This window comes from Pseudoalteromonas sp. MIP2626, assembly GCF_013414205.1.
GTDB lineage: Bacteria > Pseudomonadota > Gammaproteobacteria > Enterobacterales > Alteromonadaceae > Pseudoalteromonas > Pseudoalteromonas nigrifaciens.
In genome coordinates this window covers 1-57,671 of the sequence record NZ_JAATTW010000017.1, presented here as the reverse complement: position 1 = coordinate 57,671, position 57,671 = coordinate 1, and the positions used below count along the sequence as shown (strand labels likewise).

At 40.3% G+C, this 57,671-nt stretch carries 53 protein-coding genes and 1 pseudogene (1 of these 54 running past the window's edge); 14 read left to right on the top strand and 40 right to left on the bottom strand.

The features are described from left to right. A protein-coding gene (gene pomA, locus HC000_RS09435) for a flagellar motor protein PomA (RefSeq protein WP_041454537.1) crosses the window boundary here: on the bottom strand, positions 1-746 show its 5' portion. 22 nt of this gene lie to the left of the window's left edge; the window shows 746 of its 768 coding nt (coding positions 1-746); it begins with the start codon at positions 744-746; its stop codon lies beyond the left edge, outside the window. Positions 747-1,014: 268 nt separating this feature from the next. Between pomA and HC000_RS09430 the strand changes: the two genes are divergently transcribed. The 3 genes from HC000_RS09430 to dxs all read left to right on the top strand — a co-directional run bounded on the left by HC000_RS09430 (position 1,015) and on the right by dxs (position 4,122). Continuing rightward, a complete protein-coding gene (locus HC000_RS09430; RefSeq protein ID WP_011329014.1) occupies positions 1,015-1,257 on the top strand; it encodes an exodeoxyribonuclease VII small subunit in 243 nt (80 codons plus the stop codon). A 2-nt stretch (positions 1,258-1,259) separates the two neighbouring features. Continuing rightward, positions 1,260-2,147, top strand: coding sequence for a (2E,6E)-farnesyl diphosphate synthase (gene ispA / locus HC000_RS09425; RefSeq protein WP_011329015.1), 888 nt, complete (start codon positions 1,260-1,262; stop codon positions 2,145-2,147). A 112-nt stretch (positions 2,148-2,259) separates the two neighbouring features. After that, positions 2,260-4,122: a 1-deoxy-D-xylulose-5-phosphate synthase gene (dxs, locus tag HC000_RS09420; protein WP_179807526.1), complete on the top strand. Its 1,863-nt coding sequence runs from the start codon at positions 2,260-2,262 to the stop codon at positions 4,120-4,122. Between the two features lie 70 nt (positions 4,123-4,192). On the opposite strand, the gene HC000_RS09415 is transcribed toward dxs, so the two are convergent. From HC000_RS09415 to HC000_RS09350, 14 genes are all read right to left on the bottom strand, one after another. Further along, positions 4,193-7,279, bottom strand: a complete 3,087-nt coding sequence (locus HC000_RS09415; RefSeq protein ID WP_179807525.1) for a ligand-binding sensor domain-containing diguanylate cyclase — start codon at positions 7,277-7,279, stop codon at positions 4,193-4,195. Positions 7,280-7,314: 35 nt separating this feature from the next. Next, positions 7,315-7,800 (bottom strand): phosphatidylglycerophosphatase A, encoded by a 486-nt coding sequence (locus tag HC000_RS09410; RefSeq protein ID WP_011329018.1) that lies wholly within the window; start codon positions 7,798-7,800, stop codon positions 7,315-7,317. Continuing rightward, positions 7,797-8,771, bottom strand: coding sequence for a thiamine-phosphate kinase (gene thiL / locus HC000_RS09405; protein ID WP_179807524.1), 975 nt, complete (start codon positions 8,769-8,771; stop codon positions 7,797-7,799). The genes HC000_RS09410 and thiL overlap by 4 nt, the downstream gene beginning before the upstream one ends. Before the next feature lie 93 nt (positions 8,772-8,864). Next, a complete protein-coding gene (gene nusB, locus HC000_RS09400) occupies positions 8,865-9,275 on the bottom strand; it encodes a transcription antitermination factor NusB (RefSeq protein WP_011329020.1) in 411 nt (136 codons plus the stop codon). 15 nt (positions 9,276-9,290) lie between these two features. Beyond that, a complete protein-coding gene (ribE, locus tag HC000_RS09395) occupies positions 9,291-9,755 on the bottom strand; it encodes a 6,7-dimethyl-8-ribityllumazine synthase (RefSeq protein WP_011329021.1) in 465 nt (154 codons plus the stop codon). Between the two features lie 93 nt (positions 9,756-9,848). Beyond that, positions 9,849-10,961 (bottom strand): bifunctional 3,4-dihydroxy-2-butanone-4-phosphate synthase/GTP cyclohydrolase II, encoded by a 1,113-nt coding sequence (gene ribBA / locus HC000_RS09390; protein ID WP_011329022.1) that lies wholly within the window; start codon positions 10,959-10,961, stop codon positions 9,849-9,851. A gap of 28 nt (positions 10,962-10,989) precedes the next feature. Then, entirely contained in the window at positions 10,990-11,643 is a 654-nt protein-coding gene (locus tag HC000_RS09385; RefSeq protein WP_179807523.1) for a riboflavin synthase, read from the bottom strand. Between the two features lie 4 nt (positions 11,644-11,647). Then, positions 11,648-12,796 (bottom strand): bifunctional diaminohydroxyphosphoribosylaminopyrimidine deaminase/5-amino-6-(5-phosphoribosylamino)uracil reductase RibD, encoded by a 1,149-nt coding sequence (gene ribD, locus HC000_RS09380; RefSeq protein ID WP_179807522.1) that lies wholly within the window; start codon positions 12,794-12,796, stop codon positions 11,648-11,650. 2 nt (positions 12,797-12,798) lie between these two features. Beyond that, on the bottom strand, positions 12,799-13,248 hold the full coding sequence (gene nrdR / locus HC000_RS09375; protein ID WP_011329025.1) for a transcriptional regulator NrdR: 450 nt from the start codon (positions 13,246-13,248) through the stop codon (positions 12,799-12,801). Between the two features lie 104 nt (positions 13,249-13,352). Beyond that, positions 13,353-14,609 carry a serine hydroxymethyltransferase gene (glyA, locus tag HC000_RS09370; RefSeq protein ID WP_011329026.1) on the bottom strand — a complete coding sequence of 419 codons (1,257 nt, stop codon included), beginning with the start codon at positions 14,607-14,609 and terminating at the stop codon, positions 13,353-13,355. Positions 14,610-14,879: 270 nt separating this feature from the next. Continuing rightward, entirely contained in the window at positions 14,880-16,163 is a 1,284-nt protein-coding gene (thrC, locus tag HC000_RS09365) for a threonine synthase (RefSeq protein WP_179807521.1), read from the bottom strand. Between the two features lie 10 nt (positions 16,164-16,173). Further along, positions 16,174-17,109, bottom strand: a complete 936-nt coding sequence (thrB, locus tag HC000_RS09360; RefSeq protein ID WP_011329028.1) for a homoserine kinase — start codon at positions 17,107-17,109, stop codon at positions 16,174-16,176. Between the two features lie 9 nt (positions 17,110-17,118). Next, the gene (thrA, locus tag HC000_RS09355; protein WP_179807520.1) at positions 17,119-19,536 is read right to left on the bottom strand and encodes a bifunctional aspartate kinase/homoserine dehydrogenase I; all 2,418 of its coding nucleotides are present in this window, start codon (positions 19,534-19,536) and stop codon (positions 17,119-17,121) included. A gap of 229 nt (positions 19,537-19,765) precedes the next feature. Continuing rightward, a complete protein-coding gene (locus HC000_RS09350) occupies positions 19,766-20,134 on the bottom strand; it encodes a response regulator (RefSeq protein ID WP_179807519.1) in 369 nt (122 codons plus the stop codon). A gap of 477 nt (positions 20,135-20,611) precedes the next feature. On the opposite strand from HC000_RS09350, the gene rdgC reads away from it, so the two are divergent. Beyond that, on the top strand, positions 20,612-21,523 hold the full coding sequence (rdgC, locus tag HC000_RS09345) for a recombination-associated protein RdgC (RefSeq protein ID WP_011329031.1): 912 nt from the start codon (positions 20,612-20,614) through the stop codon (positions 21,521-21,523). Between the two features lie 76 nt (positions 21,524-21,599). Here the strand turns inward: rdgC and HC000_RS09340 are convergent, their stop codons facing one another. Continuing rightward, positions 21,600-22,439, bottom strand: coding sequence for an HDOD domain-containing protein (locus HC000_RS09340; protein ID WP_179807518.1), 840 nt, complete (start codon positions 22,437-22,439; stop codon positions 21,600-21,602). 283 nt (positions 22,440-22,722) lie between these two features. On the opposite strand from HC000_RS09340, the gene HC000_RS09335 reads away from it, so the two are divergent. Continuing rightward, positions 22,723-24,417, top strand: a complete 1,695-nt coding sequence (locus HC000_RS09335; protein ID WP_011329033.1) for a hypothetical protein — start codon at positions 22,723-22,725, stop codon at positions 24,415-24,417. 141 nt (positions 24,418-24,558) lie between these two features. Here the strand turns inward: HC000_RS09335 and HC000_RS09330 are convergent, their stop codons facing one another. Together HC000_RS09330 and HC000_RS09325 are read right to left on the bottom strand one after the other, a co-directional pair. Then, positions 24,559-25,092 carry a sulfur transferase domain-containing protein gene (locus HC000_RS09330; RefSeq protein ID WP_086993181.1) on the bottom strand — a complete coding sequence of 178 codons (534 nt, stop codon included), beginning with the start codon at positions 25,090-25,092 and terminating at the stop codon, positions 24,559-24,561. A gap of 27 nt (positions 25,093-25,119) precedes the next feature. Beyond that, on the bottom strand, positions 25,120-25,518 hold the full coding sequence (locus tag HC000_RS09325; RefSeq protein ID WP_179807529.1) for an HIT family protein: 399 nt from the start codon (positions 25,516-25,518) through the stop codon (positions 25,120-25,122). A gap of 111 nt (positions 25,519-25,629) precedes the next feature. Between HC000_RS09325 and HC000_RS09320 the strand changes: the two genes are divergently transcribed. After that, positions 25,630-27,855: a S9 family peptidase gene (locus tag HC000_RS09320; RefSeq protein ID WP_179807517.1), complete on the top strand. Its 2,226-nt coding sequence runs from the start codon at positions 25,630-25,632 to the stop codon at positions 27,853-27,855. Positions 27,856-27,991: 136 nt separating this feature from the next. After that, the gene (locus HC000_RS09315; RefSeq protein WP_179807516.1) at positions 27,992-29,629 is read left to right on the top strand and encodes a methyl-accepting chemotaxis protein; all 1,638 of its coding nucleotides are present in this window, start codon (positions 27,992-27,994) and stop codon (positions 29,627-29,629) included. 52 nt (positions 29,630-29,681) lie between these two features. Here HC000_RS09315 and HC000_RS09310 read toward each other — a convergent pair whose 3' ends face one another. The 3 genes from HC000_RS09310 to HC000_RS09300 form a co-directional block, all read right to left on the bottom strand. Then, a complete protein-coding gene (locus HC000_RS09310) occupies positions 29,682-31,217 on the bottom strand; it encodes a leucyl aminopeptidase family protein (protein ID WP_179807515.1) in 1,536 nt (511 codons plus the stop codon). Positions 31,218-31,339: 122 nt separating this feature from the next. Beyond that, on the bottom strand, positions 31,340-32,395 hold the full coding sequence (gene dinB, locus HC000_RS09305) for a DNA polymerase IV (protein ID WP_179807514.1): 1,056 nt from the start codon (positions 32,393-32,395) through the stop codon (positions 31,340-31,342). 73 nt (positions 32,396-32,468) lie between these two features. Further along, on the bottom strand, positions 32,469-32,645 hold the full coding sequence (locus HC000_RS09300) for a hypothetical protein (RefSeq protein WP_179807513.1): 177 nt from the start codon (positions 32,643-32,645) through the stop codon (positions 32,469-32,471). Positions 32,646-32,785: 140 nt separating this feature from the next. Between HC000_RS09300 and HC000_RS09295 the strand changes: the two genes are divergently transcribed. Both HC000_RS09295 and HC000_RS09290 read left to right on the top strand, forming a co-directional pair. Further along, positions 32,786-33,214 (top strand): thioesterase family protein, encoded by a 429-nt coding sequence (locus HC000_RS09295; RefSeq protein WP_086993205.1) that lies wholly within the window; start codon positions 32,786-32,788, stop codon positions 33,212-33,214. A 21-nt stretch (positions 33,215-33,235) separates the two neighbouring features. Beyond that, positions 33,236-34,288, top strand: coding sequence for an aldo/keto reductase (locus HC000_RS09290; RefSeq protein ID WP_179807512.1), 1,053 nt, complete (start codon positions 33,236-33,238; stop codon positions 34,286-34,288). A gap of 92 nt (positions 34,289-34,380) precedes the next feature. Here HC000_RS09290 and HC000_RS09285 read toward each other — a convergent pair whose 3' ends face one another. The 6 genes from HC000_RS09285 to HC000_RS09260 are packed head-to-tail and all read right to left on the bottom strand — an operon-like array spanning position 34,381 to position 40,534. Further along, entirely contained in the window at positions 34,381-34,995 is a 615-nt protein-coding gene (locus tag HC000_RS09285) for a fumarylacetoacetate hydrolase family protein (protein WP_179807511.1), read from the bottom strand. A gap of 21 nt (positions 34,996-35,016) precedes the next feature. Next, positions 35,017-36,972: a hybrid sensor histidine kinase/response regulator gene (locus tag HC000_RS09280; protein WP_179807510.1), complete on the bottom strand. Its 1,956-nt coding sequence runs from the start codon at positions 36,970-36,972 to the stop codon at positions 35,017-35,019. Positions 36,973-36,998: 26 nt separating this feature from the next. Further along, positions 36,999-37,460 (bottom strand): response regulator, encoded by a 462-nt coding sequence (locus tag HC000_RS09275; RefSeq protein WP_011329045.1) that lies wholly within the window; start codon positions 37,458-37,460, stop codon positions 36,999-37,001. Then, the gene (locus tag HC000_RS09270) at positions 37,461-38,945 is read right to left on the bottom strand and encodes a sensor histidine kinase (RefSeq protein WP_179807509.1); all 1,485 of its coding nucleotides are present in this window, start codon (positions 38,943-38,945) and stop codon (positions 37,461-37,463) included. Between the two features lie 26 nt (positions 38,946-38,971). Beyond that, positions 38,972-39,178 carry a hypothetical protein gene (locus HC000_RS09265; protein ID WP_011329047.1) on the bottom strand — a complete coding sequence of 69 codons (207 nt, stop codon included), beginning with the start codon at positions 39,176-39,178 and terminating at the stop codon, positions 38,972-38,974. Positions 39,179-39,193: 15 nt separating this feature from the next. Further along, positions 39,194-40,534 (bottom strand): sigma-54 dependent transcriptional regulator, encoded by a 1,341-nt coding sequence (locus tag HC000_RS09260; protein ID WP_179807508.1) that lies wholly within the window; start codon positions 40,532-40,534, stop codon positions 39,194-39,196. Between the two features lie 229 nt (positions 40,535-40,763). Here HC000_RS09260 and HC000_RS09255 point away from each other — a divergent pair, with 229 nt between their 5' ends. Continuing rightward, the gene (locus tag HC000_RS09255; RefSeq protein WP_086993217.1) at positions 40,764-41,276 is read left to right on the top strand and encodes an NUDIX domain-containing protein; all 513 of its coding nucleotides are present in this window, start codon (positions 40,764-40,766) and stop codon (positions 41,274-41,276) included. Positions 41,277-41,310: 34 nt separating this feature from the next. Here HC000_RS09255 and HC000_RS09250 read toward each other — a convergent pair whose 3' ends face one another. Both HC000_RS09250 and HC000_RS09245 read right to left on the bottom strand, forming a co-directional pair. Then, the gene (locus HC000_RS09250) at positions 41,311-41,808 is read right to left on the bottom strand and encodes a YgjV family protein (RefSeq protein ID WP_179807507.1); all 498 of its coding nucleotides are present in this window, start codon (positions 41,806-41,808) and stop codon (positions 41,311-41,313) included. Between the two features lie 48 nt (positions 41,809-41,856). Then, positions 41,857-42,423: a Crp/Fnr family transcriptional regulator gene (locus HC000_RS09245; protein WP_089368690.1), complete on the bottom strand. Its 567-nt coding sequence runs from the start codon at positions 42,421-42,423 to the stop codon at positions 41,857-41,859. A 286-nt stretch (positions 42,424-42,709) separates the two neighbouring features. Between HC000_RS09245 and HC000_RS09240 the strand changes: the two genes are divergently transcribed. Continuing rightward, the gene (locus HC000_RS09240; protein ID WP_179807506.1) at positions 42,710-44,089 is read left to right on the top strand and encodes an NAD-dependent succinate-semialdehyde dehydrogenase; all 1,380 of its coding nucleotides are present in this window, start codon (positions 42,710-42,712) and stop codon (positions 44,087-44,089) included. A gap of 202 nt (positions 44,090-44,291) precedes the next feature. Here the strand turns inward: HC000_RS09240 and HC000_RS09235 are convergent, their stop codons facing one another. From HC000_RS09235 to HC000_RS09225, 3 genes and pseudogenes are all read right to left on the bottom strand, one after another. Continuing rightward, positions 44,292-45,368 carry an endonuclease/exonuclease/phosphatase family protein gene (locus HC000_RS09235; protein WP_011329053.1) on the bottom strand — a complete coding sequence of 359 codons (1,077 nt, stop codon included), beginning with the start codon at positions 45,366-45,368 and terminating at the stop codon, positions 44,292-44,294. Positions 45,369-45,387: 19 nt separating this feature from the next. Beyond that, a pseudogene (locus tag HC000_RS09230) lies at positions 45,388-45,836 on the bottom strand (hypothetical protein). Between the two features lie 79 nt (positions 45,837-45,915). After that, positions 45,916-46,164, bottom strand: a complete 249-nt coding sequence (locus HC000_RS09225) for a TIGR03643 family protein (protein WP_011329055.1) — start codon at positions 46,162-46,164, stop codon at positions 45,916-45,918. A gap of 181 nt (positions 46,165-46,345) precedes the next feature. Between HC000_RS09225 and HC000_RS09220 the strand changes: the two genes are divergently transcribed. Together HC000_RS09220 and HC000_RS09215 are read left to right on the top strand one after the other, a co-directional pair. After that, a complete protein-coding gene (locus HC000_RS09220) occupies positions 46,346-47,005 on the top strand; it encodes a YoaK family protein (protein WP_179807505.1) in 660 nt (219 codons plus the stop codon). Between the two features lie 73 nt (positions 47,006-47,078). Then, positions 47,079-49,145, top strand: a complete 2,067-nt coding sequence (locus HC000_RS09215; RefSeq protein WP_179807504.1) for a TonB-dependent receptor — start codon at positions 47,079-47,081, stop codon at positions 49,143-49,145. On the opposite strand, the gene HC000_RS09210 is transcribed toward HC000_RS09215, so the two are convergent. Continuing rightward, positions 49,133-49,927 (bottom strand): helix-turn-helix transcriptional regulator, encoded by a 795-nt coding sequence (locus HC000_RS09210; RefSeq protein ID WP_179807503.1) that lies wholly within the window; start codon positions 49,925-49,927, stop codon positions 49,133-49,135. The genes HC000_RS09215 and HC000_RS09210 overlap by 13 nt on opposite strands. Before the next feature lie 114 nt (positions 49,928-50,041). Between HC000_RS09210 and HC000_RS09205 the strand changes: the two genes are divergently transcribed. Next, positions 50,042-51,235 (top strand): MFS transporter, encoded by a 1,194-nt coding sequence (locus HC000_RS09205; protein ID WP_011329059.1) that lies wholly within the window; start codon positions 50,042-50,044, stop codon positions 51,233-51,235. 80 nt (positions 51,236-51,315) lie between these two features. Here HC000_RS09205 and HC000_RS09200 read toward each other — a convergent pair whose 3' ends face one another. The 7 genes from HC000_RS09200 to HC000_RS09170 all read right to left on the bottom strand — a co-directional run bounded on the left by HC000_RS09200 (position 51,316) and on the right by HC000_RS09170 (position 57,384). Next, complete coding sequence (locus tag HC000_RS09200) at positions 51,316-51,753, bottom strand: Rid family detoxifying hydrolase (protein ID WP_086993227.1); 438 nt, start codon at positions 51,751-51,753, stop codon at positions 51,316-51,318. Positions 51,754-51,811: 58 nt separating this feature from the next. Further along, positions 51,812-52,174, bottom strand: coding sequence for a GFA family protein (locus tag HC000_RS09195; protein ID WP_179807502.1), 363 nt, complete (start codon positions 52,172-52,174; stop codon positions 51,812-51,814). Positions 52,175-52,306: 132 nt separating this feature from the next. Next, positions 52,307-52,507, bottom strand: coding sequence for a hypothetical protein (locus HC000_RS09190; protein ID WP_232503352.1), 201 nt, complete (start codon positions 52,505-52,507; stop codon positions 52,307-52,309). Positions 52,508-52,614: 107 nt separating this feature from the next. Further along, entirely contained in the window at positions 52,615-53,877 is a 1,263-nt protein-coding gene (gene tyrS, locus HC000_RS09185; protein WP_179807500.1) for a tyrosine--tRNA ligase, read from the bottom strand. A 180-nt stretch (positions 53,878-54,057) separates the two neighbouring features. Further along, on the bottom strand, positions 54,058-54,852 hold the full coding sequence (locus HC000_RS09180) for a LuxR C-terminal-related transcriptional regulator (RefSeq protein ID WP_179807499.1): 795 nt from the start codon (positions 54,850-54,852) through the stop codon (positions 54,058-54,060). A 32-nt stretch (positions 54,853-54,884) separates the two neighbouring features. Further along, the gene (locus tag HC000_RS09175) at positions 54,885-55,886 is read right to left on the bottom strand and encodes a fatty acid desaturase (RefSeq protein WP_011329065.1); all 1,002 of its coding nucleotides are present in this window, start codon (positions 55,884-55,886) and stop codon (positions 54,885-54,887) included. Between the two features lie 190 nt (positions 55,887-56,076). Then, positions 56,077-57,384 (bottom strand): M20 family metallopeptidase, encoded by a 1,308-nt coding sequence (locus HC000_RS09170; RefSeq protein ID WP_179807498.1) that lies wholly within the window; start codon positions 57,382-57,384, stop codon positions 56,077-56,079. Positions 57,385-57,671 lie beyond the last annotated feature (287 nt).

The window sequence follows — 57,671 nt, the reverse complement described above, 5'->3', positions numbered from 1 at the left end:
CGTTTTGATTCAGCAAGATAGTTTTTCAAAATACCTTCTATTACTTTTGGATTTTGACCATCTTGAATACCTAAAACCGCATCTAAAATTAAACGTTGATTCATTGCCTCTTCGTCTTTACGCAGCTCCAATTTTGTTTGAATAGGAATAGCGACTACGTTAGCTAAAAATGCGCCGTATAATGTGGTTAACAATGCCACCGCCATAGCCGGACCAATTGCTTTAGGATCATCCATATTAGATAACATCGCAACTAAGCCTATTAAAGTGCCTATCATTCCCATTGCTGGGGCTATATCACCCAAAGATTTAAATAAAGTAGCACCCGACTCATGCCGTGCTGTAGTTAATGAAATATCTTTTTGCAGTGTGGCCCGCACTACGTCTGCGTCGTGGCCATCTACTAGCATGTCAACGCCTTTGCGCATAAATGGATTCGGTATTTCTGCCTCTTCAAGTGCTAAAAACCCGCCTTTACGTGCTGAATCTGCAAGTTCAACTGCTTTTTCGATTAACTCTTCTGGCGACTCAAGCTTAAACATAAACGCTTTGGTAACCACCTTACCTATGCCAAAAAACTGTGACATAGTAAAGTTTGATAAAACGATAAATAATGAACCGCCAAATACGATTACAACAGAGGGCGTGTTGTAAAACATAGCCATTTCACCGCTACTACTCATAAACATGGACATGACAATTAAGCCAATTGCGCCAAGGATCCCAATAATGGTTGCTAAATCCACATTCCCTCCAAAGGTTTTTGCTTTTATATGCAAACGTTTGTTATTAATTGTTTATCGGCAAGATACTGAATTGCTTAAGCCATTTTTTATAGATAAACATAAAAAGCTGGATTAAGCACTATTCTAGATCAACTTGTGTAATCTATCTAATTATCAATTTTTTAAAACATAAAGCGTTTATTAACGAAAAAACCATTTCATCCTTTGACCTAGTTTAGCATTCCCCCTAAAATTGACTTCTAAATTTATTATGTAAGTTGAAATAAAGATGGCGACTAAAAAACCTGAAAACTTAAGTTTCGAGCAAGCACTAGAAGAATTAACAACAATCGTTAGTGAAATGGAACAAGGTGATTTATCGCTTGAGCAGTCATTAAAACAGTTTGAGCGTGGCATTGCTTTAGCAGGCGCATCGTCTAGTAAGTTGCAACAAGCTGAGCAAAAGGTGGCTATTTTAATGGGCAAAGATGAGAAGTCTGTATTAACCGACTTTGATAATGATATGGAATAGCCGTGACTATTAAAGAACTTATTACACATGCTCAAACTGATGTAGCCAATACTCTTAACCTTTATTTTGACCAATCGCTTAATACTGACGAGACCATAAAAGCCGCCACCCATTATAGTTTAATGAATGGCGGCAAAAGATTGCGTCCTTTTTTGGTTTACGCAACGGGTAAAATGCTCGGCGCAGATAAACAAGATTTAGACGTACTTGCTGCAGCTATAGAATGTATTCATAGCTACTCGTTAGTTCACGATGACTTACCAGCTATGGATGATGATGAATTACGTCGCGGACGCCCAACCTGTCATATCGTGTACGGCGAAGCACACGCAATTTTAGCCGGTGATGCACTGCAAGCTTTAGCATTTGAGTTAATAGCCAAGCATAATTTTAACTGTAGTGCTCAAGCTCAAGTTAAAATGATTGCTGAACTGGCACATGCCTCTGGGTTACAAGGTATGGTGGCAGGCCAAGGGCTTGATATTGCAGCTACTGATAAAGTAATAACCGTGGCTGAACTTGAGCGTATTCATAAGTTAAAAACCGGTGCGCTAATAAGCTGTGCAATTACACTGGGGGCTTTGTGCTCGAACAATGTTAGTCAAAACACGTTAGAAAATTTAGCCACTTTTGGCTATGCCATAGGGCTTGCATTTCAAGTACATGACGATATTTTAGACGTAGAAGGCGATACCGTTACTTTAGGTAAGCCTCAAGGGTCAGATATCGCTGCGAATAAAGCGACATATCCCGCTTTATTAGGTATGCTAGGCGCTAAAGAAAAAGCGCAAAACTTAATACAACAAGCCCATGCAGCGTTAGCAAATATAGACGCCGATACCAGTGCTTTAGCGTCACTAGCTAACTATTTAATTGAACGTGACCACTAAACACGGCTTAAACGTATTGCAACTTAGCACTAAAATTATTACTGAACATCAAATAACTCAAACAACGCGTTTGCACAGTTAGTTGATGTTAGCGAAGGACATATATAAAACCATGACACTTGATAGCAGCAAGTATCCATTACTTAATTTGGTTAACGAACCAGCCCACTTGCGAGACTTAGCGCAAGATAAGCTTCCTGCATTTAGCCATGAGTTGCGTGACTACTTACTCAACTCGGTATCGCAAAGTAGCGGGCATTTAGCGTCTGGTTTAGGTACCGTAGAGCTCACTGTGGCACTACATTATGTGTATAACACCCCAGATGATCGCCTTGTATGGGATGTAGGCCATCAAGCTTACCCACACAAAATACTCACCGGGCGTCGCGATTTAATGCACACCATTCGTAAAAAAGATGGCTTGCACCCTTTCCCATTTCGCGAAGAAAGCCAATACGATACGTTTAGTGTGGGCCATTCTAGTACCTCTATTTCAGCTGCGTTGGGCATGTCTATTGCTGCGCAAAAAGAAGGTAAAGGACGCAAAACGGTTGCCGTTATAGGTGATGGTGCTATTACAGCAGGCATGGCTTTTGAAGCCATGAACCACTTAGGTGATGTAAAATCAGATATGTTGATCATTTTAAATGACAACGAAATGTCGATTTCTGAAAACGTTGGCGCGTTAACAAATCACTTTGCCCGTATTTTATCGGGTAGCTTTTATACTAACATTCGCGAAGGTAGTAAAAAACTACTCTCGGGTGTGCCACCAGTTAAGCAACTTGCCAGTAAAATGGAAGAGCATATTAAAGGGATGATGATCCCTGGTACCTTCTTTGAAGAATTAGGCCTAAATTATATTGGCCCAATTGATGGCCATGATGTAAACATGTTAGTAGATACGCTGCGTAATATGCGTAACTTAAAAGGCCCGCAATTACTGCATATAAAAACCCAAAAAGGCAAAGGGTATAAACCCGCTGAAGCCGACCCTATTGGCTATCACGGCGTACCTAAGTTTGATCCTAATACATCAAGTTTACCTAAATCAAAACCCGGTGCGGCTACATTTTCTAATGTATTTGGCGACTGGTTATGCGACATAGCAAAGCAAGACAGCAAGCTTATGGCGATAACACCGGCTATGCGCGAAGGCTCTGGCATGGTGCGTTTTTCAAAAGAGCATCCTGATCAGTATTTTGATGTTGCGATTGCCGAGCAGCACGCTGTAACCCTCGCTGCTGGTTTTGCTTGTGAAGGCTTAAAACCCGTTGTCGCAATTTACTCAAGCTTTTTACAACGTGCGTACGATCAGCTAATTCACGATGTAGCGCTGCAAAACTTACCTGTGCTATTCGCTATTGACCGTGCTGGTATTGTTGGCGCAGACGGCGAAACACATCAAGGTGCGTACGATTTAAGCTTTATGCGCTGCATTCCAAATATGGTCATTATGGCGCCAAGCGATACAAATGAGTGTCGCCACATGTTATATACTGGTTATCAAGCAAATTGCCCTGTTGCTGTGCGTTATCCGCGTGGTAGTGCTGGTACGGCAGAAATTGCAACTAATATGCAATTACTTGAAATTGGTAAAGCCGATGTTGTTAAGCAAGGTGCTAAAGTGGCTATATTGTCATTTGGTACATTACTTGAAAACGCGCAACTAGCAGCTGATGAACTCAATGCGACTTTAGTTAATATGCGCTTTATTAAACCGCTTGATACTGCGTTACTCGATGAGTTAATAAACAGCCACAATGTAATAGTAACGCTTGAAGACAATGCAATTTCTGGCGGTGCTGGCTCTGCGGTTAATGAGTATTTAGCAACGCAAAAAGCACAGGTTAGCATTCTTAACTTGGGTATCCCTGATGAATTTATTAAGCACGGTACACAAGACGAAATGCACGACGAAATGGGCTTAGGCGAGCAAGGAATATTAACTGCTATCAAAGCGTTTATTAATTAACCTCCTACTCATTTAAAGCATATTAAAAAAGGAGCCTAGGCTCCTTTTTTAATATCTAAATATTAGTTACTTATCGCATCCATACTTTAATATCAGCTAAACCATTGGCTTGTAGCAAGCCTATTTGCTGTTCAACATTAGGGTTTTGCTCAAACTCAAACGCATCTAACTGCTCATCAAAGGTAATGTTAGCGACCCCATCGCCACCGCGTTTTTTAACTTGATGCAGTGCAATATCAGCTAAATTAATCGAGGTTTCCCAGCTAATAACTTGGCCACCTAATAGTGGTAGCGGATAGAACGACCAACCAATTGAGGCTGAAATATGAGTGCTTTTACCGTTTGGCAATTGAAATGCATGTTCGGAAATTCCTTGGCAAAGATCCGACACATAGCTGTCAATTAAGTTACATTTAAAGTCACGTAATAAAAGTAAAAACTCATCGCCGCTCCAACGTGCCACATAATCTGAGCCCTGAGTACGCGAATTAAGTAATACCGCCATTTGCTGCAAACAACTATCTCCGGCAATTGGCCCATACGCATCGTTAATACGGCTAAAGTTGTCTAAGTTTATAATTAATAATACTAGCGACTTGCCCTGCGCTTGCAGTGATTGTGAGTTACGCTGAAAATGTTCAATATCTTTAGGTAGTTGGTCGAACAAAAAGCGGCGACTACGTAACCCTGTAAGCTCATCTGAATGGCTCACTAGCTTAAGCTGTGAGTTAACTTTATTAAGCTTATCGTTTGCTTGGCGAAGCTCTAAGGTACGATCAGTGATCAACCCTTCTAACACTTCTTGTTTACGGCGCTCTTGCGCTCTAAATACCCAAAACACTAAATAAAACAATAAAACAAAACCACTGGTGATCAGTAATCTAAAGTAAATTGTTTCGTCAAAACGCTCAGGTACTACAAAAGCGTAATCAACAGATTGGGCTATGTTCCAATCCTCGCCTTGGCGTTTTGTTTCTAACTGAAACAAAAAAGAACCGGCTGGGAGGTTAGTATAAATAGCTTCGCGGCGAGTATTAGCGTATCGCCAGTCAGTATCTAAACCATTTAATTTATATCTAAACTCAATACTATTTGGCGCGTAATAATCTATAGCTGTGTATTTTAAAGTAACATCGCGCTCGTCTATTTTTAATCGCGGTTTATTACCTAATGCAGCTGTGGTTAAACTACGTAATGGTGTAGTTAATGTTTCTATTTTAGGTTTTAAACCACGTAAACCAAACAGCTCAACGCTTTTAGGTATTTCAACTACACCTTGTAAACTGGGATACCAAATGGAGTTATCCATATCAACAACCGCGTCATGCCCTAAGCCATTACAACATTGGCTCGCTTTACCATCGAGTTGGCGGTCGAACGAGGAAATAACCTCTTCAACTTTTAAGCTTTGGATCTGCGTTTTAAATTGATCTACCGGCATCCGATAAACACCTTTCATGGTGCTTACCCATATTCTTTTTAATTTTTCATCGTACTTTAAGCTAAAAATAGAACCATAGGGTAAGCCATTTGCCGCATCTAATTGCTGCCATTGTCCTTGTCCACTACGATAAAACAAACCATCGTTTAACGAGCCAACTAATATTCCAACTCCATCTATATGCAAAATACTGGTTACATAAGCACTTTCTAAGGTAGTTTGGTCGCCTATTTTTTCTATTCCTCGGTCAGTAAAGTAATACGCGCCTTTACTAGTACCGATAATGCCAAAGTTTGGTGCATCTAATACAAAAGTAATAAACTTACTGCCTAAAAATGCATTATAAGCAAAGGGCCTTAAACCACTATAATTGAGTCGATACAAACCTCGGCCAGTACCAATCCAAAATCCGCCTCGGGTAGCTGAGCTAATAGCAAATACCGGGTTGTCGTTTAATGCGCGCCCAGGAAAGCTGTAAAGTGTGTCGTCTTCATAAAAGAATAACCCCCGCCCAGTAGCAATATAAAGCCGATCGCCATCAAACTGTAAATCATGCACCGAGGCATGCCCATACTTGCTACTGTTTATTATATTAATAAAGTTTTTATTGGTATCAAAGTAACCAACTCCGCTTCTGTTAGCTATCCACAGTTTGTCATCGGGTGATTTACTAATCGCCATTACCGTTTCAGTCATTTTAGAAATTGCCGAGTGACGCTCAATGCGACCTTCGTGTGCCAGCCATAAACCTTCACTAAAACTGGCTAGCCAAACATTATTTTGATCATCGCGAAACATGTCAGCAAACCAAATACTTTGATCTAACTGACTTGGCTCAACCCATTGCCAATCACCTGACTTGCCACGAAATAATAAACGCCCATAAGTAGATACCCATAAGCCACCATTGGTATCGCTCATAAATTTATAAACTGCAGAGTTATTCACATTAGGCAGTGGGAAAGAACGTAGTTCGTCATCTAAATCTAAAAAATAAGCACCCAACTCAGAGGCTAAATATAAATTACCATTTAAAAAAGAGAGATCGTGCACTATGGTTTGCGCTAAGCTGTCGGGTAATGACACTTTGGCAGTAAGCTCTAAGCGTAATTTAGAAAAGTCGGCAGCGCTTTTTGTCAGGCGCAGTAAATGTCTGTCGTTTACTAACCAAATACCTTCAGGTGCGAGCGCCATTTTGCTCACAGAGCCAACTATTTGAGTAATAACAGTGGGATTAACTATGGGTGATGGCTCATTAGTTTGATCGCGTAAATCAACCAAACTACGATCAACATAATACAGGCCATTAGCGGCTATCCAAATACCGCCTTTAGAGTCCTCTAAAATATCTCTAACCGGGCCTTTAATATTAAACTCTTGTGCACTAAGTGTTGCAGGGTCAATAACCACTAACCCATTTTTGGTGCCGATCCACAAAAAGCCTTGGCCATCTATTAGTAATTTATTAATACCATTACTTGGTAAAAAAAGACTATTTTGCGTGTTGTAGTTGGTAAAAGTATTGCCGTCAAAACGACTTAAACCAAATTGAGTTCCCAGCCACATATAACCTTGCTGGTCTTGCACAACACTTTTGAGTGATTGCGAGGGGAGTCCGTCTTTAATATTCCATTGTTTAACTACGTAATCAGTAATTGAAGCCCAACTTGGCATAGCACAGGTTAGTAGTACAAAAACTAGTAAAAATCGCATCATATTGCTGCCACCTAGCTAAACAATCAAATAATAAACTAAAAGGGTAGTAAACCTACTTTTATCAGCGCTTGCAAACAAATAAGTGAAAATATACCTGCAAGTACGTCATCAATCATAATTCCAAATCCACCATGGGCACGCTTGTCGAGCACACGGATAGGGCCTGGTTTGACTATATCAAAAAAACGAAACAGTAAAAAACCAACCAATAATGTTTGCCAGCTCAGTGCGGCACCAATCATAGTGATGTAATAGCCTGCCACTTCATCCCATACAATCGCGGGGTGATCGTGTACCCCTAAATCATCAGCGGTTTTGCCACAAGCCCAAATACCAAAAACACTGATCACTACAGCAAATACTATTTGTAACCACAACGGGTAGTGCATGGTTATAAAAATAAAAGGTAAAGCAGCCAAAGTACCAAATGTGCCTGGGGCTATAGGTGCAAGCCCAGTACCAAAACCTAAACCAAAAAACTGATGTGGACGCTTTAGGTTAAATAAACGCTTGTTGTTCAACTTAAATCCTTAGAAAAGTGCTCAAAACCTTGGTGCTTAAAAGTAAATTTTTCGCCTTTATGTAACAGGTCAATTTGCCCTTCGCCACTTTTTATTTGGCCAATACAAATTGCCTCTACGCCATATTGACGCAGTTTTACATCAAGCATACTTTTATTGCTATCAGGCACGGTATAAAGCAGTTCATAGTCGTCGCCGTAATTTAGTATAAACGGTAATTGTTGTTCAAAATCAAGGCTAGCTTTCATTGCATCCGAGGTGGGTATGCTTTCAATATTAACCGTTGCGCTAACCTGCGACATATTTAGTATATGGCCTAAATCGGCTAGTAAACCATCTGAAATATCAATAGCAGAAGACGCAAGCCCACGTAATACCTGCCCTGCAGCCACTCTAGGTGTAGGGAAGTTAAGGCGCTTTTTAATATGTTTTAGGTGTTCAGGTTCAATTGTTAAGCCTTGCTTGCGAGACTCTATTGCAAGCCCTGCATCACCTAACGGCCCAGTAACAAAAATCCAGTCACCTACTTTTGCGCCATTTCGGCATAACGCAGTGCCTTCGGGCACTGTACCTTTTGCACAAATAGTAATACTCAAAGGTCCTTGAGTCGTGTCGCCACCAATTATTTGCACATTAAAATATTCGGCAATTTCATGCATGCCGTCAGTCAATTCTTCAATCCATTGCTCATCAATACTCGGAAGTGTTAAAGCGATAGAAACCCATGTAGGCTCTGCCCCCATTGCCGCTAAATCACTTAAATTTACAGCCAATGCTCTGTGCCCGAGTGCGCGAGGTTCAATGTCGTCAAAAAAATGCACACCAGCAACGAGTGTATCGGTTGTAATAGCAAGCTGACAATTTTGCGGCACAGTAACTAATGCACAGTCATCTCCAATCCCTAAGTTAACATCACGGCGAGTAATACCACGACCTTTAAAATAACGATTAATTAATTCAAATTCCTTCATACACAAAAAAGCCGACCTATGCCGGCTCTCCTTTTTAACGGTAATTTATACCAGCCAGTTCTGATAAAATAATTATCAAAATTTGACTAAATATTACTTACGTAAATGCTTAACTGCTTTATCAAGTACACCGTTTACAAATTTATGGCTATCTTCAGCGCCAAACATTTTAGCTAATTCAATGCTTTCGTTGATAGCCACTTTGTATGGAACATCTTCACGAAATTTTAGCTCATAGCTGCTTAAACGTAATATTGCGCGTTCAACCATATCTAACTCATCGAATGGACGGGTTAAATGCGGTGATACAGCCTCGTCTAGTTGCTTATAATTTACCGCAACGCCACTGGCTAAATCTTTAAAATATTCAACATCAATTTTAGTCACGTCGTTTTCGATCAACATTTGTTGTTCGATATCGGCAATTGCATTGCCACTTAATTGCCAAGAATAAATGGCCTGAAGTGCTAATATACGTGCTTTACGTCTTGCTGCTGGTTTCACAAAAATTCCTTAAACTTAAATTTTATCTAACACATTAACCATTTCAAGCGCGCCTAAAGCAGCTTCGCCGCCTTTATTGCCCATTTTGGTGCCAGCACGCTCAATTGCTTGCTCAATGCTTTCTGTGGTTAATACGCCAAATGCAACCGGTATATCATACTCAAGTGATACTTGCGCAAGACCTTTGTTTGATTCGCCAGCAACTAGGTCAAAGTGTGGAGTACCACCTCTGATCACTACGCCTAAAGCGATGATTGCATCATACTGTTTTTTTGCCGCAATACGTTTCGCTGCTAAAGGTAATTCAACCGCGCCAGGTACATAAACCACGGTAATATCGTCATCCGATACACCACCTGTGCGTTTTAATTCATCAATAGCGCCTGCTAATAAGCTACTACCAATAAAGTCATTAAAGCGAGAAATGACAATGGCAAATTTTTTGCCCGGAGCGTACTTACTACCTTCAATAATTTTCATTTGATAACCTTAAAAATAAGTTTGAGCGATTTCGATTGCGCAAAAATTGCAGCGCATCATACCATAAAAATAAAATAATAGCCTAGCGCCTAATTACTGCGGCTCTATGTAGTCAACAACTTCTAAATGAAACCCTGAAAGTGCATGGTACTTTTTAGGGCGACTCATTAAACGCATTTGTTTAATGCCTAAATCGGCTAAAATTTGTGAACCCACGCCTACAGTACGAGACGTACCTGTAAATTTATTCGGTGTTACATCTTCACCCGAGTCTTCGGCTGCAAACGCTTTTACTGTTGCCTCAAGTTCTGCGGTGCTTTCTTGTTTGCCTAAAATAACTAACACACCATTGTGCTTCGCTATATAAGCCATTGCGTCAGACACGCCCCAGCTACGCTCAGAGTTTCTATCTGAGAGTAAAATATCGTTAAAGGTGCTTTGTAAATGTACTCGCACTACGGTTGGCGCTTGTTGTTTTATTTCGCCTTTTACTAATGCGTAATGTAGTTGTCCGTCAATGGTGTCTTTGTAAGTTACTAAATCAAACTCACCGTGCTCGGTAGGTAACTTACACTTTGCCACTTGCTCTATCGTGGTTTCGTTTAAGTTACGGTATTCAATTAAATCAGCTATGGTGCCAATTTTAATATCGTGCTGTTTAGAAAACACTTCTAAGTCAGGACGGCGCGCCATAGTGCCATCTGCATTGAGTATTTCAACAATAACCGATGAAGGCTCAAGCCCTGCTAAACGAGCTAAGTCGCAGCCAGCTTCAGTGTGCCCAGCACGTGTTAAAACACCGCCAGGTTGTGCCATTATAGGAAAAATATGCCCAGGTTGTACTATGTCACTAGGCACTGCGCCTTTAGCTATCGCTGCCTGCACTGTACGTGCTCTATCTGCTGCCGAAATACCTGTGGTAACGCCTTTTGAAGCTTCTATCGACATAGTAAAATTAGTTGAAAACGCAGCACCGTTATTTTTTACCATAAGCGGTAAATCAAGTTGCTCGCATCGCTGTTGCGTCATGGTTAAACAAATTAAACCACGGCCATGCGTGGCCATAAAGTTAATAGCTTCTGCGCTAATATGCTCGGCGGCAATAATTAAATCGCCTTCATTTTCCCTGTCTTCATCGTCCATTAAAATAACCATTTTACCGGCTTTAATGTCTGCGATAATTTCTTCTGCGCTGTGTAAGTTCATAATTCACTCTTATTAGTTGTTAGTTGCGTTACTTAATAAAGCCCGCTTTTGCGAGTAAGCTCATTGAAATATCAGCGCCCGTAGGCTGCTCTGCGCCTTTTATAAGCCGCTCTAAATAACGCGCAATTTGGTCGACTTCCAAATTAACTTGGGTGCCCACTTTAAAATTAGCTATCGTTGTTTGCTCGCTGGTATGGGGCACAATCGTTAATTTAAATTTATTACCTTCTACTGCGTTCACTGTTAGGCTAATACCATCAATACATACCGAACCTTTGTATGGTATGTATTTCATTAGGTTTTCATCTGTGCTTAGCCAATATTCTGTAGCACGTGCATTTGGCGTAATGGCGGTAATTGTAGCAATGCCATCAACATGGCCAGACACTAAATGCCCACCTAAACGCGAAACCGGTTGCATGGCTTTTTCAAGATTAACTGTTTGCCCTAATGTGTAATGAGCAAAACCAGTTAAATCTATGGTTTCATTCGATAAGTCGGCACTAAAACCATCTGCATGTTTATCAACAACAGTTAAACACACACCATTAGTGGCAATACTATCACCTAACTTAACATCACTCATATCAAGGTCAGGGCTTTGTATACGAATAGCTAAATCGCCTTGTTTTTTTTGTAATAAAGCAATTTTGCCTGTGGCTTCTATTATCCCAGTAAACATAGCATTACTCTTTTGTATCAAGTGGTTTTAATGAGCTTTTTACTGCGCTAATACGTAAATCATCACCTATACGCGTACACTCATTAAAAGTTAAATCAATCGTATTTTGCATACTGATCAACTCAGGAAAATTAACTAAACTCTTGCCATCACACCCAATTAATTTAGGCGCTAGATAAAAAATAAATTCATCTATTAAATCCAGTTCAACCATTTTACCCGCAAGGGTTGCTCCAGCCTCTAGCCACACAGTATTAAATTGCAGCTTTGCAAGCTTTTTTAAAACCGCGGTTAAATCAACTTTCGAATTACTAGCAGTTACTACTATATGCTTTACAAAATGCGGCCAATGTTGCGATTTATCAACCTTGGTAGTAAAAATTATTATTTCACTTTCAATAGCAAATAAAGCAAGATTTGGGGTTAAACGATTTTGCGAGTCAATAATAACACGCACAGGTTGGCGAAGCGGTAACTGTGTAGGTAATGCCTGCGGTAATTCATTTTTACGCACATTTAATTTAGCGTCATCTACTAATACTGTGTCGGCACCGGTTAAAATAGCGCAACTTTGTGCACGATATAACTGTACGTCTTGGCGTGCTGCTGCGCCTGTTACCCACTTACTTTGGCCATTATTAAGCGCTGTTTTACCATCAATACTGGCGGCCATTTTACACGTTACATAGGGCAGGCCATGCTCCATGCGTTTAAAAAAGCCTAAATTAAGCGCCCTAGCCTGTGCTTCAAGTAACCCATACGCAACCTCAATACCAGCGTCGCTAAGTATTTTCAGCCCCTTACCAGCCACTTGTGGATTGCTATCGACCATAGCGGCAATTACTTTTACCACACCGGCGGCTTTTAAACCTTCTGCGCACGGTGGTGTACGGCCATAATGGCTACATGGCTCAAGCGTAACATAAGCAGTTGCGCCTTTTGCTTTACTGCCAGCCATAGCAAGTGCATTTACTTCTGCATGCCCTTGTCCGGCAAGCTGATGAAATCCCTCGCCTACTATTTCATTGTTTTTAACTAATACACAACCTACGTTTGGATTAGGCGTGGTAGTAAACCGGCCTTTTTTAGCCAGTTCTATAGCACGTGCCATATACATTTCGTCATCTTGGTTAAAAACGCAGTCGCTTTGCATACTTACTCCCCTAAACGGGCAATTTCTTCGCCAAATTCGCGAATATCTTCAAACGAGCGATACACCGAGGCAAAGCGCACATAAGCTACTTTATCGAGCTTTTTAAGCGCTTCCATAATGCACTCTCCCACTAAATGGCTCGAAACCTCTCGCTCACCGGTTGCGCGTAATTGCGACTTTATTATATTAACTACTTCTTCTACTTGTTCGGTACTTACGGGGCGTTTTTCCAGTGCGCGGTTTAAACCATTTAACAATTTATCTTCGTTAAAGGGTTCGCGGCTGCCATCTTGTTTTATTACCCGTGGCATAACCAGTTCTGCGCCCTCAAACGTAGTAAAACGCTCATGGCAGTCATTGCATTCACGACGACGACGCACTTGGTGACCACCGCCAACCAGGCGAGAGTCAATAACTTTGGTATCTTTTGCGGTACAAAATGGGCAATGCATAGCTAGGTACTTCCGTTTTAAAAAACAAAAAAGGCCGCTTTAAAGCGGCCTTTATCTTAGCAAAAAACTAAGCGATTGTGATCTAAATTACTGTTTTACTTTTATTAAGCGTAAACAGGTAGTTTTGCACAAATTGCTTTTACTTTTTCTCTTACTTGCGCCTGTACTGATTCATCATTGATGTTATCTAGTACGTCACAGATCCAGCCAGCAAGCTCTTTAGATTCTGCTTCTTTAAAACCACGACGAGTGATTGCAGGTGAACCAATACGTAGGCCAGATGTTACAAACGGTGAACGTGGATCGTTAGGCACTGAGTTTTTGTTAACTGTAATATGAGCGTTACCCAAAGCAGCATCAGCATCTTTACCGGTAATATCTTTATTGATTAAATCAAGTAAGAATAAGTGGTTTTCAGTTTTGTCAGATACAATTTTGTAGCCACGTTCCTGCATAACAGCAACCATAGCTTGTGCATTTTTAACAACTTGTGTTTGGTATACTTTAAATTCTGGTTGTAGGGCTTCTTTAAATGCCACAGCTTTAGCAGCAATAACATGACATAAAGGACCGCCTTGGCCACCAGGGAAAACAGCACTGTTAAGCTTTTTGTAAATAGCTTCGTCGCCACATGCCGAAATAATTAAACCACCACGAGGGCCTGCTAAGGTTTTATGTGTAGTTGTAGTAACAACATGTGCGTGAGGAACTGGGCTTGGGTAAATACCCGCCGCAATTAAACCAGCAACGTGCGCCATATCTACAAAAAAGTAAGCGCCAATTTTATCAGCAATTTCACGTAATTTAGCCCAATCAACAATACCTGAGTATGCTGAGAAGCCACCAATAATCATTTTTGGTTTGTGCTCAAGCGCTAGCGCTTCAACCTGTGCGTAATCAATTTCGCCTGTAGTTTCATCTAGGCCATACTGAATTGCATTATAAAGCTTACCTGAAAAGTTTACGTGTGAACCATGCGTTAAATGGCCGCCATGAGCTAAGCTCATACCTAGTACGGTATCACCGGCGTTTAACAATGCTAAAAAAACGGCCGCATTTGCTTGCGAACCAGCATGTGGTTGTACGTTTGCATAGTCAGAACCAAATAGTTCGTTAGCACGGTCAATCGCTAATTGCTCAACAACGTCTACATGCTCACAACCGCCATAGTAACGTTTGCCCGGATAACCTTCTGCGTATTTATTAGTTAACTGTGAACCCTGTGCTTCTAGTACGCGTGGGCTACAGTAGTTTTCAGAAGCGATTAATTCAATGTGATCTTCTTGGCGCGCAGTTTCTTTTGCAATTGCGTCAAATAACTCTGGGTCAAAATCTGAAATATTCATGCTACGTTCTAACATTGGGGTCTCCTGGGGCAAGGTGTATGGTATTTTTTAGAGGCTTTATTGTACGCTTAAAACGACTATTTGCCTACGCTCTTAAGTTGAGGATATTTAAACAGGGATTGAATTTATTTCACAGGCTTTTTAAGATGATATTTTTTAATCATTACATAATAAATTAAAATATATATTAATTATTATATTTACATAGCTAATGAAAGTATTAACACCCACACTAAAATATACCTATAAAAAAGCGACCAAGGCCGCTTTAATTAGATCTTACTTTTAACTTAATTTTCTAAGTATTTCAGTACGTAAGGCATCATAATCAGCATTTATATCATTAGCTAAACATGGCTTGGCTAATGCATCTGCAAGTGGTTTTGGCATAGCTAGTTCAATGTTTAAAATACCTTCAACACTGTCTTTAAATTTAGCTGGATGAGCCGTTGCTAAAAAGATTCCGGCAGCGCCAGGAGCGCGATTTTCAACAAGTCCTTGGTATGCAATAGCGGTATGCGGCTCAGCAACATAACCTGTTTGTTGAATATTTTTCATCACTGTTTGCGTATCTTGCTCGTTTACGCTAGTTGAATAAAAATTATCGTAGCTAAACCAATTGTTGTCGAGCATAGATTGCACTCGTGGCCAGTTATTTGGCTTGCTTACATCCATTGCATTTGAAAGTGATTCAAGTGTCGCGTTTGGCGTCCAGTTTTTATCCAGCATAAAGCGCGGTACTGTATCGTTTTGATTAGTAGTTGCACTAAGTTTGCCAACAGGCAAACCAATAACAGCACCTATCATTGCCGCGCACACATTACCAAAGTTACCACTTGGAACCGAAATATGCGCAGTAGCCCGTTTTGCTTTTGGTAATTGTGCAATTGCCTCAAAGTAATAACAAACTTGTGCCACTAAGCGACTAATATTAATAGAGTTAGCAGAGTTAAGCCCCAGTGTAGATTTAACTTCTTCATCTAAAAAGGCATTTTTAACTAACTCTTGGCAATCATCAAAGCTGCCTTCAACCGCATAACAATGAATGTTGCCACCCAATGTAGTAAAGAGCTTTTGCTGCGCCAGTGAAATTTTGCCTTTAGGGTATAAAATTACCACGTCGATATTAGGCTTATTATAAAACGCATGTGCAACCGCCGCGCCAGTATCGCCCGACGTTGCAGTTAAAATAGTCACTTTATCGCCTTGATTAAACTGCGCTAAACACTCTGCCATAAAGCGAGCACCAAAATCTTTAAACGCTAAGGTAGGCCCATGAAACAATTCTAAGCAATAAGTGTTCTCTGCCACTTCCACCAGCTTAACCGGAAAGTTAAATGCATTTTTAACCATATGTGCAACGGTATCTGCTGGTAATTCATCGCCAATTAAATGCGAGAGTATTTTACTACTACGGGTTACAAAATCCATATCAAGTAGTGCATCAACATCCGTTAGTGGTGTTAATGACTCGGGAAAAAATACCCCTTGATTACGCCCTAAACCCGTTTTTACTGCCTCAACAAACGACACTTGTTGCGAACTATCTTTTAAATTATGTAATTGCATAACTACTATCCTATAAAACTGTTAATTGACGTGTGCCGTCGTTATCTAATTTACAAATATGGCAAAAACCTTGCTCGTTTATGTAGTTACTTTCAAGCCACTGCGCGCACTGCTGTGCAGCTTTTAATGTTTTACACACAGTAAATAATGTTGGCCCTGCACCAGAAATACTAACAATTTCGGCGCCTAGCGCTGGCAAACTCGCTTTTGCTTCACTAAAACCTGTTATAAGTGGCGCACGGTATGGCTCGGCTATATGGTCTTGCATAATACTTAATGCATCATCAAAGCGATGCATTAACAATAAACTACTAAAGGCAGATAAACGCTGCGCAAATTCTACACCTGCGTGCATGCTCAACTCTTTTGGTAAAACTGAGCGTGCTTTTGCTGTATTAAGTGAAAAACCAGGAAACGCAGCAACGTAATACCAGTTTTCATCAACTGGTAAAGCAATTGATTTATTAGGAATTAAATCGCCAGTTAGCTGCAGGCCACCTAAATAACATGGCGTGATGTTATCGTAATGACGACCACCACTAACAACTGCCTCAAAGTCGGCCATTAACTCAATAAGTTCAACTTGGCTAAGCTTGGTTCCGGCAAATTTATCTAGGGCAGCAAAGGTTGCTACCACCGAACACGCACTTGATCCTAACCCTGAACCTATGGGCAAGTTCTTTTTCAGCTCCAACTTTACACTTGGCATATTAGGCGCTACATGCGCTCTAAAATGCACTAAACATTGATACGCTAAGTTTTCACTGGCATCACTTGGTAGCTTATGCGCGTATTCGCCAGAGCAAATAAACTCATCGCTCGATGCGGCACTAACAACGGCTACATCGCCTAATAAACTGCCGTCAATAGGTGCAAGAGCTGCGCCTAATGCGTCAAAACCAACGGCAAAATTACCAATAGATGCGGGAGCATATACTTCAATCATTGTTTGCTCCTAGCGCGATAACGTTTTTAAAATATCAGCAAATACACCAGCGGCTGTTACTGCCGAGCCTGCGCCATAGCCTCGTATAACAAATGGGCGTGGCTGATAATACTGACTTAAAATTGCTAATGCGTTTTCGCCATCACGAATATCGTAAAGTGCATGCTTTGCATCAACGGCTTCTATACCTACCTTACAGTGACCTTGCTTAATTGTGCCTACGTAACGCAGTACTTTACCCTCTGCGGCAGCACTTGCTATTCGGTCGTTAAAACCTGCGTTTAGGCTAGGGAGCTTTTCCATAAACGTATTTACATCATCGCCTTGTGCAAAACCGTGCGGTAATACCGACTCTACTTCAATGTCGCTTAGCTCTAGTGGCATGCCAGATTCGCGGGCAATAATTAATAGTTTTCGTGCTACGTCTGTCCCCGATAAGTCATCACGCGGATCAGGTTCAGTAAAGCCACTTTCTTTGGCTTTAATTGTTGCCTCAGACAGTGACAAGCCATCTTGCAGCGCACCAAACATGTACGATAGCGAGCCTGATAAAATACCGCTAAATTCTAGTAACTCGTCTCCTGCACCAAATAACGATTTTAAGTTATCAAGTACCGGTAAACCCGCTCCTACATTGGTTTCGTATAAAAACTTACGGCCATTTTTTTGCGTTGCTGCAATTAAGTCTTGATAGTAAGCATACGAGCTTGTATTGGCCTTTTTATTTGCGGCTACGACATGGAAACCGGCATTTAAAAAGTCTACGTATTGCGCCGATAACGCATCTGACGAAGTACAATCAACTAATACTGGGTTTATTAAATGATTTTGCTGTACAAATTGTTCAACTAGTTTTAAATCAAAAGCCTGCTCTGATGCGCCAAGCTTTTGCTGCCAGTCATCAAAGGCAATACCTTCACTGTCTAAGTGTAGCTGGCGAGAGTTGGCAACCCCATAAAGCTTAAGTTTAATATTGCGTTTTTCAAGCCAAGTTTGTTGACGCTCTAATTGCTCAATAAGCTCTTGACCTACTAAACCACACCCTAATAAAAACACGTCAATTGATGGTATATGGGTAAAGAAATTCTCATGACAAACCTTTACAGCGCCATTACAACGTTCACCATCGATCACGGCCGAAATAGAACTTTCGGTAGAGTCTTGGGCTATAGCTACAATATTTACTTGTGCTTGAGCAAGTGATGCAAAAAACTTAGCCGCTAAACCTTTGTGCGCACGCATATTATCGCCCACCAAAGTAACAATAGCTAAGTTACGCTTTACTTGTATTGGTTCAATTAAACCTGCTTGAGACTCTAATTTAAATGCGGTTTGCAGCGCTTCAAGTGCCAGCGCTAAATCGACCTCATGAACACAAAAACTAATACTGAACTCACACGATGACTGGGTAATTAAAACAATCGACACATTATCAAGGGCAAGGGCATTAAATACTTTAGATGCCATCCCTACTTTACCTTTCATGCCCGGGCCCGACACGGTAAGCATTGCTAAATCTTGTAAACTTGATAGTGCTTTTACTGGCTCAGATGAAACGCTCTCGTTACTAATAAGTGAGCCTTGTGCATTGGGGTTACGCGTGTTTTTAATTTCGCACGGTACACCCGCTTTAGCGCAGGGTAAAATTGTTTTAGGGTGTAATACTTTTGCACCAAAGTAAGAAAGCTCCATCGCTTCTTTATAAGATAAAAAATCAACTTTAGTGGCGGTTTTTATATAACGCGGATCAGCACTGTAAACACCATCTACATCAGTCCAAATTTGGCAAACATCGGCTTCTAAACAAGCTGCCGCAATTGCCGCAGAATAATCTGAGCCATTTCGGCCCAAAGTGGTTAGTTCGCCTTGCTCATTACTGGCAGTAAAACCGGGCATAATATAAATAGTTGCTGGTTGTTCTTTTAATACGGCTTGAAAGCGCACTTTACTGGCAACTAAGTCTGCCTCTGCATCTATGTAACCACCGGTTGATACTATGCAATTGGTCGCTTCAAGGTACTGCGCGTTTAAATCACCGAGTAAGCATTGCATTAACGACACACTAACGCGCTCACCAAAGCTAATAATAAAAGCACGTACTTGCTCAGGGCAGCATTTAATCAGTGATACACCATCAAGTTTATTTTTAAGCTCGGTAAAATTTGGCCAGTTTTCAATTTCACCATAGCCTTGCTCTACTGCTTTTTTTAACTCGTCACATCGATTTACCAGTGCTTGCCACAAGTGACTAAAGTCTTCACCCTGCTCAGCCGCTGAGGCTAATGCAACTAATGAATCTGTCATGCCACCGGGGGCTGAAAGCACTAATAACATTTCATCTTTTAATTGTGCTTTTGCCAGCACGGCAACCATCTCTAAGCAAGCAAAGTCGGCAAGCGATGATCCGCCAAATTTTAAAACGCGCATTTTTTATGTTTCCTCATTCCATAAAACGAAAAAAGGCCTGGGTTCTAAGTGAACACAGGCCTTTAAATTTGTTGCACCGACCTATGCCACTATCCAGTTAGGATGATGGTTGTAATAATAATGGTCGCTGCAAGACTAAATGTTTTCATAGCTTAAGACTGCCTTAACACAGGCTATACTGTCAACCCTCATTAAGAAGATAAAACAGTCTTTTTTTTCATCTTAACTTCTAGAAAATGCCAAATTTATGCAAAATATTATTAAGTATTATTTTGCCAACTGGCTTTTCGATAAACCCTATAACACCTAATTGTGCTACGCGCTGCTGCATTTGCTGTTGAATATCTGCCGAAATGACTAATACAAAACACTCCATTTTTTCTGCTTTAATATGCTCCAACACCTGCACACCATCGAGTATCGGCATAGTTAAATCGAGGCAAACTAAATCAAAATGTTGTTCTTTCAATAACGCTAACGCATCTACTCCATTTATCGCTTGGCGTATATCGGCGGTTATACAGTCATTTAAGCAACGTATCACTTGTTTGCGGGCTACTGCTGAATCGTCACAAACTAAAATAGAAAAGTTCATCATGAAAACCAGTTACTAAGGCGATGCATTAAAGCCAGCATAAAAACAACCTCTCGTTCAGCCAAACTTAAAGCCGAAAAACTTCAAAAATATCGAGCTTCACTATAACTGAATTAATGTAAAATACACTAGGGCGTGTTAATTTTTCAAAATTGAAATTTATTCAACCAAGAGTTATTTATATTTGGCCTAGCCTGCGCATTATCAAACCCAGCATTAAACTATAGTGTAATGCAAAAAGCTAAACGCTAAACGCTAAATACATATGCACTTAGTTTTAAACGGCCTGTATAAAAGTGTAGCAACTTATTGCGCAACAAGTGCGCAGCGACAGCAAGCAAGATTACACATACTCAATTATGACTGCGCTCCTTAAAACAACTTGCTATTTTTTAAATATGCCACAATAAAATCAGCCATTTCGAGATACTGATTTTATTGCTATGATTGTGCAAATTTTTCAAATGGATCTGTATTCCTATGTGGTTTAGTAACCTTATATGTTATCGCTTTAAACAAGATGTTTCGTATACACAAGAAGATTTTGACAAAGCATTAGAGCAAGACTTATTTCGTCCATGTACGGGCCAAGAGCTGGCTACATTTGGCTGGACAAAAGCGTTTGGGAAACACGGCGAAACTTTATCGCATTTTTCACAAAAAAGTATTTTAGTTTGCGCTAAGCGCGAAGAAAAAGTATTACCTGCATCGGTTATAAATGAGCTAGTTGCAGAAAAAGTCGATTTAATTGAAGCTGAAGAAAATCGCCCAGTTAAAAAGAAAGAAAAAGACGAATTAAAAGAAAACATTTTACATACACTGCTACCACAAGCATTTAAAAAGTCGAGCTTACAGTTTGCATTTATTGACCAAGAAAACGGCTGGGTTGTGGTTAATAGCGGCAGTTTTAACAAAGCCGAAGAGTTACTCGCACTTTTGCGTAAATCGTTAGGCACACTGCCTGTAGTACCTGCATTTGCCAATTACGACCTAGATGTATTTTTAACCGACTGGTTAACTAACTTCAGCACGCCTGAAGGTTTTGCAATAGGCTCAGATGCAGAGCTAGAAGAAGCAGATGACAGTGGTGCGCAAGTTAAGCTTAAAGGCCACGACCTATCGTGCGACGAAGTTAAATCGCACCTTGAAACCGGTAAACGTGTTACTAAGCTTGCACTTGATTGGCAAGAACGCGTTAAGTTTATGCTGCAAAACGACGGCTCTATTAAGCGTTTAAGCTACAGCGATACCTTAAAAGAAGAAAATGCTGATATTCCAAAAGAAGACATGGCAGTAAAACTCGATGCTGACTTTATTTTAGCTTCAGAAGAAATTAAACAGCTACTTGAAGAGCTAACTCAAGGCTTAGGCGATATAGACGACTTAGCTTAAGCGCTAACCCTTGCTAAGTTAAGCCAAAAAAAGCACGATTTAATCGTGCTTTTTTACACTCACTACTTAATTACTATTAGCAAAACATCTCTTTTATATCGTCAACCATAGCGTGATACTCATCGCTGGTGAAAAGCTGCATAGAAGGAATAATTCCTTTGTTAATATAAACCTGTAGCGCGGCCGACTTATCTGACACTTGTAGCGTGCCCTCTAAAATTGCACCAATCCTAATAAAATCAATATAGCTTACCTGCTCAGGGCGATGACTGGCATCAGCCCAGTTTTGCGCCACATCAACAAATTCATCAGGAAACTCCCACGCTTTCATTATAGAGCCACCAATTTTACCACTGAGCTTTTGAATTGCATGGGCTAAAAAGCTAGGATTAGCAAATAGCTCAGGATGGCGTTCGGCTTCGGTTAAAATGGGTAATACACCAATATTATAAATTAATGATGCCAAGGTAATCGAATCTCTATTTAAAGAGTTTTGCTTATTATTCTTTAAGTAAAATTCCATTAATGCAATTGAGTGACTCGCTACTATTAACGTTTTTTGCCACGCTTTGCCCATGTAACCTTTAATTAGCTCGTTGTTAGATACAAACAATTGCTCCATTGCCATAGCCGTTGCAATATTTTTAATTTGTCGTAAGCCTATGCGAGTAACTGCTTGATGTAAGTTAGATACCTTAACTGAGCGCCCCATAATTGCACTGTTAGCTACTTTAATCATACGGGCTGTTAGTGCTGGATCATGTGCAATCACATCGGCCATTTGCATCAAGTTTACGTCATTATTATCAGCAGCTTGGCGCACTTTAATTGCTACTTCAGGTAAAGTAGGCAGCACCAAAGTGTCGTTATTTATTCTATCAATCAAAATTGTTAACAATGCATTTTCAGTAGACATAACATCCCTATGATTAGTTATTTATAAGCTAAAACAAGCCTTATATTGTTGTTATTATATGCTTTAGTATTACTTAAATTATAGTTAAAGCTAACAAAACTACATAAATTTATTTTTTATTTACTATTTAACATCAGTTAATTACACCTCTAACGCCTAAAACTTGCTATTTACCACGGTGTTTTGCTTTAATGCAGTCACTATAAGGCAGTATTTTTAAGATAGTAAGCGCCTTAGCGAACTGCATACAAATAATAAATCTTACTTTTAAATAGGCAAAATAATGAATTTAAATAAAATTAGCCAAGCAATTATGCTCTCCGGCATCGTTTTTCTTAGTGCTTGTTCAGAGCAAGCCCCTTCTTCTAGTAATAAAACGGCTGTTAAAACAGAGCAAGTAAAGCCAGTAGGTCCAACACTTATAAATACCGATAAACAACGTTTAGACATTTACACTGACTTTAGCTTACAAACTGATTTATCACATTTAAGTGATAACCAAAAAGCTATGGTGGCAAAGCTTATAGATGCTTCAATAATTATGGATGATTTATTTTGGCAGCAAGCGTTTGGTGAAAATAAAGAGTCATTTTTAGCTAAACTAGCTGATGACAAAGTGCGTAAATTTGCCGACATAAACTACGGTCCATGGGATCGTTTAAACGGCGATAAAGTGTTTTTATCAAGCTATAAAGAAAAAGCAACTGGTGCACAGTTTTACCCTGCAGATATAACTAAAGAAGAGTTAAATAAAGCTGATCTTGCAGATAAAAATGGGCTTTACTCTATTATTAAACGTGATGAGCAAGGTAACCTTTACAGCGTGCCATACTCTAAAGAGTACGCAACCGAGCTTTTAGAGGCTGCTAACTTGCTACGTGAAGCAAGTAAACTAGCAGACGATAAAGAGTTTGCTAACTATTTAAACCTTCGTGCAGACGCGCTACTAAACGATGACTTTCAAGCGTCTGATTTTGCGTGGATGGATATGAAAAATAACCCAGTAGATGTGGTTATTGGTCCAATTGAAACTTATGAAGACCAATTGTTTGGTTACCGTGCTGCTTATGAGTCTTATGTATTAATTAAAGATTTAGCATGGAGCGAACGCCTGGCTAAATTTGCTGCCTTTTTACCTGAGCTACAAAAAGGCTTACCGGTTGATGATAAATACAAACAAGAAGTTCCGGGATCAGACGCCGACCTAAATGCCTACGACGTTGTTTACTATGCAGGGCACTCAAATGCGGGCAGTAAAACCATTGCAATAAACTTACCAAACGACGAGCAAGTACAGCTTGAAAAAGGCACGCGCCGTTTACAACTTAAAAATGCTATGCGCGCTAAGTTTGACAAAATTTTAGTACCAATTGCAGAGCAACTTATTGTGCCTGAGCAACGTAAGCATATTACCTTTGATGCATTTTTTGCTAATACCATGTTCCATGAAGTAGCTCATGGCTTAGGCATTAAAAATACCCTTACTGGTAAGGGTACTGTGCGCCAATCATTACAAGAACACGCCAGTGCGCTAGAGGAAGGTAAAGCCGATATTTTAGGTTTATACATGATTGAGCAACTACTTAAAAAAGGCGAAATTACTGAAGGTACACTAGAGGATTACTACACCACCTTTATGGCTGGTATATTCCGCTCAGTACGTTTTGGTGCATCTAGTGCTCATGGTAAAGCGAATATGATCCGCTTTAACTTTTTTGCTCAAGAAGGTGCTTTTTCTAAAAATGAAGCCGGTTTATACCGTGTAAATATGGAAAAAATGAGCCATGCTATGGCTAAATTATCGCGCTTAATTTTAACCATTCAAGGTGATGGCGACTATCAAAAAGTAGATCAGCTTATTGCTACGCACGGTAATATTAAAGCAGAGCTAGCAGAGGATTTAGAAAAGCTAAGCCAAGCTAATATTCCGGTTGATGTTACTTTTAAACAAGGCAAAGCAGTGTTGGGCCTTAAATAGTTTATAGCCTGTTTACTACCTAAAATAGCCTAGTAAATAAAAACTAAAAAAGCGTTACAGCTCAAAACTGTAACGCTTTTTTATTGAGTTAAAAGTGCTCGGTGTCGTTATTTAAGCTAAACGCTAATTATTTAGTAATAATTACTTAGCAGTAATAACGCTGCGCACTACAGGCTCTAAACTACTCATTCCCCAATGCTTCCCCTTTGCTAGGGCCGATTCAATATCAAGCCCCTCTGCATGAGCAGAAATAGCCATTAAAGCCCCTACTCTATTGCTACTAGCACAATGTAACAGCACAGGTTCGCCGTTTAGTTCTGCCATTATTTTAGCCAGCTTTTGTGCGTTTTCAACGCTAACATCTTGCGCGCCAGCAATTGGCAATGCGTGATACTGCATCCCTAACGAAGCCACCAACTGGGCTTCATCCCAGTCTTGCTCGTTTTCGCCACGTAAATTAATTACGTGCTTTACTCCAGCATTAGCGAGTTGTTTAAGCTGCTCGCTCGTTGGTTGTGCCGCAGACAACGTTTGATTTTCGTGAATAACTAAATTACGCACATCGCTAGTTTTAACTGCTGTAATATTAATAGACTGCTCTGTTGCAAACGCTGCGCCTGTAGTTAATAGCGCAGTGATAAATAATGCATTGGCAAACAACTTAATATGTCTCATCTTGGCTCTCTCTATAAGGTTTTAGAATTAAAAGTGGGCTTTTATTTTTGCTATTTTCTCGTCTTCATATGGCACTGCCGGGTGTTTACCCCATACTGGCGCAGGCCAAGCGGCATCGCTAGTAAAGCGCGCAATATGATGAATATGTAATTGCGGCACCATATTACCAAGCGCCGCCACGTTTAATTTATCGGGATTAAATACCCGCATTAATAAATGACTCAATTTTGCCGACTCGCGCAAATAAGTAACTTGCTCATCCTCGCTTAAGTCAATTATCTCTTTTAAACCGGATTTTTTTGGCGCCAAAATAAACCAGGGGTATTGGCTATCGTTCAATAGTAATACTTTACACAGCGGCCAATCGGCAAGCTCTATACAATCGCGCTTAAGCTCTGGGGCTAGTTCAAATGTGGGGTGGGTCATCATAGTGTCCTACTTTGTCTTTAATAATTACCACTTTATAGCATTTAGTTGCAGTTGCACACGCTTGGCTTTACCATTCTAAGCAATATTTATTAAAGCGAAGGCAACCCTGTGCTAAAAAAAATAAAACACCTTTCACTGGCCATCCCTCTGCTAGCAAGTGCTGTTAGCGTACAAGCAAAACCACTCTCGCTAGAGCGTATTTTTGACGACCCGAGTTTATCGGGTAAATCTCCTGTGCAATTAAAGTTTTCGCCCGATGGCAATCGCGTTACTTATTTACAAGGCAAAAGTGACGACTATAACCGCTACGACTTATGGGAATATAACTTAAAAGATAACACCAACCGTATGCTGGTCGATTCAGCTAAGTTATTCTCGGGCCCAGAGAACCTCTCTGACGAAGAGAAAGCACGCCGCGAGCGCCAGCGTATTTTTGGCCAAGGTATTCTTGAATATAAGTGGTCTAAAGATGGTAAAGCGTTATTGTTCCCACTTAACGGCGATTTGTATTACTACGAACTAGCAGCAAATAAAAGTAAAAAACTCACCAATACCGAGGCATTTGAAACCGATGCTCGCTTTTCGCCAAAAGGTAATTTTGTATCTTTTATTCGCGAGCAAAACCTGTACGCTTTAGCGCTCGATTCTGGTAAAGAAATTCAACTAAGTAACGATGGCGGCGGCATCATTAAAAATGGCATGGCCGAATTTGTTGCACAAGAAGAAATGAGCCGTATGACCGGCTATTGGTGGGCCGACGACGAGTCTAAAATTGCCTTTACTCGCGTTGACGAAAGCCCAGTAAAAGAAGCGCTACGCAACGAAATTTACGCCGACGAAGTAAAACTATTCAATCAACGTTACCCATTTACTGGCACTAATAACGTTAAAATACAGCTTGGCGTAGTTACCTTAAACAATCAGCAAGTGGATTGGGTAGATTTAGGCAAAGATGAAGATATTTACCTTGCCCGAGCAAAATGGTTAAAAGATAGTAATACGCTCTCGTATCAATGGCAAAACCGCTCACAGCAAACGTTAGAGCTGCGCTTTTATAACAGCAAAACTAAAAGCCAAAAAGTAGCGCTCACCGAAAGTAGCGATACCTGGATAAACTTACACTTTGACCTTGAGTTTTTAAAAGACAAAAAGCATTTTGTATGGGCGTCTGAGCGTGATGGTTTTAAACATTTATACCTTTATCGCACCAATGGCCAATTAGTACGTCAAATTACTAACGGCGAATGGGCGGTCGATAGCTTAAAAGGCATAGATGAGAAAAAAGGCCTCGTTTACTTTTCAGGCAGAAAAGACACCCCACTCGAAAGCCACTTATACAGTGCCTCGTTATTTAAAAAAGGCGATATTAAACGCATTACCGAGCAAGGCCAATATCACGACGTCGTACTTGCCAAAGACAACAAAACCTTTATTGATAATAGCTCGGCGGTTAATCAGCCAAACGCTGCAGCTCTGCGTAAAATAAATGGCGAGTTTATTACTTGGCTTGAAGAAAACAAGCTAGATAACACGCACCCGCTTACGCCTTACTTAAGTGATTTAGCGACGCCTGAATACGGCACACTTAAAGCCGAAGACGGCCAAGTAATGCATTATAGGTTATTTAAACCAAGCAATATAAGTGACGCTAAAAAACACCCTGTTATTGTAAACGTATACGGTGGCCCACATGCACAGCGAGTAACTAATAGCTGGCGTAGTAAAAACCTATATTTTCAATATATGGCGCAACAAGGCTATGTGATTTTTCAACTTGATAACCGCGGCTCATACAACCGTGGCAAAAAGTTTGAAGATGCTATTTATAAAAATTTAGGTGAAGTAGAAGTTGCTGATCAAATTAAAGGCGTGGAATTTTTACGTACGCTTGATTATGTAGACCCACAACGTATTGGTATTTACGGCCACAGTTATGGCGGTTACATGGCACTAATGACCATGTTTAAAGCTGGCGATTACTTTAACGCCGGTGTTTCTGGCGCGCCAGTAACCGACTGGGCACTTTACGACACTCATTATACTGAGCGTTATTTAGGCCACCCGGCCACTAATGCTAAAGGCTATGAAAACAGTGCGGTATTTCCGTATATTGACGGCTTAAAAGGTCCATTAATGATTTACCACGGCATGGCCGACGACAATGTGTTGTTTACTCATGCCACTAAATTATTTAAACAATTACAAGATACCAATAAACCGTTTGAAATGATGACCTACCCAGGCTCTAAACACAGCCTACGCGGTAAAACAGTGCAAACGCACCTACACCAAACCATTACTAACTTCTTTAATCGTCATTTTAATGTTAAATAACAACTAAATGTTGAATAAATAGACTAAAGGCTGATTATAAATCAGCCTTTTTTTTGCCTTAATAAGTGCTAAGTTTAGTTATATAAATAAACTTAATAAAAGCACAGCAGTGCTGTACCCATTAAGGAATAAACATATGCTCAACCTTCGTCGTTTTACTATTTTTCAGCGTTTTGCACTGTTAGTTGGTACCGTTGTATTGGGACTGGTTATATTAAGTATTTCGAGCTTAAGTAATCAGTATCAAGCGCTTAAAAATGAGCAATATCTTAAAACTCAAAACCTAGTAGAAACCGCCTATAGCGTTATTGATCACTTTTATAATCTTGAGCAAAGTAATACCCTCACCCAACAACAAGCGCAGTCGCAAGCTTTAGCTACAATTAGTGCCCTTAGGTACGATAATACCAACTATTTTTGGATAAATGACTACCACCCAAAAATGATAATGCATCCATTTAAGCCAGACTTAAATGGTACAGATTTAACTAATAACAAAGACCCCGATGGCACAGCATTATTTGTAGAAATGGTAAAAGTGACTCAACAAGCAGGTTCAGGGTTTGTACCTTATAAATGGCCTAAACCAGGTAAAGACAAACCAGTTGATAAAATAGCGTTTGTGAAGGGCTTTAACCAATGGCAATGGGTTATAGGTTCGGGCGTGTACCTCGACAGTATTGATGGTGCATTTGCTGAGCAACGTAATTTAATAATTATAAATGCCGTGGTAATGATTATTGCACTGATTATATTAAGCTACTTTATTGGTAAAAGTATTATTACTCCAACACGCTTAGCTGCCGACATGATGAAAGATATTTCCCAAGGCGAAGGCGATTTAACCCGCAGCTTAGATGAAACCGGAAATGACGAAATATCTGAGCTTTCTCATTCATTCAACGCGTTTATATTGAAAATGCACGAATCGTTAACGCATGTATCGCAAAGCGCGCACGATGTTAATCAACATGCGCATACCGTTGACGAAGCAAGTAAAACAAGCCAATCATTTATTGAATTACAAAACGACAGTAGCACTCAGGTAGCTGCAGCAATGGAGCAAATGACCCATCAAATTCATGATGTGAGTCGCAATGCTGAAGCCGCCGAGCAAGCTGCAAACGATGCAGCTAGTAATGCATCATCAGGTAAAAATGTCGTTGCCAATACAATAACGGCGATTGAAACACTCTCCAGTAATATAGAAACTGTGAGCCGAGTTACCGCCGATTTAGCCAGCGAAAGTAATAATATAGGATCAGTTCTTGAAGTAATTAGAAGTATTTCAGAGCAAACTAATTTACTTGCCCTTAATGCTGCGATTGAGGCTGCCCGTGCAGGTGAACACGGCCGTGGGTTTGCCGTTGTGGCAGACGAGGTGCGTACTTTAGCAAGCCGTACTGGTAAAAGCACCGACGAAATTCAAGCTATGATCACTAAGCTGCAAAACGGTGCAAAAGCAGCGGTAGAAGCGGTGAAGTCGAGCCAAGCTCTTTCAGCATCAACGGTTGAGCAGGCATCATCAGCAAACACATCATTAAATGAAATTGAACGCTTAGTTAGTGTGATCACCGAAATGAACAGTCAAATAGCGCGTGCTACTGAGCAGCAAACTTTAGCTGCAGATGAAGTGAACTTGCGTATTAACGATCTAGCTAATTCAACTAAAGAGTCACTCGATAATACCAAGCAATTAACCGGTGCCAGCGAGCAGTTAAAACAAAGTAGCTTACAACTCTCAAGTGTAGTAACTCGTTTTAAATTAGATTAAAAATTAAAAGCCCTGTATTTACAGGGCGTTGTTAATTACTACTTTATGGTAATTACAAACAGTAACTAGCAAATAAACTACTTACCGAGGCTGCCGTTGGCTTGCCATGCTGCCAATCGCCGCCCTCTACTGCGCTACCCGCTATGTCCATATGTACATAAGGTAGTGGCTGAGCTGAGTCGTTACCATGCTTGTCTAAGCCGCCAACAATTGCTAAAAACGCCATAGGGAACTGATGTCCTCGTGCCGTTACAGCCGATGCTGCGTTATTACTAGAAAGTACATCGTCTGCTAAAGTACGCGGCTTGATAAAGTCATAATCCTCACGACGAGAACGCGATACTTCTGCGCCATCGGCCCATAAGTCGCCGTTATCAGCGAGCTTTCGTGAAATATTAGCACTACGTGCTGGTCCATTTTCAACGTAAGCACCATAAGGACCCATAGCGCGGGCTGCATGGCCGGTTAAAGTGGCCACTGTAAATAGCGTTGGGTTAATTTGGTTTTTAGCTAAATCTTTCATTTCACTTAACAGGTCGCCCATAGCTAAGCGCCCTTCTGCATCTGTATTACCTATACGTACTCGCACACCTTCACGGCTAGTAATAATTTCATCTGGTACAAAACAATCAGAGCCAATTGAGTTACGTACTACCGCTAAGTAAGCAATTACTTTAACGCCCTTAGGTTGGTAGTCGGCCACTGCTTTCATAAAGCCGGCCACAGAAGCTGCACCGCCCTTATCGCGGCTCATGCCCGCCATATGGCCGCCCACTTTTAAATCAGCGCCGCCGGTATCGTATACTAAGCCTTTACCTACAAACATGAGTGTACGAGTTACCTCGCCCTCTGGTCCATATTCTAATTTAACTACACGCGGGTGATGATGCTCAACAGCGTACGATGCACGAGCTACTGTGCTAAGCATAGGGTAGTTTTTATCTATAACTGCAAGGTCATCAATAACATCAACTACAACATTACTGCCTTTAAATAAATCAACACAGTAATCTGCAAAACGTGGCGGCGCCATGCGCTCAGGCTCAGTGCCACATAAATCACGCGCTGCGTATTGTCCAGCTGCAAGTGCATTCACTGCTTTAATTGTTTGCTCTGTGGCATCAACCAAACCAATTTGCGTAATTGGCTCAATAGCCTCGCCATGATATTCGCGCGCTTCTAATGGCTGCCACAATGCTTGGCAAGTTCCTAAGTAAGCAACTTCTAGCGCATGCTGATAACGGCTGTCGGCATTTATATTAGGCAAGTAAATAGCAGGGTTAACACTGCCCGATGCTTTAGCTTCATTTATTGCTAATTTTGCAGCATCAAAATAACGGCGTACATCGTCGTAGTCTCTATTTAATGGCCCAGTAGGCGCCAGTACTACACGTTTATTGTTAATAACTAATAAAGTTACTTGCTTACCGATACGTGAATCTACTTTTGCTTGCGCTGCAATAGCGTCGCGTAATGGATTGTTAGCTAATTGAGAAAAGTCATCACTAATTATAATGAGTGCGTCATGCGCGTTGCATTCAAGGCTAGCGCTCATTGGCTGAGCCACTACTGCTTTAGGGTATGCCATAAATAAAGGTCCTGTTAAAAACATAAGCCTCTATTATCGTTGATTTGAATATTGAAGACCAGCAAGCTGCGATAAGCTCCCCGCTTAAGTTAACATGCGCTGGCAACTTGTCACTACAGGGTTTACATATCGAGTATGCTCAGCTGCAAATTATGTTGCGGCTGATTCTTTATTCCTACCCCAATACCTAACAAACGCACTGGTTGCTGTAAGCCGCGTTGATACGCTTTAGCTAATAGTTCGCTAAAAATATCGCTATTTAATTGCTGATGCGCCTGATCGGCTGAGGTCACTACAAAATTAGCAAATTTCACTTTAACACTAAGTTTATTTACCTGATTTTGCAGCTGCTGCTTGTTTAGTCGAGTGGTTAACTCCTCAAGCAGTGAAGGTAGTTGTTCTAGGCATTCTTGTAAACTATTTTTATTGTACTCATAAGTATGCTCAACGCTTAGCGATTTACGTACGCGCTCAGTAGACACCCGGCCTATGTGTTCACCAGCGCACTTTTGATATAACGACACGCCAAAATTACCTACATGTTGCTGCATCCAATTTACGCCTTTTTCGCGTACATCTTGGCCTGTATACAAACCTTTTAAGTTAAGCTTTTCAAGCGTGACCTTACCTACCCCCGGAATTTTACCCAGCGGTAGCTGTGCTAAAAAGGCATCAACCTGATCGGGCAATACTACAAACTGACCATTGGGTTTGTTTTCGTCACTGGCTATTTTGGCAATAAATTTAATTGGCGCAATACCAGCCGAGGCAGTAAGCCCTGTGGCATTATAAATATCAGCACGAATTTGCTGCGCAATAAGTGTAGCGCTGCCTTTACACTGCTCACTATGGGTTACATCTAAATAGGCTTCGTCAAGAGAGAGGGGTTCAATTAAATCTGTATAGCGACTAAACACGGCACGTATTTGCGTCGACACGTCTTTATAAACAGCCATACGCCCAGGCACTATAACTAAGTCGGGGCATAACTGCTTAGCATGATAATTAGACATAGCCGAGCGCACGCCATATTCCCGAGCAATGTAATTTGCAGTAGAGAGTACGCCACGGCGACTATTACCACCAATTGCTAGTGGTACATTGGCAAGTTTAGGGTTGTCGCGCATTTCGACCGCCGCATAAAAGCAGTCCATATCTATATGAATAAACTTTTTCATTACCACTATAACAACTGTTTATTTATACAGCCATTATTATAGAGTCACCTGTAATTAGCAAGCTTGCACCCTATTAAAAACAGCGTTTATTATTTTTACGCTTTTTAAAAGAGTACAGCCAAAACCCTGCTTCCAACGCAAAGCCCACAACTGTTAAAGCAATTACACCCGATGCATTACCCATCGCGTAACAAATAAATGCGGCTATAAAAACTAAACAGACTAAAAGCCAATTAACGACACTTTTCATACATATCTCCCTAGCTGTGTTATATAACAATAAAGCTTTTATTTAATTAAACCAAACATAAAATACCCTAGGTTAATTACCTTGAGGTAATAACCCCATATTGATAATCTAAACACTTTAAAATTAAAGGGCGTAAATGTATGCAAACGTTTAAAGATCAACATCCTATTCATACTGATATTACTGTGGCATGGGGAGATATGGATGCCCTGCAACACGTAAATAATGTCGTTTATTTACGCTATTTTGAAATAGCTCGCATCGATTTTTTAAATAAAATAAATCTTTTTGAAACTATTAGCAGCAAAGGTATTGGCCCTGTGATCAGCGAAAACACCATTCGCTATAAACGCCCGGTTACTTTTCCCGATACTCTCACTGTAGGTGTCACCATTAGCGATATTAAAACAGATCGCTTTATGATGAACTACAACGTGTTTAGCCACGCGCAAAATGCCATTACCACTACGGGCACTTCGCAAGTCGTAATGTTTGACTTTCAAACTGGTAAAAAGTCGCCAATCACTGAGCCGCTTTTATCTGCTATACAGCAATATACCCAAAACTAAGCCAGTAAATAAGGAGCTTATATGCAATACAACCCACTAGGTAGCAGTGGTGTAAACGTCTCAAGGGTCTGCTTAGGTAGTATGACGTGGGGGTTACAAAACACGCAAAGCGATGCAGATCAGCAAATAGCTTATGCGCTTGAGCAAGGTGTTAACTTTATTGATACCGCCGAAATGTACGCTGTGCCGCCATCTCCCGACACCTACGGCAAAACAGAGCAAATTATTGGCAACTGGTTAGCGCGCAATCAAGATAAACGTAGCGACATAGTACTTGCCACTAAAATTGCCGGAAACGGTTTAGAGTGGATACGTGAAGGTAGCAATATTACCCGCCAAACAGTCATTGCCGCGGTTGATGATTCGCTTAAACGCTTGCAAACCGATTACATTGATTTATACCAACTACACTGGCCCAACCGCGCCACGCCACATTTTGCCAAACAATGGCCAGGTATGCTTAAATTTACCGAGGTAGATACGCAGCAACAAACTGCCGATATGCTCGATATATTAGAAGGTTTAAACGACTGCGTAAAAGCCGGAAAAATAAAACACTGTGGCCTTTCAGACGATACACCTTGGGGTGTTAACCAGTTTTTAAACTTAGCTAAAGAGCATAATTTACCGCGCATGGTGTCGATTCAAAACGAATTTAGCCTAGTACACGCCAAAGATTGGCCTTACTTAATAGAACAATGTGTACACGAAGATATTGCTTATTTACCTTGGTCACCATTAGCTGCGGGTTCATTAACCGGTAAATATTTAAACGGCGCACGCCCTGAAGGAACGCGTTGGACCTTTATGCAACGTAACGGTATTTTCCGCGATACGCCAAACGCACAACAAGCAATAAAGCAATACGTAGAACTTGCTCACGCCCATAATTTAACCCCAGCAGAACTTGCCCTAGCTTGGTGTAATAAAGTAGATGGCGTAACTTCTACTATTATTGGTGCCACGTCTATGGCGCAATTAAAAGAAAATATAGGCGCGTTTAACCTTACTTTAAGCGATGAAATTCTCGGCGCTATTAATCGTATTTTTAGACAATACCCTATGCCTTATTAAGCTAATGCGCATTAATTAAAAAGACCAAGTTAAAAGTAAAAACCGCAAGCTAAGTGCACCTACTCCATAGGTGCACTTTTAACTTTGCATTATTACTCGGCCTGCCATTTATACGCCAATATACGTTGCCCATTGGCGTACAGCGTGACACTAAATATACTGCCCGCCGTTACTTCACCAACCCCTGCAGGTGTGCCGGTCATTATCACGTCGCCATCTTCTAAGTACATAAAGTCACTAATTTCAGCTAAAATTTGCGCTGGTTTATGTAACATAAAATCGCTATTGCCTTGTTGTATTGGTTGATCGTTTATTTTGAGCTCAAAGCTAAAATGTTGCATGTCCTCGTTAAGCTCAACAAACGGCGTTAATAGCACAGAGCCGTCAAACGCTTTTGCTCGCTCCCACGGCAAGCCTTTGTTTTTTAACTTAGCCTGCACTTCGCGTTTGGTTAAATCAAGCCCCAAGCCAACGCCAACTAAACGACTATTTTTTACCACAAAGCAAAGCTCGGTTTCGTAATGTAAAACATCCTTATTATGCTTTGCTAGCAACTTAGTACCAATTGCACTATTAGGCTTATTAAATAACACCATTTGCTCTGGCAGTTCATTATTTAACTCTGCAATGTGTGCGGTGTAATTACGCCCTACACACACCACTTTTGAGGGCAATACGTTGTCACAACCCAATGTTACTAACTGCATAAATCAACTCTATATTGTTGGTTAAATAAGTGTTTCGAGCAAAGCTAAATTAATTGGTTTAAGCAGCACTTGCTCAATTTCAAGCTGTTTAATTTTTACTGGATCAGGTTCCATACCACTAACAATAACGCGCTTTAATTTTGGATAATGTTGTTTTATATGGTTTGCTAAATCTAAACCACTGCCGTCGGGCAGGTTCATATCTAGTAGCACTTTATCATAGTTAGCATCTGTTTTAAGTATGGCTAAACAATGCTCATAACTGCTTGCTATGTGTGTTTCAACCCCTAAGCTTTCTAGTAAAAGTTGCGTTATTTGCGCCGCATCGGCGTCGTCTTCTACTAATAAAAAGCGGGTATTACTATGGGTAACTTCGGGGGGAATTAATACATCTGCTGTTTTATTATTTTTACTAAGCGTATCTTGTAAGCACTGATACAGTAAGTTGGAATCGACTGGTTTTGCTATCACATTATTAAACCCTAATGCTGATAACTCATTATGAATGCCTTTCATAGTTGCTGCCGTTAAGGCAATAATTGCGCCTTCAAAGCCAATTTTTCTAAGCTCTATGGTGGCTTCTTTTCCGCCCATAATTGGCATATGTATATCCATAAAAATAGCGTCGTAGTCTATTCCTTGTTGCTGGGCATTACGTACTTTTTCAAGCGCTTGCTTACCGTGCTCAGCGTAATCTACTTTTGCTCCTGCAGAAGTGATCATGTGGCCAACTAAAACGCGTAAATCACGTAAATCATCAACCACTAATACCCTACCATTAACTTTACATGGTGCATTTTTTTGCTGCATATTAGGGGTTAAGTCGAGCCTTAATATGCTACGCTCTACATTTTTAATATTGCCCGGATAGAGCGAAATAATAAATTTAGAGCCTTTGCCTATTGCTGAATCTAAGGCTATTGAGCCCTGCATTCTGTTAAGTAACTCAGTACAAATAGCAAGTCCTAAACCTGCACCGCCCACTGCACGCGACTCAACATCGGCTATTTGTTCAAACGGTTTAAATATAAGCGCTTGTTTTTCGGGGGCAATGCCCATGCCCGAGTCTTCAATACTAAAAAATAGCATTTCACGGTCGCTAACAAACTCAGTCCAAGCACAAAGAGTTATTTCGCCTTGCTCGGTAAATTTAATTGCATTGTTGATAATGTTTATAAGTATTTGTCGAAGGCGAGTTGCGTCAATATTAACGATTAAAGGCAAGGGCTGCAGCGATTCAAAGCGTAATGACAAGCCCTTATCAAGCGCCGACACTCGCATTAAAGTAAATACGTCAGCCATTAAGCTATCAAGATTTACATCACTGCAATTAAGTTCAAGCTTATCGGCCGCTATTTTTGATAAATCGAGGACGTCATTAAGTAAGCTTAATAAGTGTTTACCATTGCGATAAATTACACCTAGCTCGTTTTCGGCTTGTTTACTAAAGTCGCTTTGCATTAATAATTCGGTGTAACCTAAAACCGACGACAGCGGCGTACGTAGCTCGTGGCTTAAGTGTGCTAAAAAGCGATCTTTTGAGCGGTTTTCGGCTTCGGCTTTTAATCGTTCAAGTCGCTCATCTTCAACATCGCGACGGGCTAAAGCATAACGTATTGCGCGCGCAAAGCGGCTAGTGGTCATTTCACTTTTAACTAAATAGTCTACAGCGCCGGCATCAAGTGCAGCCGAATCTAACGCTTCATTAGATTGCCCTGTTAACATAATTATTGGGCCACTAAAGCCGTTTTTTATTGCTTGTTTTAATACACTTAAGCCATCTGAGGCACCTAAGCGATAATCTAGCAGACAAATGTCATGCTTATTCTCACTAAGTACTTTAACTGCTTGTTTAGGGTCGCTAACCCACTCAATCTCAAATGTATGGGAACTGAGCTGCTCAAGATAATCGCTAGTAAGAATATAATCATCTTCATCATCTTCAACAAGTAGCAGCTTGGTTGCCTTAATAGACATGCAATCTCCCGTTTTAGTGGCTGTTTTTAATCATTATAAGTATTTGGTAACTCTACAAACTCAACCCAGTACTTACCGAGTGCTTTCATTAGTTCAACTAAACCATCAAAGGTAACTGGCTTAGTTATATACGACGCAGCACCTAAGTCGTAGCCTTTAACCATATCTTCTTCTTGCTTTGAGGTAGTTAAAATAACAACAGGTATACCCTTTAAGCATGGGTTTGCTTTAATAGCTTGCAATGCCTCGCGGCCATCCATACGTGGCATATTTAAGTCTAATAAAATTAAACCTGGTCTGGGTGATGTATCTTTTTGCTCAAATTTACCTTTTCGCTCCAAGTACTCTAATAGCTCCACACCATCTTCAACAAAATGTAACTCGTTAAGTACACGGCTTTCGGTGAGGGCATCTTGAGTTAATAAACGATCATCTTCATCATCATCAGCCATTAAAATAGTGATTGGTTTTACTTTCGTAAGTGGCATTTAAGCCTCTCCTTGCAATGTGAAAAGCTCGCTTTCCACAGGTAGTTTTATTATGAAGCTTGCACCCTCACCCATGTTACTTTGTGCTGTTATAGTACCGCCATGACGCTCTACTATACGCCGACAAACAGATAAACCTATGCCGGTGCCTTTATATTGCGAGCGACCATGTAAACGCTGAAATGGAACAAATATTTTATCTGCATAATCTGGCGAAAAACCAATACCGTTGTCTTTAACGGTAATTATTTGCCAACAAACTTCGGTATTATGCCCTTCACTAAACTCACTCGTTTTTATGTGTTCAATATTAATAACCGGTTGTTGTTCTGGATGTCTAAATTTAACCGCGTTTGAAATTAAGTTTAAAAATAACTGTTGCATCTGGCTTGGGTCGGCCTGAATTATTGGCATATCGCCCACATTAACCTGTGCATTAGACTCTTTAATAGCAATTTCTAAATCACTTAAAATATCATTTAATACATTATTTAAATCGGTATCAACAAAGTTTTTTCCACGGGTGGTAATACGCGAAAACTCTAATAAATCATTAATTAAATTAGACATGCGCTGCGCTGCATTTTTCATGCGCGCTATATAGTCCATGCCTTTTTCACCTAGCTCATCTTTAAACATAGTTTCGAGACGATCACTAAATGCTTGAATTTTACGCAGTGGCTCTTGCAAGTCATGGCTTGCTACAAAGGCAAACTCTTCTAGCTCGCGGTTACTGCGACTCAACTCATCTGAATAAAGCGTTAGCTCTTGAGTTCGCTCTGTCACTTTGTTAGCTAGCGTTTCGTTTTGTTTTTCAAGCTCTGCACGATACTGCGCAGCATTTCTTAAATTTAACCGTGTAAGTACAAACATGCCTATAATTAGCAAACCGCTAGTGACTGCGGTAATAACAAAGGTAATTTTAGCTTCATTTTTTATTTTTGCTAACTTAGAAAAATGGCTAACTTTAAACAGCATTTCTCGATCTTGAATTTCGTTTACCGCTAAGCGAATTTTTTTATACAGCTCTCGTCCTTTATCTGTGTTTACTAAATACAGCGCACTGCGCTCTTTATTATTTTGCGCTAAGTTAACGGTCTTTTTTAATTCAATTTCCTTTTGATCCACTAACGACAATAACAGTGCAATACGCTCTGCCTGGCCATTAATTTCTGAACTTAATGATTTTACATGCTCAGTTTGTGACTCAAGCTGCTCAAGTGCATCATAATAAGGAACTAAATAATCACTTTTTTCTGTAAGTAAATAACCTCGCTGACCCGACTCGGCCTGCACAACTGACAAATGTAACTTTTCGATAGCGCTAGTGAGCATACTGGTATTGTCTAAACTATTTTGCGTTTGGCTTAATCCTTGTATGGTATTTACTGCCAAAAATGCATTACCAATAATAATAGATAACACCACAACAATAAATGTTGCCCAAATGACATTAGCTTTACTTGGTTCTTTTTGCGTACTCATTTAGCATCCTAATTCAAAGAGATAAATTATTGCGAGTCTGTAATTGTTTGTAAGCTTTCGCTGCACTGCTGACAGTTAGCAATAATTTTATTTAGCGCATCGAGTGCTTTCTCTTTAGGCATATCGTTTTCTAGCACCAGCTTTATCAGCTCCGCATTCATCGAAATTCGATTAAGTGGCGCTCTCGCATCATGTACTAACTCATTCAGAGGTTTTTTACTGTGATTGCTCATTGTTTTCCTCAAATTTTATTTATATTCGCCAATGCCACCATAAGCATTAAGGCGGTTATAAAGTGTTTTAGTACTAATACCCAGCATTTGTGCAGCCAGTGTTTTATTACCTTGTACCTTATCGAGCGTGGCATGAATAAGTTCTTTTTCTACTTCTTCAATGGTTTGTCCTGCCGATACTTGCTTGTCGTTAACTTGGCTATTCACTTTTGAAAATGGCGACTCTAAATTATCGGGTAAGGTAATATCACTGGTTTGTGGTTCGCTCATAATAAAGGCACGATGTATTGCATGGCGTAGCTCGCGCACGTTACCAGGCCAGTCATAGCTTTGTAGCTCTTTTAACTGTTCGTTATTCCAATTAAATGCGGTGCCATTTTCATCATTTAATTGCTCTAAAAAGGCATTTGCTAATAGTGGAATGTCTTCTTTACGATCGCGCAGTGCGGGTATATCTATAGGAAACACTGCCAATCTAAAATAAATATCTTCACGAATAATATTATTTTGCGCTAAATCGGTAAGTGAGCGGTTAGTGGCGGAAATAACTCGGCAATTTGTAGGTATTTCGCGGTTTCCGCCAACACGTGTTACTTTTTTTGTTTCTAGCACGCGCAGTAAGTTAGGTTGCATACCAATTGGCATTTCGGTTACTTCGTCTAAAAATAACGTGCCGTCATTTGCTTGTTCAAACACGCCTTCTTTACGTGCAATAGCACCGGTAAATGCGCCTTTTTCATGGCCAAACAGCTCACTACTAATTAACTCTTTTGAAAAACCACCACAGTTACTTGCCACCAGCGGTCCTTCACATTCGCTGGCATTATGAATGGCCTGAGCAACCACTTCTTTACCCGCACCACTTTCGCCCATAAGCATTACGTTGGCGTGGGTTTTAGCCACTCGCTCTATCATGGTGTACAGCTTATGCATTGCTGTAGACTCGCCTATTAGCGTACCAAAGTGGCGGGTTATAGCTGATGATTTCGTTTTTTTAATGGTTTTTTTCGGGCCATTTAACACCCTTTCAAGATCTTCACGCTGCAATGGCTTTAATAAATGCGCAACATTAGGTTCGCACATGTCGGCTAAAATCCCCTTTACCGAAGGGTGCCCAGATATTAGAGTTATTTTAGGTGAATGGCCTATCATTTTTAAATGATCAAGTAGGTGTAAGCCGCTACCGTCGGGGAGCATAAAGTCGAGCAGTATGTGATCAAAACTATTGTTTTCTAGCCACTGATGGGCTTCTTTTAAACTGGTTGCTGTACTTATGTTATGGCCGAGGAATTCGACTATATGACAAACCACGTCACTAAACTCAACGTCATCGTCCACTAATAGTATATTTAACATGATTAATCCCTATGCTTTTTTATTATTCTACTTGGCCTTAGCACTAAAAGAAAGGCGCGCTATTTGTAGCTTAAATTACAGAGCTTATATTATTTAGTTACATTTTCATCAGTGAACAGTGTAAGCATACTTGATGTACTTAAACTTAAAAAACACTCACTTTATATACTATTTAATAAAAACCTAAAATAAATAACTGATATAATTTAACTTTATTACAGGAGAGCCAATGCGCCCATTAAAAACCCTCATTCACCCAAGTATTAATATTGAACAAGGCAGCCAATTTACACGTATTACCGCCCGCGCTATTGCCATGCATAAACAGCATATTTTATTAATGTATACAAAGAGATACGATGACTTTAGTTTACCTGGTGGCGGTGTTGATGAGCACGAAAGTATAGAGCAAGGGTTAATACGTGAGCTACAAGAGGAAACCGGCGCACAAAATATAGTAATAAAAAAAGAGTTCGGCCTATATGAAGAGTACCGCCCTTGGTACAAAGACGACTTTGACATTATTCATATAAAGTCTTATTGCTATGTATGTAATATTGACCAAAAGTTAGGCCAAGCGCAGCTTGAACACTACGAGCAACAAAATGGTATGGTTGCCAAGTGGGTAGATATAAATGAAGCAATTGAGCATAACGAGCGAACACTTGCCACCAGCGATAAGCAGGGGCTGTCGATTATTCGCGAAACCTATTTACTCAAAGAAATAGCTAAACAGTTATAGCCTGTAATTAGCTTTACTTACACCTGAGTAAAGCTCAACAAGGTATTTTTTTTGTGCTATAAAAACGATACAAGCCAACTAAATTACTGCTTAAAAATAAGCTTTCCATAACAATAGCGACCGGTGAGCCTGCAAAAGCGTTATGGCTTATCCAAAATAAAGTACCTACAACCATACATAAACGCATATGTAAGTCGTGCTTTTGAAACGATGCAAACGTTTGAATTAACGTCGCAATAAGTGCCAGTGCGCTAAACCAATCTTGCCAAGTAAAATAAACAGCCACGCAACACAGCAGCATAAAAGCATACATTGCCCACGTTTTACGTGCATAAATGCAGTAAAAATACCTAAAGGCGGCAATTAACATTAAGCAACCTGCGCTATTGTGCCCCAACATAAAAAAGTGCACTGCAGTCAGCAATACCGACATAAATAAGCAGGTTAAAATTAACGAACGCGACTTAAACTGAAACGAAGCAAGGTCAAGTAATGTTGCTATAGCAACTAACGACTGAGCAATTAAAAACATAGTGACTCCTTAAAACAGCAAGTCTAACTAGCTTTAACGTTATTACTCTTAACTTAAGTTAAGTCGTTTACGAATTCTTGATAAAGAAATTGCCGAAATACCAATATACATAGCCACTTGAGTTAAACTTAGCTGCGCCAACCAATGGGGCTTTTCGGCTAATAAATAACGGTAGCGTTGCTCGGGTGTATTAAGCAATAAAAATGCTTCTTTGGCCTCTTTAAATATAAGCTGCTGCGCAATAAGTTGTTGCTTAATTATTTGCCATTCGGGTTGATTAAATACATTCAATGGGACGCTAATAACGCTTACCCTATTAATTACTTTTAGTTGATAAAACGCTTCGGTATTCGTTAGCCAGTTTCCATAAAGTAGCGCAAACTCATCTTTAAAGTAAAACTCCTTACACCTTTGCCCGCCCTGTGCATCATCATGTATTGCACCTAACACCCCATCAAGAATTAAATAGCCATAACGCTGCTTTTGCCCTTGTTGTAACAATACGGTATCGCGCGCTATATGCTTAATTGGGTATTGCGCTGCAAGTTGCAGTTTTAAATTTGCAGCAAGTTCTTGATAGCTATCGCCTAGCGGCAAGATTGAAATTTCATTCATTTATATTAACCATTTTTTGATGAGGGTTTACTGGCTCTAACTAGCAAGCTAATAATAAAAAGCTAAGCCTAAAAACACGTAAATTACTTTAATTTTCTTGTAAATTTTGCAGCTACTTGCATTGTTTACAAAATATAACAGATAAATAAACTATAAGAATATTAAATTCATATTATAAAAAACATTAAATTTATTAATAACATAAACTTATAAATAAACTCGAATAGAACTTTAACTGGCATTACCTTTGCACTTCTCAGTACAGACAAACATAGAGGAGATTACAATGAGCAACACAGTTAATACGATCAATCCAACAACTGAGCAAATCATTAATACCTATACGCTGCTGTCGCAACAGCAAGCTGAGCAGGTAATCGAAAAATCTCATCAAACCTATTTACAGTGGCGCTTAGTGTCAGTGACCGAACGTGCAAAACACTTAAACAAATTAGCTTCATTATTCGAAGAGCAAAAAGATGCCATCGCCAAGCTTATGACCGAAGAAATGGGTAAAGTATACGCCCAAGGTTTGCAAGAAGTTGAACTGTGCGCAGGCATTTGTCGTTACAGTGCCGAGCACGGCCCTAAAATTCTTGCTGATGAAGAACGTGACATGGACGGCGGTCGCGCAATTGTTAGCTATCAGCCTACGGGTGTACTACTTGGCATTCAGCCTTGGAACTTTCCGCTTTACCAGGTAATTCGTTACAGCGCCGCTAATATTATGGCCGGTAACACCACAGTGTTAAAGCATGCCAGTAATGTATTTGGTATGGCCGAAAAAATTGAAACCTTGTTTAAACAAGCCGGATTTCCTGAGCACTGCTTTAGTAACCTACTTATTGATGGCAAAACAGCCAGCGCACTCATAGCGCATAAAGCGATTAGCGGCGTTACCTTTACCGGTAGCGATAGCACAGGTAAAAAAGTGGCCGAGCAAGCGGGTAAATACGTTAAAAAAACCGTACTAGAGCTTGGCAGTAACGACGCCTTTTTAGTACTTGATGACGCCGATTTAGAACTTGCCGTAAAAACTTGTGTAGCAGGACGTATGGTCAACAACGGCGAAACGTGTGTTTCGGCAAAACGTTTTGTAGTGGTTGAATCTCTGTATGATGACTTTAAAGCGAGAGTAAAACAGCAGTTTGAAGCCATGAAAATGGGCGACCCAATGGCCGACGGCACTGATTTAGGCCCAATGGCACGTAAAGATTTACGCGACGGTATTCACGAGCAAGTAATGCAATCGGTTAAAGCAGGAGCAAACATAGTCACCGGTGGTGAAATACCAGAGCAAACCGGCTTTTACTACCCTCCTACGCTACTTGATAATTTAGCGCCAGGCATGCCAGCGTACGACGACGAATTATTTGGCCCTGTTGCCTCGCTTATAAAAGCGAAAGACAACAACGATGCAATGAAAATTGCTAACTCGTCTCGCTATGGTTTAGGTGGCGGCATTTTCTCAAAAGACGAGAAAAAAGCCATTGAGCTGGCTAAAAAGCACTTCGACACCGGCATGATCAACATAAACGGCTACGGTTTAGCGCAACCAAACTTACCATTTGGTGGAGTTAAAGAAAGTGGCTACGGTCGAGAGCACGGCGGCTTTGGCATGCGCGAATTTGTGAACGTTAAAAGCATCATGATCCACAGCTCATAAACTTACTATAAAGTACGAGTACTAAACACTCGTTACTAGAAAGTAAAATAAAACACCGCGCTAATTCAGCGCGGTGTTTTTGTATTCAATTTATCTAACATCAATTTTTGTTATTACGATTTTATATCGCACTTTTACTCATCATTTTTATCACGTGCTAAAACGCAGCACCTAAGCTCTTTATAAATTAATTACTGAAAGCTTAACTCTTTTCAAACACTGGCACTTTGCGTTTATCTGCTTTGCTCATAGCGAGTTGTTGAATCTCTTCTTGCTTGTGCTGCGCCGATTTAGTTTCTAGCGATTGTTGGTCGGCATTTTCAAAGGTTAGCTCGGTTAATAGCGCGAAGTGATCAGAACCGTATTTAGCTAATCGTTTAATACGCTTTACTTTAAACCCTTCGCTGTGAAATAAATGATCCAGCGGCCAGCGCATAAAAAAGTAACTTGCATGAAAAGTATTGTAAAAGCCACGGCCTTTACGGGGGTCTAGTAAGCCACTAATTTGCATAAACAAACGGGTACTGCGCGACCAAGCTACGTCGTTTAAGTCGCCGGCAACTATGGTTGGCCGTGTTGGGTTTTTAAGTGCTTTTGCTACCATAATTAGTTCTGAGTCGCGCGGCCGCGATGAGTCTTCTTCGGTGGGGCTTGGTGGCGCTGGGTGAATAAAGTGCGCTTGCATTTTAACCCCTTGTGCACTTGCAAATAAAATATGAATTGACGGTATGTCGTCTTCTATTAGCTGGCATATTTGTGCGTCAAATATTTTAAATTTACTGTATAGGTGCATGCCGTAACGGTTGTCTTTAGGGCACTCTATGTAATATGGATAGTCTTTTTTAAGTACTGATAACTTATTTTGCCACCAGCTGTCACTTTCAAGGGTAATAAGCAGGTCGGGTTGATGCTGATCAACCAAGCTAATTAATTGCTCACTGTTATGGTTCGACATAAGTACATTTGCCGACATAATTCTTACACTGTGCGCAATGTGTTTTGAGGCGCTTTGCACTTCTTTTTTTGCCAACCAAGTATATGGGTATATCCACTTTCCCTGTAAAAACAGAATTAATACAGCGCCTGCAACAATATACAAAAAGTCTGTGGCGTTATTAAATGCAAAGTACCCAGCAACACATGCTATAAAGCTTGCAATATAAAACACTTGTAAGCGAATAAAGTCGCAACCACGCACCAGGTAATGCTGGCTATACGCCATAGGTAATAGCGTTATAAATAATAAAAAACTTGTTATTATTGCCAGCGTAATAAACATTTAAATTCCTGTTGGTTGCTTATCGACTCAAAATAGACAGTATTTCGCGCGTGTCGTGTACCATATGAATAATAGTACGATCTACCTCTATGCGTACAGTACCTTTATCTCGGTATCTGTCTATTACTTTGGCACGCTTATAAATATCACGCTCTAAATATCACCTCTGTGGTAACTTTTATGCCAACCCGGTGGTGTCCACCCTTGACGAATAAGTTTTTTAGCTTCTTATTTAGATAAGTAGTTATCGTGGCGATCATATTTTTTATGGTGTTTTTTCCACTCATGCTTATTTGAATAGTGTTTTTTATTATGGTGTTTTTTATTGTACTGCTTGTTTGAGCCATGCTCGTATTTACTATGTTTATTATGGTGCTTATCATAATAATCATCTTTGTCGTGCTTTGCTTGTGCGTTAAATGAGCTCAATATTAAAATAATTAATGCGCTATAAATGGTTTTATACATAGTTAATCTCTGCTTTAGTTAATAACGCAAGATTAACAAGTTAGCCTGAACATTATATGAAACTCTGTATAAATTAATCTTAACGCTGCTTATATTGCGTTTTACAATGGCTGCGCATAATGGCGGGATCACGCAGCTTTAAATGTTTGGTTTTGCGCCCAGCGTGGCGTTTTCGCCATACTTTAAAGCTACCGCTGGCAATATTTTGGCGCATAAAAACCACCAACTGCGAATAGTTTAAGCCATAAAGTTGCTCTATTGCTTCAAACGGGGTTCTATCCTCCCATGCCATTTCTATAATGCGCGATTGCTGCTGGGCGTTAAACATAGTTATTTTCTCTTTAAAAAATAACTAATACGAAGCACTAAAATTGCACGATCAATTTAACTTAAGCCATATAAAATAGAGATATATTTAATTACGGTTATTTTTTATCATTATTTTAGAAGAAGAAAGTTTAAGTGTATGATATTAAATATATCTATAACCAAGTATAGAGAAGTTAACTATGTTTACAAAGCTGCCACGCTGGGTTGAATATGGCGCATTTACACTGGCATTTATTGCCGGCATTGTGAACGCCGTGGGTTTATTAGGATTTGAACATCAGGCTATTTCTCATTTGTCGGGCTCTGTTACTTTATTTGGCATTAAATTAATGAGTGATGGCAGTGCGGCATTATTACTGTTCAGTATCATAATTAGCTTTATGCTTGGCTCTGCGTTGTCGGGGTTTTTACTCAACGGTGGTTCGTTAAAGTTAGGCCGACATTACGATACTTTATTGTTTATTGAAGGGTTATTACTACTAGCCAGTGCCTACTTACTTTATAGCTCCTTTGTTTATGGCATAGTGCTGGCATCTGCCGCTTGTGGTTTACAAAATGCGCTGGCAACCAATTACAGTGGCGCAGTAGTACGTACTACACATTTAACCGGTATTTTTACCGACCTTGGTTTAATGATGGGCCGCGCATTAAAAGGCGATGCTGTAGATGGCCGAAAATTCATGGTGTTTTTACTGATCACCCTAGGTTTTTTATGCGGTGGTGCAATTGGGTTTATGCTATTTGAATTGTTTTCTGTAGCAACTTTAGTAGTACCGGCTGTTATGTGCTTTATTTTATCAATTACTTATCGGCTTTATCGTTTACGCAATACCGTTTAACGCAAGTTATTTCAATACGTTTGCCTAACGCTTACCATAGCACTATTGCCATATAATCAATGTGTAGGAATATATGAAACGCCATTACTTCCCCCCTTTGCTGTTACTCTCTCAGCTACCACTTATAGCCATTGCCAAGCAAAATGATGCTCAGCCAATTGAGCGCATAACAACCACTGCGTCGCGTGTTGAGGCGCTTAGTACACAGTTACCCGTAATTATTAGCGTGCTCAATGAAGCACAATTAAATGCCATTGCTCCTACGCATATTGAAGAAGCCATGCAAAGAGTCGCTGGCGCAAATATACAACGTGGTAATGGCCAAGAATATTTACCCGCGCTGCGCTCACCTGTTTTATCCGGCGCAGGTGCCTGTGGTGGTTTACTCACACTTGAGGATGGTATTGCACTAAGAGCAGCTGGGTTTTGTAATATAAACGAGTTGTTTGAAGCACATAGCGAAATGGCGCAGCGTATAGAGGTACTTAAAGGCCCTGGTTCTGCCCTGTATGGCTCAAATGCGGTGCATGGGGTTATTAACGTGATCACCCCAGATACAACGCAAGATGGCGGCTTAATCGGACTAGATTATGGCTCGTTTGGCTATAACCGCTATAAATTACGTGCTGGCCACGATATGGGCAGCAGTGGGTTAGGTATTAACGCCAGCATTACTGACGACAGCGGCTATCGCGATGATGAAAGCGTAAAACAACAAAAGGTAAACTTACGTCACCGGTATAATAATAGCGATTTAGCGCTTACTTCTGGGCTTACTTATACCCATTTAGATCAACAAACCGCAGGCTTTATTACTGGCCTTAAAAGCTATAAAGACGAGAGCATAGCACAACAAAACTTTGATCCGGATGCGTTTAGAAAAGCACGTTCGTTACGAGTATGGAGTAACGCCACTTGGCAAATAAATGACGATACACTCTCAACAACGGTGTATTTTCGTAACCAAAGTATGGACTTTTTTAAGCATTTTTTACCTGGTACGCCACTAGAGCACAACAGTCAAACCGGTGTGGGGCTGCAGTCGCTTTATCAACATCAGCTAGAGGATAATATTAAGCTTAACTTTGGCCTAGATGGCGAATACACCCGCGCCGACTTTTTACAAAGTCAAAACAAGTCAACTCAAGGCTCGGCATTTTTAGTTGCTACAGTCCCCCAAGGTAAGCATTACGATTACGACGTAAATGCCACTTTATATGCACCTTTTGCCAGTGTTGATCTGCAACTAAACGATTGGTTAGTTACTCTTGGCGCTCGTTATGAGCACATGCAATACGACTACACTAACAACATGTTAGCGGGGCGCACGAAAGAAGACGGTACAGAGTGCGGATTTGGTGGTTGCCGATATAGCCGCCCTGCAAGTACAAAAAATAATTTTAGTAACTTATCGCCAAAACTTGGGGTTAGCTATCAGTACACTGTTAATAACCTGCTTTATGCTAACTTTTCGCGTGGCTACCGAGCGCCACAAGCCGCCGAGTTATATCAGTTACAACGCCAGCAAAACACCACTAATTTAAGTGCCGAAATAGCTAATAATGCTGAGTTTGGCTTAAAAGGCGTTTATCAAAATAGTCGTTATAATTTATCGGTTTATGCTATGAGTAAGCACCATACTATTTACCGCGACAGCGACTTTTTTACCGTGAATAATGGCAGCTCGCGCCACCGCGGGATTGAGTTTAAACTTGAGCATGCTCTCACCTCAACTTGGTCAGTTAACTTTGCCGCCAGTTATGCCAAGCATAGTTATACTAATGAGCAAATACTCAATAATATCAATATTAAAGATAATGATGTTGATACCGCCCCGCGTAAAATTGCCAATTTAGATTTAACCTGGCAGGCGTTTAATAACGCCAATGTGGCACTGCAATGGCATCATGTTGGTCGTTACTATACCGATCCTGAAAACTTACACAGTTATGACGGGCATGACATTTTAAGTTTACGAGCGCAGTGGCAAATAACAAATAACTTAGCGCTTGCAGCGCGTATTATTAACTTAACCGATACCGCTTATGCCGAGCGCGCCGATTACACTAGCTTTACCGGCGACCGCTACTTTCCAGGGCGGCCACGTAACGCCATGATCTCAGCAACTTATAGCTGGTAAACATCCAGATCGCTCATGTAACGCATGGGCGATTTTTTCATTACTTTTTTAAACATAGTAATAAACGCACTCACCGACTCATAACCTAATAGCTCCGATACCTGCTGCACACTTTGCTGATTAGATAACGCCTGCAGTGCAATTATAATATGCAATTGAGTGCGCCATTTACCAAAGGTCATACCGGTTTCTTTTTTTATTAACCGCGCTAAAGTACGTTCAGTAAAAGCAAATTGCTGTGCCCATTGTGGCAATGTTTTACGGCTATAAGGCTGGCTAATAAGTTGATTGCTCATGTTTTTAATAACACTGTTTTTTGATAGTACAAAGTCTAAAGGTTGAATTGGCATATCCACCAGCTGATCAAATAATACCTGTGCAAGCCGTGCGGTTTTACCCGTTAAGCTATAGTTTTGCTGATTACTTGCCAAACTAAGCATTAACTCTTTTATTAATGGGCTAATGGTTAATGTACAGGCTGTACTTGGCATACCTTGTAAGTTTGCATCAATAAATAAATGGCATAAATGCGCATTATCAGATGCTCTATTACTGTGCTCTACATTTGCCGGGATCCAAATGGCGCTATGAGTAGGCACCATCCACATTTTTGTTGCCACTTCACAGGTAACATAACCGTGCAGGGCTAAAATTAACTGCCCTTTTGGATGAGTATGCAGCGGAATTTCACGGCTAAGCTGGGCATATTCTATTTTAGCAATAACCGGCTGCGGCATGATTTCAAAGTTTTTTATTTCATTCCAATCTTGGGGAAGCTGCATTTTGTCTGTTTTTAGTTATTTAATGTCTCTTTTACTAAATTATAGTGATGACTTAGCCTTTATACTAGTCTCTATTGCTTCTTGCTAAATAACCAACCTGCTAGGACGTTTACCTTGTTAACTCAACAATCTCAATCTCGCTTATCTTACGCATTATTAGTACTGGGAATTTTACTTATTGCCAGTAACTTACGTGCGCCAGTGACTGGTTTAGCCCCCGTGCTGGACCAAATAATTCTTAGTTTTAATTTAAGCGCATCACAAGCCGGTATGCTTACCACCTTACCGTTAATTGCATTTGCTTTAGCAAGCCCATTAGCCACTAGTTTAGCTAAAAGGCAAGGCTTAGAAGTGTCGCTTTTTATTGCCCTTATTTTAATTGGCTTAGGCTTAGCATCGCGCATGATAGATTCTGTGCCGGTACTTTATTTAGGCACCGCTGTCATTGGGGTCGGCATTGCGATAGGTAATGTGCTGTTACCGAGTTTAATTAAGCGCGACTTTGCACACAAAGTGGCTGTAATGACCTCGGCGTATGTGCTTGCTATGGGTATTTTTGGCGGTAGTTACTCAGCGTTAATTATTCCCCTTGCCGAATATAAACAAATGGGCTGGCAAATTGCTTTAGCCAGTTACGCGTTAATTACTTTAATAAGTTTATTTATTTGGCTACCGCAATTAAAGCTACGCACCAAACCGACTAAAGATCTGGTTGAAAACACCGGTGACGTTAAAGTGTGGCGCCAAGCCCTTGCGTGGCAAATTACTTTGCTACTTGGCTGTAACTCGTTATTTACTTATATAATTATTGGCTGGTTACCAAGCATTTTAATAGACAGTGGCCACAGCGCACAACAAGCGGGTGCGCTGCAAGGCTCATTTCAGGTAGCTTCGGCTTTACCCGGTATTATCTTAATTCCCTTATTAGCAAAACTAAAAGATCAGCGCGTACTCACCTTTGTTTTAGGAGTGTTGGCAAGCCTGTCGTCGATTGGACTGTTGTATATGCCAGACTATGCGTCTGTGTGGTCAATCACTATGGGGTTTTGCTCGGGTGCATGCTTTATATTGGGCTTGTCGTTTATTAGTTTACGTACTCACGACTCACATCAAGCTGCGGCACTTTCTGGTATGGCGCAGTGTATTGGTTATTTACTTGCCGCTACTGGGCCTATTATTGCAGGTGCGCTGCATAGTTATTTTGGTAACTGGGCATCTACTTTATGGTTTTGCGCAGGTGCGAGCGCGCTATGTGCGGTGTTTGGTTATTTAGGCGGGCGTAATATTACTATGCGCAACAAAGCGTAAGCGTTAATTAAAAGTGGGCGGTGTAATCATTTGCCCACTTTTATAACTAATTATAGTTTAGTACTTTTTATATATTTAGCTTAAACAGCGCCAATACATTCAACCTCTACAACTGAATTTAGTGCTAACGCTTTTACTGCAAACGCACTGCGCGCAGGATATGGCGGGGTAAAGTATTCAGCATATATTTTATTAAACATTTTAAAGTCATTTATGTCGGTTAGCATAACCGTACACTTTACTATGTTTTTCATACTGTAATTATGCTGCTCTAGAGTACTTTTTATATTTTCGAGCGTTTGCTTAGTCTCTGCTGCAAAACCACCTTGTGCTAGTTTACCACTGCTTGTAAGCCCAATTTGACCCGACATATACAAGGTATTATCGACCCTTACAATTTGCGAAAAAGGTAAACTTGCTGAGGCCGCATTTAAGTGCTCAATATCACTGTTTTTTGCATTAGCAAAACCACTGCTCAATACACTGGTGAATAAGGTAATTAATGTTATTTTTTTCATCATAAACCTAATTTTTTGGGGTGGTGGCAAATGCAGGCACTTGCACTAAATCGTTCAGCTAACTAACGCTAGACTGACACCAAATTTGCGCTACTGGCGTAAACTCATCGCGTTGATCAACCGCCCCTATTCTAAGGCCATATACACGGTTTTCTGTCGCTTCGTTGGTAGCATAAAGTGAGGTGCCACAATTACCACAAAACCCTTGCGCACGTTTATTACCACTTTGCGCCGTTTTTATATATTCTTTAGGCTTACCTTGCGTAAAAGTAACACCGTTAGGCTCACTCATTATTACCGCTCTAAATGGCCCACTCGACATGCATTGGCAATCACTACAGTGGCACACTAATAGCGTGTTACTTTGTGTTTTCGCTTGGTATTTTATGTCGCCGCAGTAACAGCTTCCAGTTATGTTCATTTTATATATCCATTATTTTTAACGAGCTCCACCCTTAAGGGTGCTTCGGTATTACACGAGTTTTATACTAAAAGTGTACCTGCATAGCAATAAAACACCACAGCCTAAAGCAACTATTTAGTGCCTCTAAATTTATGGTAAATACTGTTTAAACCAACGAAATAAATTAAAAAAGCGTGATTTAGCAATATGCTTATCAGCACTGTTTTTATTAAGCGCATCACGGCGCGCTTGCGCTATATTTGCTTTAGCAGCAAAGCGCAAGCGTTGCTCATTACTAAGATCGTCTTCAAAGTTAAGCTGTAACTTTTTTACCTCACGGCTACGTTTCATTGACCTACACATAGTACTACCTCAAAAAGGTTATTAACCTAATTAGTAGACAGGCTATGTGCGTTTTTTATTTCATAGGATGTTCAATTCAACACGCCTGTAACACTTTAAGCTAACTTAATAAGCCTAAATTGCTTTTTACCACGCTGCATTACCCAAAAACGATCAAACAGCGGAAAATCTAACTGTGCGTGCTCATCTGTAATGGCCTCGCCATTAATTTTAATCGCATTCGCGTTTATTAACTCACGTGCAGTACGCTTTGAGCTGGCCAGTTCACTTTTAACCAGTAACTCAGCAATATTAATTTTCGCGTCGCTAATAGCGTGTACGGCGAGCCCATCTTGCTCTAATTGCTCAAGCTCTGCCAAGGTGAGTGTTTGTACTTGGCCGTTAAACAATAATTGCGTAATGCGCTGCGCGCTTGCTAAGCCTTGTTCGCCATGTACAAAGCGGGTTAATTGCTCGGCTAAAATACCTTGCGCTTGAGGCTTTTGTTGGCTGGTAATGTCATTCGCTTCAATGGCTTCAATTTCTTTTACCGATAAAAAGGTGTAAAAACGCAAAAAGTTGTATACATCGGCATCGTCACAATTTAACCAAAATTGGTAAAAGCGATACGGTGAGGTTTTTTTCGGATCAAGCCAAATTGCGCCGCCTTCCGTTTTACCAAACTTAGTACCGTCTGATTTAGTAATAAGTGGCAAAGTTAATCCATACACAGTTTGCTTATTTAAGCGGCGGGTTAAATCAATCCCACTTACTATATTCCCCCACTGATCGTTGCCGCCAATTTGCACACTACAACCCAGTTCGCTATTTAATTTAGCAAAGTCGTACGACTGCAATAAAGTGTAACTAAATTCAGTAAACGATAAACCTTGATCAGGGCGTTGCAAACGTTGCTTTACCGACTCGCGGTTGATCATATTATTAATTGAAAAGTGCTTACCTACATCGCGAAAAAAATCCAACACTTCAATACCGCTAAACCAGTCGGCATTATTTTTTAATTGAATTGGCTCGCTTAAATGCGGGTTCATTACGCTCTCTACTTGTGAGCTTAAATCTGCTACCCAACCTTGTACGGTTTCTTTACTGTTTAAGCTGCGCTCGGTGGCTTTAAAGCTTGGATCGCCAATTAACCCGGTTGCGCCACCAATTAATGTCACCGCTTTATGGCCGGCATCACTAAAACGCTTTAACATTAGCAAAGGTACTAAGTGGCCAATATGTAAACTGCCCGCGGTAGGATCAAAACCACAATACACAACTTGCGAGGTTGCTAATAACTGCTCAAGCTGCGCTAAATCACTAACCTGAGAAACCAGGCCGCGATGTGTAATATCTTCCAGTAATTGTGTTGTCATTGTATTTATCCCACACACATGTGTTAATTAGTTAGGGTAAAAATACTAATTAAAGCTGCTACACAACCATATATCCCTAAAGGGATAGAAAGTACTTTATATTAATCAATTTAAGTAGAAGCGCTGTTTAACGGTGCGAAAGTAGTATTAAGGCAAGGCAAATATTTATGCTAACTAATCTTACTCGCTAGTGATTAAGTGGTTTAAAAACAGCTGAAAAAACTCACTCAACGAAGACACTTTTAATTGTGCGTAAATACGTTTACGGTGGTTTTTAACTGTACCTAAGGTGATATTTAATTGCTTAGCAATATCGTTAGAGTCGCAGCCTTGCACTAATAGCATAGCTATTTGTCGCTCGCGGGTGGTAAGTTGCTCGTTGGCAAAGGTAGCTAAGCCACGCTCAATTAATCGCCCTGTAGCTGTGGTAGTTAAAGGCCCAAGCAATAATAAGTTATTGCCCCAATGTTGGCGGCATAATGCTTTTATAAGGCTAAAATGAGCTATTAAGGTGCTTTTTTGTGCGGCGCTAAAGCGCTGTTTGCTTTCTAAAAAGCCTAAATAAATAACAATCCAGCGGCTCTCATCTGTGCGCACACTTATACTTAGTTCATCTACCCAACCGGTTTCGTTATAAAACTGTTGCTGGTATTGGGTATAAGCTGCTAAATCTTTATTTGCACTGATATCGACTAACCGATACACACCTTCATGGCCACTTTTTGACAGTTCAATATAAAAGGGATCGTTAATAAACGAATTGGTTAAATAGCGCTGAAACAATAACTCGCGTCGAGTATCTATCGAGTCGTATAAATAAATGGGGTGTTTATGGGCTCTACAGCCTAAAATCACCGCGCAGTCAAATTGCACTAAATGAGCAATGTAATTAACTATTTTTTGTGCAAAACCAGTTGAATTGATTGCTTCAACACATTGCGCAATTAGCTCATTTTCAGTGGGTTTTGCAATCATTACTGCCACGGTGTTTTAGTTAAATTAAAAGTTTAATTGGCGTTAGCATTATAAAAATTTGCCTGTTTAATACTGGCAAAATCATTAAAACGCACGCCATGTTCGCGCATTACATTTAGCACTTTTTTACTTAGCATTTGGCGTAAATAAAATGGCTGATTTGGCACAAAGTGATGAATACTATGGGTTTTACCAAAGTTAAAACAAAACAAGTGAAACGGCATAAATACCCGACTGGTTAACACATGGGTTTGCTCCAGCATATTGGTTACACCGCCATAGTAATGCATGCACGAGGTAACAAAATTTAGCGAGCTCGAGCGCACAATATTAGGTACAATTAACACCACCATTAAAAACTCAAATAGCGACATAGTGCTTAATAACCAAGCCGGCGAGCTTTGTGCAAGCCCAGTAAATAAATTAACGCCATGAAATATAATTACGCTGTATAAAACAATAAAGTAAGCGGTGGTAATAGGAAAACCGGCATTAAATATCTTAAAAAAGTGAAAGCCTTTAATTTCTTTAGAAAAACGTTTGGCGTTAATTAATAAGCCTAATAAGCCATCCACAATAACCAACGCGCGTAACAAAGGATTTTTAATACCGTTACCCACTAAGCGCTCTTCTAGGTCTTGTTGTGTGCCTGAAGTTTTATGATGGTGTAAATGTAACTTACGACGATACCAAGGGCTGATAGTATTAGGGCGCATTAACCACACGGTTAGCATCATAAAATTATGCATAAATGGCTGATTACTAAAATACTGTTTATGAATTAAATCATGCTCTAACTCATGCGAAATAGATGCAGCCATAGCAGCTAAAATAATACATAACCACGCAGGAATAATGGCTAAATAATATAAAAAGCCAACCCCAACTAATGCCCCAAGAGATAACAGTAAAATAACCAATCCCAAGGTATTTTGATGCGTTAATAATGGATGCTTAGCGCGTAGCTTCGCCTCTTCAGCCTTAATAGCTTTAACAATGGCTTGAATATTTTCTTTTGCACTTAAATGAGTCATAAATTACAACCGATCAATTATGTTGGGGCGGATAATACCCGAACTGGTAAAAAAAACACCTTTGAGAGTACTTTCTTATGCTCTTTGATACTAGTTGCTAATGCTTTTACACGCTAATTACTGCAAAAAACAACACGGACGCCTCTTCTAATAGCGCCCGTAATTTATTTAATCCTAGCGTGAGCTAAGTTTATGTTAGTTTTTTTTGCTGTGCAGCTAAATAGTCAATCGCCAGCTGGCTCATTGCTTTAGTGCCCACTTTAAGCGTTGACTCGTCAACATAAAAATACGGCGAATGGTTGGTTGGTGCTGTTTTTACATCTTGCCCTGTTGGCGTGCCGCCTAAAAACAAAAATAAACCCGGTACTTGCTGCGCATAAAAAGCAAAGTCTTCTGCGCCGGTTACTTTTGGCACATCAAACAGGTTATCTTTACCTACTATATTTTTAAGTGTTGGCAACATTTGCGCGGTAAGCTCTGGGTTATTCACCGTTACTGGGTAACCTTTAAAAATATTTACCTGTGCTTCGGCTCCCGACGCTTTAGCAATATGCGTAGCTGTAGTGGTTAATTTTTCAAAAATTTGTTGGCGGTTATCCATATCAAAATTACGAATAGTGCCTACCATTTCTACACTATCGGGAATAATATTATTACGTACGCCGCCGGCTATTTTACCAAACGAGATAATGGCAGGCTCTTTAGTTATATCTATTTGACGACTAACAATATGATTAACCCCTGAGACAATTTGTGCAGCAACTGAAATAGGATCGACCCCACCCCAAGGCGATGAACCATGCGTTTGCTTACCTTTTACCGTTATCTCGAAGCGATCGGCACTGGCCATAATTGGGCCACTACGATAGCCAATTTGGCCGCTGTTTAATCCTGCCATAACATGAATGCCAAACGCCACATCGGGTTGATACTTTTTAAATATCCCCTCTTTTAACATTAACTCAGCTCCGCCCTCTTCGCCTTGTGGCGCGCCTTCTTCTGCTGGCTGAAACACAAACATAATATCGCCGTGTAATTCATTTTTTACAGCGGCTAATACTTCAGCTGCACCCATTAGCATAGCCACATGCGTGTCGTGCCCACAGGCATGCATAACCCCAACATCAACCCCATTATACTTGGTAGTTACCAGTGATTTAAAAGGCACATCGGCTTTTTCGGTTACTGGCAGTGCATCCATATCGGCACGCAGCATTACTGTTGGCCCCGGCTTACCGCCTTTTAAAATCCCCACTACACCTGTGTAAGCAATGTCAGTTTCAACCTGCATCCCTAAGGCTTTTAAATGGCGTGCTACAATCGCAGCGGTACGTGTTTCGCGGTTACTTAACTCAGGGTGCTGATGAAAATCGCGACGCCATTCAATCACCTTATCTTCAACCTGATTTATCTGTTTATCGATATTAATATTGGCACTGGCATTAAATGCCCCTAGGCTTGCTAAGCCAATAGCTAATGAGATTAATGAGCGTTTCATCTGTGTTCCTTTTTATTATCTGCCTTTAGCAACACTGTGCAGTGCTGTTATAGAAAATTTTGACGTGAGTAAGTAGATAATGCGCAATGCACTGAGCAATGAAAATAATTACCCAGCTATTTTGAGTTATTATGCAAAACATTTAATAAACTACATAGTAACTAAAACTCACTAGAGTAAAAACACCAATAAAAATGACGCTGTTTAGCGTAATGCCGATCAGTTAAGGTTAATTGATCGGTTGACCGATCTAAATGATCGTGAATAATCCGTAATTAGTTTCGCTA

Excerpts from the sequence above, each read along its gene's own strand:
- rdgC (WP_011329031.1), top strand. The coding sequence starts at position 20,612 with ATGTGGTTTAGTAACCTTATATGTTATCGCTTTAAACAAGATGTTTCG.
- HC000_RS09195 (WP_179807502.1), bottom strand. The coding sequence starts at position 52,174 with ATGAACATAACTGGAAGCTGTTACTGCGGCGACATAAAATACCAAGCG.
- HC000_RS09200 (WP_086993227.1), bottom strand. The coding sequence starts at position 51,753 with ATGAAAAAAATAACATTAATTACCTTATTCACCAGTGTATTGAGCAGT.
- HC000_RS09225 (WP_011329055.1), bottom strand. The coding sequence starts at position 46,164 with ATGTTTAACGCCCAGCAGCAATCGCGCATTATAGAAATGGCATGGGAG.
- HC000_RS09430 (WP_011329014.1), top strand. The coding sequence starts at position 1,015 with ATGGCGACTAAAAAACCTGAAAACTTAAGTTTCGAGCAAGCACTAGAA.
- HC000_RS09255 (WP_086993217.1), top strand. The coding sequence starts at position 40,764 with ATGCGCCCATTAAAAACCCTCATTCACCCAAGTATTAATATTGAACAA.
- HC000_RS09265 (WP_011329047.1), bottom strand. The coding sequence starts at position 39,178 with ATGAGCAATCACAGTAAAAAACCTCTGAATGAGTTAGTACATGATGCG.
- HC000_RS09310 (WP_179807515.1), bottom strand. The coding sequence starts at position 31,217 with ATGGCATACCCTAAAGCAGTAGTGGCTCAGCCAATGAGCGCTAGCCTT.
- HC000_RS09285 (WP_179807511.1), bottom strand. The coding sequence starts at position 34,995 with ATGCAGTTAGTAACATTGGGTTGTGACAACGTATTGCCCTCAAAAGTG.
- HC000_RS09340 (WP_179807518.1), bottom strand. The coding sequence starts at position 22,439 with ATGTCTACTGAAAATGCATTGTTAACAATTTTGATTGATAGAATAAAT.
- HC000_RS09350 (WP_179807519.1), bottom strand. The coding sequence starts at position 20,134 with ATGATGAACTTTTCTATTTTAGTTTGTGACGATTCAGCAGTAGCCCGC.
- HC000_RS09175 (WP_011329065.1), bottom strand. The coding sequence starts at position 55,886 with ATGACTCATTTAAGTGCAAAAGAAAATATTCAAGCCATTGTTAAAGCT.
- HC000_RS09280 (WP_179807510.1), bottom strand. The coding sequence starts at position 36,972 with ATGTCTATTAAGGCAACCAAGCTGCTACTTGTTGAAGATGATGAAGAT.
- thrA (WP_179807520.1), bottom strand. The coding sequence starts at position 19,536 with ATGCGCGTTTTAAAATTTGGCGGATCATCGCTTGCCGACTTTGCTTGC.
- thrB (WP_011329028.1), bottom strand. The coding sequence starts at position 17,109 with ATGATTGAAGTATATGCTCCCGCATCTATTGGTAATTTTGCCGTTGGT.
- ribE (WP_011329021.1), bottom strand. The coding sequence starts at position 9,755 with ATGAAAATTATTGAAGGTAGTAAGTACGCTCCGGGCAAAAAATTTGCC.
- dxs (WP_179807526.1), top strand. The coding sequence starts at position 2,260 with ATGACACTTGATAGCAGCAAGTATCCATTACTTAATTTGGTTAACGAA.
- HC000_RS09275 (WP_011329045.1), bottom strand. The coding sequence starts at position 37,460 with ATGCCACTTACGAAAGTAAAACCAATCACTATTTTAATGGCTGATGAT.
- HC000_RS09415 (WP_179807525.1), bottom strand. The coding sequence starts at position 7,279 with ATGATGCGATTTTTACTAGTTTTTGTACTACTAACCTGTGCTATGCCA.
- HC000_RS09190 (WP_232503352.1), bottom strand. The coding sequence starts at position 52,507 with ATGAAACGTAGCCGTGAGGTAAAAAAGTTACAGCTTAACTTTGAAGAC.
- HC000_RS09385 (WP_179807523.1), bottom strand. The coding sequence starts at position 11,643 with ATGTTTACTGGGATAATAGAAGCCACAGGCAAAATTGCTTTATTACAA.
- HC000_RS09335 (WP_011329033.1), top strand. The coding sequence starts at position 22,723 with ATGAATTTAAATAAAATTAGCCAAGCAATTATGCTCTCCGGCATCGTT.
- ribBA (WP_011329022.1), bottom strand. The coding sequence starts at position 10,961 with ATGAACTTACACAGCGCAGAAGAAATTATCGCAGACATTAAAGCCGGT.
- HC000_RS09210 (WP_179807503.1), bottom strand. The coding sequence starts at position 49,927 with ATGCAGCTTCCCCAAGATTGGAATGAAATAAAAAACTTTGAAATCATG.
- HC000_RS09270 (WP_179807509.1), bottom strand. The coding sequence starts at position 38,945 with ATGAGTACGCAAAAAGAACCAAGTAAAGCTAATGTCATTTGGGCAACA.
- HC000_RS09300 (WP_179807513.1), bottom strand. The coding sequence starts at position 32,645 with ATGAAAAGTGTCGTTAATTGGCTTTTAGTCTGTTTAGTTTTTATAGCC.
- HC000_RS09180 (WP_179807499.1), bottom strand. The coding sequence starts at position 54,852 with ATGATTGCAAAACCCACTGAAAATGAGCTAATTGCGCAATGTGTTGAA.
- thrC (WP_179807521.1), bottom strand. The coding sequence starts at position 16,163 with ATGCAATTACATAATTTAAAAGATAGTTCGCAACAAGTGTCGTTTGTT.
- HC000_RS09315 (WP_179807516.1), top strand. The coding sequence starts at position 27,992 with ATGCTCAACCTTCGTCGTTTTACTATTTTTCAGCGTTTTGCACTGTTA.
- nrdR (WP_011329025.1), bottom strand. The coding sequence starts at position 13,248 with ATGCATTGCCCATTTTGTACCGCAAAAGATACCAAAGTTATTGACTCT.
- HC000_RS09240 (WP_179807506.1), top strand. The coding sequence starts at position 42,710 with ATGAGCAACACAGTTAATACGATCAATCCAACAACTGAGCAAATCATT.
- HC000_RS09250 (WP_179807507.1), bottom strand. The coding sequence starts at position 41,808 with ATGTTTTTAATTGCTCAGTCGTTAGTTGCTATAGCAACATTACTTGAC.
- tyrS (WP_179807500.1), bottom strand. The coding sequence starts at position 53,877 with ATGACAACACAATTACTGGAAGATATTACACATCGCGGCCTGGTTTCT.
- dinB (WP_179807514.1), bottom strand. The coding sequence starts at position 32,395 with ATGAAAAAGTTTATTCATATAGATATGGACTGCTTTTATGCGGCGGTC.
- HC000_RS09215 (WP_179807504.1), top strand. The coding sequence starts at position 47,079 with ATGAAACGCCATTACTTCCCCCCTTTGCTGTTACTCTCTCAGCTACCA.
- HC000_RS09325 (WP_179807529.1), bottom strand. The coding sequence starts at position 25,518 with ATGACCCACCCCACATTTGAACTAGCCCCAGAGCTTAAGCGCGATTGT.
- thiL (WP_179807524.1), bottom strand. The coding sequence starts at position 8,771 with ATGAAGGAATTTGAATTAATTAATCGTTATTTTAAAGGTCGTGGTATT.
- HC000_RS09295 (WP_086993205.1), top strand. The coding sequence starts at position 32,786 with ATGCAAACGTTTAAAGATCAACATCCTATTCATACTGATATTACTGTG.
- HC000_RS09330 (WP_086993181.1), bottom strand. The coding sequence starts at position 25,092 with ATGAGACATATTAAGTTGTTTGCCAATGCATTATTTATCACTGCGCTA.
- HC000_RS09220 (WP_179807505.1), top strand. The coding sequence starts at position 46,346 with ATGTTTACAAAGCTGCCACGCTGGGTTGAATATGGCGCATTTACACTG.
- HC000_RS09290 (WP_179807512.1), top strand. The coding sequence starts at position 33,236 with ATGCAATACAACCCACTAGGTAGCAGTGGTGTAAACGTCTCAAGGGTC.
- HC000_RS09260 (WP_179807508.1), bottom strand. The coding sequence starts at position 40,534 with ATGTTAAATATACTATTAGTGGACGATGACGTTGAGTTTAGTGACGTG.
- glyA (WP_011329026.1), bottom strand. The coding sequence starts at position 14,609 with ATGTTAGAACGTAGCATGAATATTTCAGATTTTGACCCAGAGTTATTT.
- HC000_RS09170 (WP_179807498.1), bottom strand. The coding sequence starts at position 57,384 with ATGAAACGCTCATTAATCTCATTAGCTATTGGCTTAGCAAGCCTAGGG.
- ribD (WP_179807522.1), bottom strand. The coding sequence starts at position 12,796 with ATGCAAAGCGACTGCGTTTTTAACCAAGATGACGAAATGTATATGGCA.
- HC000_RS09245 (WP_089368690.1), bottom strand. The coding sequence starts at position 42,423 with ATGAATGAAATTTCAATCTTGCCGCTAGGCGATAGCTATCAAGAACTT.
- HC000_RS09235 (WP_011329053.1), bottom strand. The coding sequence starts at position 45,368 with ATGTTTATTACGCTGGCAATAATAACAAGTTTTTTATTATTTATAACG.